The following is a 40,446-nucleotide window of genomic DNA, read 5'->3' as shown; positions in this document are numbered from 1 at the left end:
TCAGCAGCAGTTCCAGGCATCCGGCAAGGCGATCAATGCCAAGGTGCGGCTGTTCGGCCGTATCGGCCAGGCGCTGATCGAGGCCAAGCAAGCCGGCCGCGATCCGTTCGCCGCCATCGAGACCGTCATGTCCTGGGATGCCTTCGCCGAGAGCGTCACCGAGGCGCAGAAACTCGCGCAGCCGGAGGACTTCGATTTCCTGCACCGCATCGGGGAGAGCTACGCCACGCTGCGCCGCTACGCGCCGGAATTCCTCGGCGTGCTCAAGCTGCGGGCCGCGCCCGCTGCCAAGGATGTGCTCGACGCCATCGAGGTGCTGCGCGGCATGAACAGCGACAACGCCCGCAAGGTGCCCGCCGATGCGCCAACCGAGTTCATCAAGCCGCGCTGGCAGAAACTGGTGATTACCGACACCGGCATCGACCGGCGTTACTACGAACTGTGCGCGCTGTCGGAGCTGAAGAACGCGCTGCGCTCCGGCGACATCTGGGTGCAAGGTTCCCGCCAGTTCAAGGATTTCGAGGACTACTTGGTGCCGCCCGCGAAATTCGCCAGCCTCAAGCAGGCCAGCGAATTGCCGCTGGCCGTGGCCACCGATTGCGACCAGTACCTGCATGAACGGCTGACGCTGCTGGAAACGCAGCTCGCCACCGTCAACCGCATGGCGCTGGCCAACGAGCTGCCGGACGCCATCATCACCGAGTCGGGACTGAAAATCACGCCACTCGACGCGGCGGTGCCCGATACCGCGCAGGCCCTGATCGACCAGACGGCGATGATCCTGCCGCACGTCAAGATCACCGAACTGCTGCTGGAGGTGGACGAGTGGACGGGCTTCACCCGTCACTTCGCACACCTGAAATCGGGCGACCTGGCCAAGGACAAAAACCTGTTGCTGACCACAATCCTGGCCGACGCGATCAACTTGGGCCTGACCAAGATGGCGGAGTCCTGCCCCGGCACGACCTACGCCAAGCTGGCCTGGCTGCAAGCCTGGCACATCCGCGACGAAACCTACGGGGCGGCGCTGGCCGAACTGGTCAACGCCCAATTCCGCCACCCGTTCGCCGAGCATTGGGGCGACGGCACCACGTCATCGTCGGACGGCCAAAACTTCCGCACCGGCAGCAAGGCCGAGAGCACCGGCCACATCAATCCGAAATACGGCAGCAGCCCCGGGCGGACGTTCTATACGCATATCTCCGACCAGTACGCGCCGTTCCACACCAAGGTCGTCAACGTCGGCGTGCGCGACTCGACCTACGTGCTCGACGGCCTGCTGTACCACGAATCCGACCTGCGGATCGAGGAGCACTACACCGACACGGCAGGGTTCACGGATCACGTCTTCGCGTTGATGCACCTCCTGGGCTTCCGCTTCGCGCCGCGCATCCGCGACCTGGGCGACACCAAGCTCTACATCCCGAAGGGCGATGCCACCTATGACGGGCTGAAGCCTATGGTCGGCGGCACGCTCAACATCAAGCACGTCCGCGCCCATTGGGATGAAATCCTGCGGCTGGCCACCTCGATCAAGCAGGGCACAGTCACGGCCTCGTTGATGCTCAGGAAGCTCGGCAGCTACCCGCGCCAGAACGGCCTGGCCGTAGCGCTGCGCGAGCTGGGCCGCATCGAGCGCACGCTGTTCATCCTCGACTGGCTGCAAAGCGTCGAGCTGCGCCGCCGCGTGCATGCCGGGCTGAACAAAGGCGAGGCGCGCAACGCGCTGGCCCGCGCCGTGTTCTTCAACCGCCTGGGGGAAATCCGCGACCGCAGCTTCGAGCAGCAGCGCTACCGAGCCAGCGGCCTCAACTTGGTCACGGCTGCCATCGTGCTGTGGAACACGGTCTATCTGGAGCGGGCCGCGAACGCCTTACGTGGCCACGGTCAAGCCGTCGCTGACGGCCTATTGCAGTACCTGTCGCCGCTCGGCTGGGAGCACATCAACCTGACCGGCGATTACCTCTGGCGCAGCAGCGCCAAGATCGGCGCGGGCAGGTTCAGGCCGCTACGGCCACTGCAATCGGCTTAGCGTGCTTTATTTTCCGTTTTCTGAGACGACCCCTATTTCAACAAGGCGCTTGGGGGGCCCGGTGCGCAGGGCTGGATGACGATCAATGAAGTACGCAAGCTGAAGAACCTCCCACCCGTGCCGGATGGCGACATGCTGATGATGGCAGGCGCAGCAGCCAAACCCGCACCAACAGAAGCAACGAAACCAATAAAACAGGACAATAGCTAATGCACCCCTTAATGAAACTGATGGCTAGTAACCGGCAGCGTGGGGAGTTTCAGGCAGTGGCGGGACAGGATGACAGCGATACGCTGTATCTGTACGACATGATTGTTGGTAGTGATGACGAAGCGGCATGGTGGGGTGGTGTTAGCCCACAATCGTTCGTCAAAACCTTGAATGGCATGAAGGCCAGCACGATCCATCTACGGGTCAATTCGCCCGGTGGGTCGGTGTTTGCCGGCAGGGCCATGGAACAGGCGATCCGTGAACACCCTAGCCAGATCATCGTGCATGTGGATGGTCTGGCGGCCAGCGCCGCCTCATTCCTGATTATGGCGGCAGACGAGATACACATGGCTCCAGGGTCATTTGTGATGATTCATAACGCTTGGGTGATGGCGATGGGCAACGCTGGTGAGCTGCGCAGCAGCGCCAACCTGCTCGATCAGATCGACGCCAGCCAGGTCAAGACCTTTGCCAAGCGAACCGGACAACCGGATGCCGAGATTACCGAGTGGCTGAATGCCGAGACTTGGTTCTCCGCAGAAAAAGCGGTGGAATTGGGTTTTGCAGACAAGATTGCTGACGACAAAGCCCCCGAAGCCAAGGCCAGACAATGGGATTTGTCCGCCTTTCGTAATAGCCCGGTCGGCCAGGCACCAACGCCACCGGACAAGCCAGCAGCACCTGAAACACCAGCGACAGCAGAAGCACCAGCAACACCACCACAGCCTGCAAAGTACGACCGGGACGCCTTATACCGTGCCGCACTGAAAGCCATGATTCCCGTTTAACGCGCCCGCGTTAACCCAACCCAAGCCGCCAATTGAGCGGCTTTTTTCTTTTCTGGAGCTACCGATGACCGCCATTACTGAACTGCGGGCGCAACGCGACGCCATTGCCAAAGACATCCATGCCATGTTCGAGGACAAGAACAAGGCATGGAATGATGACGATAATGCCAAGTACCAAAAGGCCATGGCTGAGCTTGGCGGATTGGACGAGAAAATCAAACGATATAACGACGCCATGGCCGCTATCGGGGTGAGCGTCGCGGCACAAGGCCAGATCAGTGACGACCTGCGTAACCAATTCACCCGCACCGAGGGCGCACATCACAACCGCGAAGAGTCGCGGGCATTACGTGCTTTCATGGCGGGGGGCGTGGGCAATATGGTGGCGGAGGATCGGCAGCGTATGTACGCACGCCAATCCGGTGACATTGCCAATGCCATGGCCCTGCCGCAGGCAGCCATGTCGACCACGACACCCAATGAGGGCGGCTATACGGTGGCTACCGAGTACTACCGCGAGTTGACTCAGGCCATGAAACAGTTCGGCGGTATTCGTTCCGTGGCCAGGACCATCCAGACCGGGACCGGGTCGCCGATGATTTTCCCGACTGCCGACGCGACATCGGAAGAGGGCGAGATTGTTGGACAGAATATAGCTGTCAGCGCGGCGGATACGACCTTTGGCAATATGACCCTGGATGTATTCAAGTATTCGTCCAAGAGTATTGCGGTGCCCTTCGAGTTGATCCAGGACTCTATGTTTGACATCGAAGGCTATATCAACGCCTTGTTGGCGTTACGTATCGGCCGGATTACCTCGAAGCACTTCACCAATGGCACCGGGGTGAATCAACCGCGCGGCATTGTGACGGCCGCAGGGCAAGGCAAGATCGGTAAGACCGGGCAGACAATGACGGTGACCTATGAAGACCTGGTGGATCTGGAACACAGTGTTGATCCGGTTTACCGGGCTGGGCCTGGCGTCGGTTTCATGATGCACGACAGTACCCTGAAGGAGCTGCGCAAGCTGAAAGATAACGATGGTCGTCCGATCTTTGTACCGGGTTATGAGCAGGGCAACGCAGGCGGCGCGCCGGACCGGTTATTGAATCGTCCGATCTACCTGTCGCAGGAAATGCCGACCATGGGCGCCAATGCCAAATCGATCCTGTTTGGTGACTTTTCGCGTTATCTGATTCGCGAAGTGATGGACCTGACGTTGTTCCGCATGGCCGATTCCTATTTCCTCAGAAATGGCCAGATCGGCTTTTTGGCGTTCAACCGCCAAGGTGGCAACATGATTGATGTCGGTGGGGCGGTAAAGGTCTACCAGAACAGCGCAACTTAAACGAATTCCCCTTTAATGGGCCGCCTGCGGGCGGCCTTTTGCTTTTGTTGAAAAGGAACCCCCATGGCCAGAAACACCGCAACACCCGATGAATCCATCAGCCAACCTGATGCGGAAGCGCCAGCCGCACCCGGTATCAGCAGCACCGTGCCGGTCCGGCTCTTGGTCGATAGCCCTTATGGCAAGGCCAACACGGTGATTGATCTAGCAGAAAAGGACGTCGCCAGCGCAGTCAAGGCCGGCCTGGCGGACAACGATCCGGAGGCGGTGGCGTATGCCCGCAGCCAGGCAGCGGTTTAACGCCAGCAGGACGCCGCTTAAACAGCCCGCTATCGAACCGATTTCGCTCGACGAAGCCAAGGCATTTTTACGCTTTGACGACGACAGCGAGGACGGTTTAATCCGCATGTTGATTAGCTCGGTGCGAATGACGGCGGAGCACCTGACTGGCCGGCGATTTATTACCCAGGATTGGCGGCTCAGCTTGGGGGATTTTCCGTTTGAAGCCATCGACCTGGGTCTGTCGCCTGTGCAATCGATTGTGCAGGTCCGTTACACCGGCCTGGATGGCGTGGAACGGGTACTGCCGGGTGATTGCTACCGGCTGGTGATCCGGGACGCTGCCCCCATGTTGTACCCGCTCAATGGGGACTGGCCCGACACGGCCAGCCTGCCCGATGCGGTGCAGATCGATATGCGTTGTGGTTACGGCGACATGACGGACGCCGTGCCGATGCCTATCCGGCATTGGATGCTGTTACGCCTGGCGGGCGCGTTTGAGCACCGCAACACGCTATTGACTGGGGCTGCTGCCGAGCTGCCGCGCTCGCACCTGGATGGCTTACTCGATGCTTATTGCATTCATAGGGTGACGTAATGCAAATCGGAAAAATGGATACCCGGGTAACGGTGCGCTCCCCGATCTATTCGCGCGGGGAATTCGGCGATGCCATTACCGACTGGATCAATGGCCCCATAGGATGGGCCAGCGTGCAGGACATACGCGGCAAGGAATATTTCGAGCAGCGCTCAAGCGGCAGCGTCAATATCACCACCCACCGTGTCTTCATGCGTTGGCGCAGTGATGTGACGGTGAAAACCCGTTTGTTGCTGCCCGATGGCCGCGCCCTGAACGTCAAGGAAGTCCTGCAGATTGGCCGCAAGGAAGGGCTGGAACTGATGTGCGAAGCGCTCGACGATGCAGCAGTTTGATCTGGACCTGGCCAGGATCGACGAGGTACTGAAACAACTGCCTGCCCGGGTGGAAGCCAATATCCTGCGCGGCGCATTGCGGGCTGGGGCGGAGGTGATCGCGGAGGACGCCCGTAACCGTGTGGTCCACGTCAGTGGGGATCTGGCGGACTCCGTTCGGGTGTCCGCCCGGGTCTATCGACGGGCCGGCAAGGTGGTCGTCAGTATCAAGGCCGGTAGCCAGGCAGGAAAGGGGCGTAAGAATGTCTATTACGCCAATATGGTCGAATTCGGTACGCGCCGACATGAGATCAAGCCGAAGTACCGACGTAGTCTGTTTGTGGCTGGGGTAATGCGACAGCTTGTCCGCCATCCCGGCGCAAAAGCCAAGCCGTTTATGCGGCCTGCGCTTGATACCAAGGCACAGGCTGCGCTGACGGTTGCTTCAGACTATTTACGCGCCCGCTTGCCGAAAGCGCTCACAAAGGCCGGTTTACCGGCAGATACAGACTTTTAATCCCCATCATGGCCCCTGAAAAAATCCTGCATGCGCTGTTGCGAGACAGCGCAGGCTTAGTCGCGCTGGTGCAAAACCGGATTTACCCGCTGCGCCGCCCGCAAGGTGACCCCTTGCCGGCCGTGGTGTACCGCTTGATCAGCGAGGTGCCGTCGGGCGTGATCGACCAGTCAGCCGGCCCCGCCTTGATGACGGCGCGGGTGCAGATCGACGCCTTGGCCAGCAACTACAGCCTGCTGAAGCAAGTGATCGAGCAGATCAAAAATGCCTGCCATCTCAAAAGCGGCACCGTTGCCGGCTGCCACCTGGTGTCGGCAACGCTGGAACTGGCCGGTCCCGATGATTGGATCGACGACCCTCAATGTTTTGTGCAGCCGGTGGATATCCGGCTGATCTACTACGTATAGGAACCCATCATGCCCATTGCATCCGGTATTGCCAAACAGGTGCGCTACAAGGTCGAAACCGCATTCAATACCCCGCCCGGCACGGCAGGCAGCCAGCTGGTGCGCCGTGTCGAATCGTCCATCGACATCACCAAGGACACCTACCAATCGAACGAGCTGCGCGCTGATTACCAGATTGCGGATTATCGGCACGGCACCCGTAAAAGCGGCGGCACCCTCAAGGGTGAGCTATCGCCCAAGACCTATGCCGACTTTATTGCCGCTGCCCTGCGGCGTGATTTTGCGGTGGTGCCGCCAATGACCGGGGCCGCCATCACCATCGCGGCGGTCGGTTCGGGCTACACGTTGACCCGTGGGGCGGGTTCCTTCCTCGCGGATGGCCTCAAGATCGGCGATGTGGTGCGCCTGACCGAGGGTGGCTTTAAAGCCGCCAATCTGAACAAAAACCTGTTGGTGATCGGCCTGACCCCGCTGGCCGCGACGGTCACCCCGTTGAATGGTGCCGCATTGGTGGCGGAAGGGCCGATTGCGAGCGCCACACTGGTCATTGTCGGTAAGAAGACCTACACCCCCGCCAGTGGCCATACAGATAAGTCGTTTGCCATTGAACACTGGTATGCCGACCTGGGCCAGTCCGAGTTGTATACCGGCCTCAAGGTGTCGAGTCTCGATATCTCGTTGCCGCCGACCGGCATGGCAACGCTGGATATCGGCTTTATGGGGGCGGGCAGTATCAAGAAGGAAACCGCGCCGTATTTTGTGAATCCGGCAGCGGCAACGTCAACCGGCATTGTGGCAGCCGTCAATGGCGTGCTGACGGTGTCAGGCGTGGCGGTGGCCGTGTGTACCGGCTTGAGTATCAAAGTCGATGGCGGTTATTCGGGTGATCCTGTGGTGGGCTCCAATGCCATACCCGGGATTTTTGCGGGCCGCGTCAATGTGTCGGGCCAGCTAACGGCCTACTTTGATTCAACGCTGTTCCGGGACGCCTTTCTGGATGAAACAGATCTGAGTCTGACCATAGTGCTCACGACCGACAACAGCCCCAATGCGGACTTCATCAGCCTGACCCTGCCACGTATCAAGCTCGGTGGCGCTACGCGTTCCGATGGCGAAAAAGGCATTGTCGTGACAGCGCCATTCCAGGCGCTGTTGAATGCGACAGCAAGTACGTATGACCCCACCACGATGGTGGTACAGGACTCGCAGGCATAAGCCCGGTGCATGACCCCATAGGACGCTGAAGCGTCTTTTTTTATTTCTACAGGAGCAAAACCCATGTTTGATATTGACTCGATTCAAGAAGTGCAGGAAGCCAAGTGCGAGCTTGTGGACCCCAAGACCGGCCGCCCGGTTGGCGCATCCATCACCCTGGCCGGACAGGAGCATCCGAAGCGGATGGCCATGGTCAATGCACGACACCGCAAAATGCGTCATGACATTGCCAAGCATGGTCGCGTACAGCCGACCGATCCTGAAGAAGACGTCGAGCGTTTGGTGAACGAACTGGTCACCTGCACGCTGGGCTGGGAAGGCTTTATGCGCGATGGCAAGCCCGTTCCCTGCACGCCGGAGGAAGTGCGCGCCCTCTATGCCAATCCCAAGCGGGGTTGGCTGCGCCTACAGGTGCAAACCTTTCTGAATGAAAACACAAATTTTATTCAACACTCCGGGACGGACTGATCGCGCGGATACGCAAGGAGTTTGCGTTGATCCAGCCTGCGGGCGACGGCGCAACCCTGCGTGACCATCTGCTCGCCGTGGCCCGAGCCACGGGCGAGATGCCCCCGGAGTTGATGCTCCCTGTTGTCCCTGCGTGCGTGCAGTCCCTGTACGACACGTATTTTCAGCTGCGCAATGCAGCCAGTTCGACCGGCTTTGGGCCGCCTGCGATCAGTCTGGCCGATATCGTCGCCTGGCAGCAGCTGTTCGGGGTGCGGTTGAACGGGTGGGAAATCGAAACCTTGTTGGAAATGGACCGCGCCGCCCGTGAGGGCGCGTCGGTAAAGGGTAAGCATGTCTGATATCACCATCGGCACATTGACCATTGACCTGGCCGCCAATGTGGCACGGCTCAGTACGGATATGGACCAGGCCAAGCGGATGGTCGCCAGTACTGGGCGCAGTATCAGCGACAGCCTGGATCGCACCACCAAAGAACTGCAGGGCATGGCGGATATGGTGACCGGGTATTTCGCGGCCCTGGGCGTCAATGCCCTTGCGGGTGTAATCAAGGGCAGCATTGATGCCGCCGACGCGATTGGCGACTTGAGCGAACGTACCGGCGTTGCTGCCAGCACGCTCAGCGCCTGGCAATACGCCGCCCAGCTGTCCGACACCAGCATCGAAGCGCTGGGCACGTCGATGGGCAAGCTGTCCAAGGAAATGGCCAACGGCAACGATGCATTTGCCGCCATGGGCATCAGCATCAAGGGGGCGGGTGGCCACCTCAAGGATACGGATGCGGTCCTGCTCGAAGTTGCCGACAAGTTTGCCGGTTATGAGGATGGCGCTGCCAAGGCCGCTTTGGCCCAGGAGCTGTTTGGCAAGTCGGGTACCGAGATGCTGCCGTTCCTGAACCAGGGCAGCGCCGGTCTGGCCGAACTGCGCGCCGAAGCCGAATCCCTGGGTGCGGTGCTCGACGACAGCACGGTGCAGGCAGCCGGGCAATTCAATGACCAATTGGACAAGCTGCACATGGCAGGCGGCGGCTTTGCGACGCAGATTGCGGCGGAGATGCTGCCGGCTTTGACGGCGGTGACGGGTTCATTCCTAAGTAGCGCAGCCCAGGGCGGCAGCTTACGCATAGCCGTCGACGGGCTGGGCTTTGGCTTGAAGGGACTGATTTCGATTGGCTATGGCGTGGTGTCGGTCTTTGACCAGATCGGTACCTTGTTTGGCGGTCTCGCTGCTGCCGCGGTGGCTGCGGCCAACCGTGATTGGACGCAAGCCAAGTCGATTGCCGTGTCGACCTTTGACGACATGGCCAGAAAGAACGACCAGTATGCCGACCGGATTAGCGCCGTATGGGCTGAGGTGCCGCGCCAGGTAGCCGATGCGGCCGGGGCGGCGTCAGACATCGGCGTCAAGAAAGCGACTGCGCCTATCGTCAAGGGCTTTGGCGAGGCAGGCAAGAAGGCAGCGCAGGAGATGGCCAAGGCAGTGCAGGCTGAATGGCAAGCACTGTCCAAGTGGTTCGATGACGGCATCACAGCGCGGCAAAAGGCCCTGAAGCAACTGGAAGATCAGGTCACCGACCTGGACCGTGAGTACCAGAACTACGGTCGCAGTAAGTCACAGATTGCCGCACAGCAATTACGGCTGATTGACGAAGAGATTGCGGCTGAGCGTGAGTTGGCCGAGGCCATCGGCGTCAAGGGGACGGTCGAACTCGACTACCTGGAACGCAAGCGTACTGCCCAACAGCGCGTCATGGAACTTACCCAGGGTATCGAGAACAAGGACCGCGCTCGCGAAGCGGCGGAAGCCGCCACGAAGGAATGGCAAAAGGCCGCTGACAGCATCGACGGGATATTTAGGGATACCTTCGCCAATCTCTTCAACGGCAATCACGACTGGATGAAGACCTTCGGCAAGGCGTTGCGTACCACCGTTGCTACGGCGCTAGCTGATGCGGTCTACAGCGCCACCGTTAAGGGCGCAGTAAACGACCTCATGGGCATGATGCGTCAAGCCATGCAGGGCGGTAGCCAGGGTGGCGTTAGCGGCGGTGGTGGTTTCAGCCTGGGCAATCTTGGCAACTGGGCCGAGGCCGGCAAGAGCCTATGGCAGAGCTTCTCGTCGAATGGCTTTGGTGCGGTGTCGACGGCCATGGCCAGCGGCGCGATGAGCATGGCCAATTTCTTCAGCAGCCCGATGATGGCGGAGTTTGCCCTGGGCATGAGTGCGCCCGGTGCGGGCACCATGATGGGCGGCGGCGCAGCAACGGGCGCATTCTCAGCGGGGCAGGGTGTTGCTACGGCTGCGCCTTGGCTGGCTGGGGCGGCTGTCGGCCATTACGGCGGGCGGGCGATTTCGGGGGGGTATTCGGTGTTCGGCGGTAGCGGCAATGCGGCCGTCAACGTCGGTACCACGATTGGGGCGATCTGGGGACCGATCGGGATGGCCATTGGTGGTGCCATCGGCGGTGCCGTCAATCGTGCCTTTGGCCGCAAACCGCGAGAAGTCACCGCGTCCGGCATTCAAGGCAGCATCAGTGATCAAGGCTTTGACGGCCATCACTATGAGAGTTGGCAGCGTAAGGGCGGTTTGTTCCGTAGCACCAAGCGCGGTACCGACTACCGGGCGATTGATAGCGAACTGGACCAGATGCTCGATAGCGGCGTCAGCGCCGTTCGGGAATCGGTGCGCGGCTATGCCCAGGCGATTGGGCTGTCAGCGAATGCCGTGGACGGTTACACCAAGGCCATCAACGTGGCCTTGTCCGGCGATGCGGCCAAGGACAAGGAGCTATTCGGCAAGCTGTTTGGTGACATCGGTGACGAGATGGCCCAGCGGGTTGCACCCGGTATCGACGGCCTGATCCGCAAGGGCGAAACCGCCCATAGCACCTTGATGCGTCTGGCTGGCACCTTCACCACAACGAATCAGATCATGGAGGCGATGGGTAAAAACGCCAGCGTCGCGTTTGGCGGCGTAGGCTTGGCCAGCGCGGAAGCACGGCAGCACCTGGTGGACCTGGCGGGCGGGATTCAAGGCTTGTCAGCCAAGTTCACCAGTTACTACAGCCAGTACTACACCGAGGTCGAACAGCAGGCCCGCGCCACTGAGATGCTGCGCAAGCAGTTTGCCGAGCTGGGCTATCACCTGCCGAGTACCCGTGAGGCGTTCCGTAGGTTGGTAGAAGGGCAAGACCTGACTAGCGAAGTCGGGCGCAAGCAATACAACACCTTGCTTGACCTGGCCGGGGCGTTTGCCGCACTGAATAAGGAGACCGTGCCGGCGATAGATCGTGTCAACGACATCAAGGAAGTCTTTGCGACGACCAATCGCATGCTGGACATGATGAGCAAGGACCGTGTCGCGAGCTTTGGCATCAGTGCACGCGCTGATTACGGCGAGAAGTCGCGGCGCGACTTGATTGAACTGGGCGGCGGCATGCAAGCGCTGACGAGCAAATTCGACAGCTATTACAACGCCTTCTACAGCGAAGCAGAAAAGCAGGCCAAGACCACCGAAATGCTGACCTTAGCGTTTCGCGACCTGGGCTACAGCTTACCGACCACCCGCGAGGAATTCGCGATGTTGGTCGAAATGCAGGATTTGTCTACCGCATCCGGGCGGAAGCAATTCCTTTCCCTGCTTGACCTGGCGAGCGGCCTGGCCAGCATTACCGACGATATCGATGCTGCGACCAAGTCAGCCGCCAGGACGGCGGAAGAAGCCGCCAGGGCAGCGGCGCAGACCACGGAAGCGTGGAAGGCAGCAGGCGGCAACCTGCGCAAGTACCTGGACGGGATGGTGACGGGCAACGCCAACCCGCTGGGCGTCGGTGCACGGTATGGCGAGGCCGAGCAGCAGTACAACCGCTATCTGGGCCAGGTGCGAGGCGGCGACGTCGGGATGATGGATGAGTTGCAATCGGCGGCGCAGCAACTACTGGCCTTGGGGCGCGAGCGCGACGCCAGTTCAATGGCCTACGCCAGCCTGTACCAGAAGATTCTGGGCGAGCTGAACGCGGTGGCCGAATCCGCCCAATCGGGCAAAGCCAGCCAGGGCGAAGCCAACAAAGCGGCGGTACAGACCGTCGAGGTGCTGCGCCGTTCGAATGAACTGCTGCAAGAACAGGTGCGCAATTCGAATGCGGTATTGCGCCAACAGGCTGCGATTGCTGAAGACAACGCCCGCTTAATCCAGGCATTGCGCCAGGAAATCGCGAACCTGAGCCGCGAACAGCGCCGGAATTATGAAGAGTGCAGCTTGCCGCAACGTTAATACCAGAAAGCTTTAATCATGATCTTGTTGGAAATGGACGCGCTCAATCTGAGCAGCAATCAAGTCGAAGTACTGCGCTTCGCCGATCAGGGCTGTGCAACGCTACCCGGTGACCAACCGCCGAATGCCTTTTTTGAACCACGGCTGACCGAGGGCCTGCGCGTGTCTCGCCGTATTCCACTGGGGGCACTTGGTGGGCAACCCCAGGCTACCTTTGGGGATATCGTGCTGACCAATATTGACGGCGAACTCGACTATCTACGCGGGTACGCTTTCGATGGTCGGGCCTTCCGGGTCTGGTATCTCGATACCGCGCCGGCGGCGTCGATGACGCTGCCGAGTAGTGAGACCTTTGGCGGCCTTCTGTCACAGCCGGTGATTGGCTATCACCAGGTGCGATTTAAGGTGTTGGATTTAATGCCGGTTTATTTCACCCAGCCCTTGCTAACCAATACCTATGCCGGCACCAGCAGCGCAGCGGCTGGCGTGGAAGGTGAGGCGGACAGCCTTAAGGGCCAGCGCAAGCCCAGACTGTATGGCTCGGTCTTGAATATCCGACCGCGCCTGGTGAACAAGGTATTGCAGATTTATCAGGTATCCGACCAGGAAGCGGTGTTGAGCTTTCATGCGATGGGTTCGCCCTGTGTGTTTGATCGCGGTGTGCAGATCGTCAAGGAAAACGACGATTACGCCAACATCGCGGACATGGAAGCCCGCGCACCGGCTGCGGGTAGGTATCGCCAATACCGGGGCAAAGAAGGTCTGTTTCTGCGCGTGGGTTCGCCACCGGTTGAACTGACAGTCAATGCTTCGTCGATCTACAGTTCGCCGCAATCGATTATTGGCAAGCTGGTTGAGGATATTGGTCTGCCAACGACGCAGTACCTCCCTTTGCCCCTGCCGACAGGCGATACCCCCTCGTGCGGCCTGTATGTCGAGGGCGATGCGACGGCCTTCGACGTGCTACGCCAGGTCTGTCCCGCAGAAAACCTGTGGTGGGGCTTTGACCGGCTTAACCGCTTTATGGTCGGCGAGGCGCGGGTGTTCTTCTGGCGTGGGGAGTCATTGACCGAAGCCGACATTCTGTCGATTGACGTTGTGCGCGACGGTGACGACGGCGGCGCACCGATAGGCAGCGTGCGCGTGCCTTATCAGCGCTTGCACACCGTGCAGAGCCAGGTGGCGGAAGGGGCAACGCCATCGCAGCGCGCCTTGGTGTCGGAGCCGGTTCGCTATGTGACCAAGCGGCATAGCACGGCAGGCCAACGAAAGCTGGCGCGCCAGATCGACATCAATACCAATATGGCCAGCGAACACGGCGCAACGATGCTGGCTTATCGATGCCTGTCTAACTTTGGCAATCCCCGCGACCGACTTGATGTCACCCTGCAATGCACATCAGCACGCCTGCTGATGCTGGAAGTCGGCAAGACCATCAAGGTGCAGCACGACCGCTTTGGCCTGGCTGCCGGCAAGGAATTCTTGATTGTCGGCTTAGAGGTAGAACTAGGGCGCGGCATTGATACCGTGCGCTTGTCGCTGTGGGGGTGAGGCATGAGCAACGTCCTGTTTGGCTACCCCAACCATCTTGATACGGCAAAGCTGACCTATGGCGAGTGGGTATTGAGCTTGCCCTTGAAGCACCTGCAGCACCGTCAATTTAGCCGGGTGGCGCGCAGTATCGGCAGTGCGCCGAGACATAGCCGGTTTGATGCGGACTTGGGCGGCAGCAAGCCGGTGCAGGTCATTGCGCTGGTTGATCATAACCTGACGACCAACGCCAAGTGGCGTATCACGGCCGGCAATGAACCTGCCTTCCTGCAGCCGCAGTATCAGTCTGACTGGCAACCGGTCTGGCCGTACTTCGGGCCTTGGGTGCTGGATTGGGAAAGCAAAGCGTTCTGGTCGGGCAATCTGCCTGCAGAACAGCTGCAGCAGTACCGGCCAATTGCCTTGCAGGTGCTGCCGCAGCGGCTATGGGCGCAATGCTGGCGTATCGAAATCAACGATGTGACCAACCCAGCCGGGTTTGTGCAGATTGGCCGCGCCTATGTGTGTGACGGCTATCAACCGAGCCTCAACCTGAGCCTGGGGCGCAGTCTCGGTTATGAGTCGAACACGGTCACCGCCAAGGGTACGGCGGGTAATGAATTTTTTGCGCGGCGGCTGCCTGTGCGTGTGCTGCAGGCCGAGCTTGATTGGTTGTCAGCGGGGGAAGCCTATGACCGGGTGATGCAGATGCAACGGGCACTCGATATCTGCGACGAGGTGTTTTACGTCGAGGTGCCCGACGATCCGTCGACCTATCAGCAACGCGCCTTTCCGGCGACCTTGCGCAAGTTGTCTGCGGTGACCTGGCCGTATGCCCATCACCACCGGGCGGGGATTGAATTAAAGGAGTGTGTGGGATGAGCAGTGTTTACTTTGATCCGGCGGTAGGTGGTGATGGCTCCACCGTGTCCGATGACGCCCACCCGACAACGGGCCTGGGTAATGGTGGCCACCGTAGCCGCTGGCTGTCGGCGTTGGGCAATCTGGTGCCGATCTGTCGTACCGCCATCAATGCGGCGACGGCGGCGGCCGCCTCGATCAGCAGCGAAACCTATGCGGGAACCAGTACCAGCGCGCTTGCCGTGGGGCTCGGCAACAAGACGGTGTTGGCCCAGGCCGGTAAGGGTTGGTTCATCGGCCAGTGGTTGCAGCTGATTGCCGGCAACAACGCCTGGATGGTCGGGCAGGTGGTCAATTACGGTGGCGCAATACTGATCGTCAATGTGACCGCGTTCGGTGGATCAGGTACGCCAGCGAGCTGGACGATTTTGCCAGGCAGTCCACCCCCGAATGAAGAAATTATCAACGGGGTGCCGGTTACCCGGCAGGGTGGTCTGTATCACTTCAGCCGGATCGCCGTTCTGCCGGCAACGGATTACCCGCGCTGTCTGACCGTACCCAGCCAGCCTATTTATATTCAACTGCTGGAATTCACCATGGGGGCGGCGAATGGCTCGTTCTTTGAGGTGACGGTTTCCAAGGCCCATCGCGGCATGGGCGGGGATCGCAACTACTACGAGTATCTGATGCTGAACGGCATGTATGGGTTTGATAGCGTTGGCGGTATTGCGCGCCGCTATGCCCAGGCGGCAAACCGTATCTGTTTGTTTACTTCCGATGCAACAAACGTCAGCAATGAAATTACCGTGCCCGGTGATGGGCAGGCGGTGCCGTTCGTGGCCAAGCAGATCAATAGCGATAACAACGACAAAAAATACGCCCTGATGCTCAAGGTGTTGCCGAACTGTGGGGCGGATGAGTCGTTGGGTATAACGGCGCGCTATTCAGACCCGCATGCCAGGCCGGCGGTGAATTTCATGTCAGTTGTTAAGCCTGCCTATCCCAATCTCTAACGCCCGCCCGTGGATGAATGAAGGAATGTTTGTATGAGCAGTGTGTATTTTGATCCGGGCTTGGGTGGGGATGGAACGACGGTATCCGATGACGGCCACCCGGTAACGGGTCTGGCCAATGGTGGCCATCGCAGCCGCTTTGTGCCAGCCATGAGCAATGTAATTGCCATCGGCCGGACAGCGGTTAACGCCGCGACGGCGGCGGCTGCCTCAATCAATGCCGCAACCTACGCTGGAACAAGCACCAGTCCTATCGCGGTGGGGCTCGGGAACAAGACCCTGACGACCCAGGCCGGCAAAGGCTGGTTTCCAGGGCAATGGTTGCAATTGATTGCCGGGAATAACGCCTGGATGGTGGGGCAGGTCACCCGCTACAGCGGTACAACGCTGGAACTGGTGGTGAGCTGGTCCGGTGGGACGGGCACGTTGTCGGGTTGGACCATCATGCCCGGTTCACCCTGGAACGTCGACAGCGCCCAGGTTTCCGCCAAGATTGCAGAGCTGACAGCCTGGCAGGCGAAAGCCAGCCTTGACTGGCCGTTTCACCGCGTTACTCGTAATCAGTTTGGCAATGTACTGAACGATAGCCTGGTGGATTGGAGCACCTTTCGAACCAAGGTCAAGGTGACCGTGAAGCGCGACATTCAAAGCGGTGTGGAGTGGGCCGCCAGGGATGAGGAAGCGCAGACAATTATGAACGCCATGGGCCTTAACCTGGCCGTGCACTTCACGCCGAATATCCGCGTATTGCGGATGACCTGGGAAAAGCAACCCGGCACCGATGCGGCCTTGTTGCCGTTTCAAATTCTGCCGGTCCGGCAAGTGATTACGATGGCCAGCTATGCCCGTCTGGTGAGTGGCGCGCTCAATACAGCCGAGAACGGCATGTATCTGTCCGGTATTACCTCTGAGTGGGGTCTGTGTGGCGCACATCGGGAGCCCAGCACATCGGGCGACTATCTGCACATGCACCCGTTCTGCCTATCGGAGACCGGTGAGGTGGAAGTGATTCTGCCGGGGGCAGTGGCGGGACGCTTCCCCTTGGATAGAGCCAAGCCACGGTGGGGGTGGTTCGATCACCGATCAGCGGCAACCAATCTCGATATCGCCTTATAAGGAGCGCAACCCATGCGTGTCACTCGCCGGGCTTGGCGCAAGCAATACAACAATGAAGAGAGAGACAGGGATGGCAGAGTCGCTAGCTGGTGGGGCGGTAGGCAGCAATCTGGCTGCCGTGGGTGGGCTGACCGTGCTGGGGGTATCGACCGGCATCGACCCCTTGGTATTGGTGGCAGCATTGGTCGGTGCGGTCTGGTCGCAAACTGCGGCACCGCCTACGCAGTTTGTAATCCGCCTGGTGGGCATCGTGGGGAGTTCGGTATTGGCGGTGCTGGCCGCGCCGTTGGCGGCTTCGGTGATTACGGGCATGCCAGCGGTACCGGACGGCGTTGCCCATCCAATGCTGGCGCCCACCTTGGCGCTGAGTATTGGCTACCTTGGCCACCGGGTGATCATGCCCAATGTGGAACGCCTGGTCATCGGTTTGTTTGGCAGCATGCCAGGAATGCGGGGTAGGGATGATGAGCGTTGAAGGTGTCTTGTTTCAGGCCATCCCGCTGATCCTGCGTGCGCTAACGCTGGCGGTCGCCCTGCTGCTGTGGTGGCAGGTGGATTGTCTGGTGAATCTCAGCACCGCGCATACCCCGAAAATCTGGCGGCTGGCGATGGTGGCGCAGCATGTGTCGTTAAGCGTCCTGGTCCTGTGGCTGGTGAGTGCCTGAGCCGGCCACTTCCTGTTTTCCCTAAAAAAATGAGGTGGAAATGACCGTAAACCGTGTGTTTGTACTGATAGGCACGCTGAAAGCACGCTCTGCCTGTGCTTTTGCTGATTTATTGGGCAATTAGCAGGTTAGGTAGTAGTGCCTGCTTATATAGAACTTCCTGTTTTCCCTGAAAAAATGAGGGGCAAAAGCGGGACTAGTTACTGGCCGCTGCCTGCTTTCCCCAGCAATCCCTGTATTCATCCAGGATTGAATTCAATCGAAATTGCGCAATTTCGCAAGTTTTCCGTCTTAATCTGAAAGCAAACCATGCAAAGCAACGCCCGTATTTCGCCAGCAGAAGCCGGCGGAAAGAACGTCATCGCCTTTTTAGACATGATCGCATTATCGGAACTCGGCCCCGCCCTGCTGGCCGCGTCCGACAATGGCTACAACGTGATCGTCGGCAGCACACCACGCCAGCCCGTGTTGTTTGTTAGCTATCACGACCACCCGCGCAAGCTGGTGAAGTTTCCCAAGCTCGGTATCAGTTCAACCGCAGCCGGCCGCTATCAGCTACTGGCCCGTTACTACGTTGTTTACCAAAAACAACTAGGGCTAAGCGATTTCAGCCCAATCAATCAGGACCGCATTGCGATTCAGCAGATTCGCGAGCGGGGCGCATTGCACTTGATTCAGTCCGGCCAGATCGAAGCCGCTATCCAGCGTGTGCGGAACATTTGGGCCAGCCTGCCGGGAGCCGGTTATGGGCAGCATGAAAACAGCCTGGACCGCTTGTTGGTGGCGTATACGAAGGCGGGGGGCGGGCTTGCGAGCACTGCCCAGCCAGCATGATTACCCACCTGATTCCCTGGCCGTATCGGCTGGTGGCGCTGGCAGGTTTGGTGTTGGCCCTGGCGGCCTTCGCTTATCTGCGCGGGCGGCTGGATGAACAGGCTAGCCACCTTGCTACCAAATTGGACCAACTGGTGGGCGTGGTGCGCATTGAACGCCAGCAAATCGACATCAGCCAACAGGTTGCAGCGTCCCACGAACAGGGCAGGGCGCAAGACCGCATTCTCTACAAAACCATTGAAAAGGAGGTGATCCGCTATGTGGCGAACCCTGACCATACTGCCTGCCGCCTTGATCGCGGCTGGGTGCAGCAGCACGACGCCGCTGCTTTGTCCGCGCTTCCCGCTGCCACCGGCAGCGCTGATGCGACCGCCAGCGACCTTACAAGCGATGACGCCCTGGTTACCGTCACCGGCAACTACGCCGCCTGCCAGGACAACGCCCGACAACTGACGGATCTGCAGGCGTGGATCAGACAACAAGACGCTACCCCGCGAGGGTAGCAAGCAACTGAAAAGACGGCGACCGGTTTGAGTATGTCGGAGTACCCAAACCGGCCAGCAACACGCAGAGAACGCTGCATGCCACCCAAGGCCGCCTACCCTGTCGACAAGGCGGGCGCAGCCTAACGGAATTTCCGAACGGAAGAAAGGCCCGCAGTACCATGCAGCAAGCAACACCGATTATTCCTTGGCTTGGCGGCAAGCGCCGCCTGGCCGAGCACATCCTCCCGTTATTCCCCGAACACGAATGCTATGTAGAGCCATTTACCGGTGGCGGCGCATTGTTCTTCATGCGGGCTCATCCCGCCAAGTGTGAAGTCTTGAACGACATCAACGGCGAACTGGTCTGTCTCTACCGGGTACTGCAACACCACCCCGAGGAATTCATGCGCCAGTTCAAATACGCGTTAAGTTCGCGCCAGGTGTTTGAATGGCAGAAGCTAACGCAACCCGAAACCTTGACCGACATTCAGCGGGCGGCCCGCTTTTATTACCTGCAGCAGCATGCTTTTGGTGCGCGAGTGGGCAGCCAGTCATTTGGTACCGCGACGACCGGCTCAGTCGTTAACTTGATGCGAATCGAAGAGTCGCTCTCCGCTGCCCATTTTCGTTTAGGTGGCGTCACGATTGAGCACCTGGACTGGCAAGCCATCATTGAGAAATACGACCGGCCGCATACCTTCTTTTACTGCGATCCACCTTACTGGGAAACCGCAGGCTATGGCGTGCCGTTTGCCTTCGATCAATACACCGCAATGGCAGACTGGATGGGCCGTATCAAGGGCAACATAATGGTGAGCATCAATGATCACCCTGCCATTAGAGAAGCGTTTGCCGGCTTCCACTTCTTGGAATTGGACATCAAATATTCGATTGGGAAAGCGGAGGGAGAACGTAAGACAGCAGGGGAGTTGGTGATCACCAACTGGGATGCCAATACGTCAGGGGGATTGTTTTAACGACGATTGCCTGTAGGAGATCATAGTTCCGTATAGAGCGGCAACAGATCTTGATCGACTAGCCGCACCTCGATAGCGTTCGCCACGGCGACATGTTCGGGGTTGGCGGCGTCGAATGCCTCCTCTGTCTGGCTGACGATGATCGTACCGGTTTGTTTCTTACCGTCCATGATGGGCACTAGGGCGCGGGCTTCCGGCACTTGGTCAGCCGTCAGCTTACGTGGCAAATAGAGCATCCAGCCAATGCCGGGGCGATCCTGAAATACTTTTTCGTCGTCATAATCCAAGGGCCCGACAGTAAGCACAGAAGGTTGCCAAAGCCGTATCAGCTCCTTGGATATTGTCTCTGCAAATTCGTATTTCCCTAGAACTTTGGCATCAGTACTGAAGGTAAACATGCTTGGACCGCCAAGCTGCGAGAACAAAACTTGCAATGATGCGTCTTCCTCGCCCTCTATTCCGTTCCACATCCCGAACGCTCGAATCTTGGTGTCTTTTTTCGTTTCATTCACCAACACAGCCGTTGCGGCTGTTGTTGGCCCTGCTTCATCAAAGACCTCATACAAATAAGCTTCATCCTTCGTATCACCCCCTAGAAACCACGTCTTAAATATGGGAGACACGCTTGCAAGGTACTGGCGGATTAAGAACAGATTTTGCAATTCGTCATGAAGAGTCATTGATGCAGCAGGACGATAAGACGCGACGTAATCCATTTTATGGCTCGTAGATATGTTTAATTTTTGGGGCAATCTGCCCTATTCTTTTGGCAAAGAATCTATAGCTTGCGGGCTCCATCCAGTACCAGTTCAATTTTGTTGGCGGGGATGGCGAAGCTGCGGTGTTTTGCCTTGCGGCCTCAACCATCAAAGCCAGCTCCCCCTTTTGCCACCATCTATAGGGCCTGCCAGTTCGATCTTCAAAAAACTGGTCGTATTTCGCCTTAGCCTCTTTCAAGAGGCATTGGGACGAATCGAACCCATCAAAGCTAACGCCGTTAAACTGCCACTCTGCAATAAATCCTGGCACTACAGCCATACCGCCAATGCGTGCTTGGTAGTCAATAGAAGTCTCTGACCAACCTGCCGTGCTTCTGGTAGATATATTCCCGCAATCAGGCGGGCACATTTCGCACTTCTTATTTTTCTTCTTATCTGTGCCAGCTTCTGAACGGGCAATCGGCGTTGACTTTGATTCCTCCGCTGCTTCGGTTCGTTTCTTGGCGATCTCTACGCCCGCCGCTGTACCAACAGCAGCGGCCAACGCTCGCGCCAGAATCAGCGCAGCGCCTTCCAAAACGGGAACAACTATGGCTGCCATGCTTTCATCCCTTTTATCGTGTAATTGACGGCGGCAAGGTAGTCGTCCAGTCGTTGCTCAGGTGGATAGCCGGGTTTGCGTAGCTGCTTATCAATGTTCGGTTCCCGGAAAAACTCCGGCGCATCCGCTGCCAGGTACATCAACTTAGTGACATGAGGCGTTGAGCTATATCCCAGCTCCCAGGCATAGGTGTAAGCAGAGCGCATACGGTTGGAAATCACTTGCCTGCCTGGGACGCTCGCCATTTCTGGTCGGTCAGTGAGTAACTGATTAGTGACGGCGTCACAGAAGTTAGCAGCCTCATGCTTTGCTAGTTCCTGCCATTGAGTTGGGGAGAGCGTCAGCATGTCACGCACCGCCTAATCTGGCTCTACGGCCATCGATGAGAATATGCCATTCTTCGGCGCAGCCAAAAAATTCCTGTCTCTGTTCGTGATCCAATGTGTTTACCAATGCCTGTAATGTGCGCGGATCGTAGAAACGCATTAAGCCGTGACTACCATCCGGCATCGTCACTTCTAAGCGCTTGGTTAGGGCCATACCCAATAACAGCATGGGGGACGATGCGATCAACCAGACCACAGCAGGCTTTGCCGCTTCCAGTTCGTAGATGGTTTCCACTTGTTTGGGGGCGGCCTGTTCCTCATTGAGCAGCCAAGGCCCCGCGTGTGCCAGTGCCGCGTCGGGCGTGCCATCGAATAAGGCTAGGCTGAAGCCGGGCGAGCGATTAAGACGATTACCCGTGTGCTGTTCATATTGGAGACCATCGACGAGGGCATAAAGGTTCAGATTGGGCTGCTTAGTGCGCAACGACTCTAGACGGCTTCTTAGTTCGTGCATACCTAACCCCTTGTGATAGTGGCACTACCCGAGGCAGCCGCCTTAATCAGGCAATCCAGGCAAATACCGCCATCGGAAGGTATTGCTACCGACTTCGAAGCGGCAGCCTCTTCAAGGGCAGCTTGTCCGGCATCGCCATCACCTTCAAAGCCATAGTCGGGAGATTGCCAGTTCAATTGGCTAGCGATCAGCTCAGCACCGCAAGCGGTTTTGTCGCCATGTCTTGCTACTGCGCGTCCCATATTAATTTCGCGATTGTTGCCAGAAATGATTGGGAAGTTGCCTTTGCATTTTGGGCAAAAGGTCATGTCCCCTATACGGGCAATGGGCTTACCGTCCGCAGTGAAAGTCAAATCGCCTTCAATGACAGAGCCCCCATGCGTAGTAGCGTCACCGAGTCGTATGTATGGCTTACTTTTCATGGCGCAGCATCTTGATGGAACCTGCACGAGACATCAAGGTATAGCGATTGGTACTAATGTACTGATGCTTTTTCAGGTAAATCCAGTCCATTTGCACCTTTGGCGCGCGCTCGTATCCCCGCCACGCCCGCGCACTTAATGGAGGGGTTTTCATGCAGGTGCATGATGGGTTGTAATCCGCGTCAGTACTGGGGCGGAAAGGGGTTGGCAGGGTGAAAAAAATCATGCGTTTTCATGCAGTCTAGGCATGCAAAAAGTGTCTTGATCAGATTAAGACGCATCCTTAAGAAATACAGAGCAGTGGATTTAACTGTTTACTTCGCTTTTCCCGTAATTACGTACGTTAAAGAAGTTAAGTGTTAAAGAACGCGCGCGTGTTACGCTTTTTCAACATATTGAATTTAAAGAGTGTTTCTACCCTTTTCATGGGTGATATGACGAAGCGTTTATGGGTGATATGACGAGGCTATTCACAGCCAAACATGGGTGATATGACGATACTTTCGGCATTTCATGGGTGATATGACGAGGCTATCCACAGCCAAACATGGGTGATATGACGATATTGATGCTTACATGTGGGTGATGTGACGATGCATGCTTGCAAACATGGGTGATATGACGATAGCTACACAGTATTATGGGTGATATGACGATACTCTTGCGGTATGCCTCTCATGCCTGGAATGGAGTTCCTTCTCCTACTCCTACTCCTGCTCACTGGCAGGAACAATGCATACCATCGTTAAGCCTGACGATTGGCACAGGGAATTTCATGGGTGATATGACGAAGTTACGAACGCAAAAATTCAGTCAATCCATGTCGGAATCCAGTCTTTTAAACATCCCTATGACTAATTTCTTAGGGTCTTTGGTATAGAACTGTACGAATTCATCATCAATGGTCATTCGGTAGTCTGGCAATGTATCGTTAACCATGATCTCGCGAACCATTCTGCGAAATTCGAACAGCGTTGCGCGGCTTCCCGACTTATCATGAAGTAGCTCAAGACTAATTTTCCAATTTAATTGATGACCACAATGTTTTCTTGCTAACTCGTAGAGTCGTCTTTCAAGCGGTCTGCGCAAACGAAAATAATCACGATTTATTGTTAACACTTCATTTGCTTGAACTGCATTAAATAGCCATTCTGACAAAGTAACTTCAACCGCAATCATGCGTTCATTATCTGGTGATTTTTCAACGATCTTCCAACGCTCAATTAGCCCAAAGCCTTCCTTTACTCGTTGACCGCCTGTTTTAATGTCAGTCTTAATTGATGTACCGCGTAACCGTTCTAGGGCATCCTCCAATCGAAGGTATTGACTTCCCCCAGTCGGCTTATTTGTTGCAACCAGATAGTTGTAGACAGTAAACCTTACTGTCCTGTTTTTCGCGTCTTGCCTGCCACAATTCAATGCTTCAGTCATTTGAGACACGATATAAATAAGTACATCTTTATCGTGCTGTGTGGCTCTACCTTTTACGCTAGGGACAACTGTAATGCTGCGGTTTCCATCCTTACTTTGCCACTGCCATATTGTTGTATCTGGCTTAGTTGCTAGGGTAAAGATAGGAGCTTCCATGCTTGCCCCATCGTCTTTCATCGCATAGTCGAAGATATCGCAAATGAAAAAATCACCTGTTGGATATCGTACCGGGAGCCACTTCGCACTCTTTCCGTTATTTCGCGTACTGCTATGGCTATCTTGTATCCATGGTAAGCAACTTTGCTCTGGCTGATTTAGTGCATTAGTTGCTTCAATCCCCTCTTTCTCTACTTGGCGTAACAGCGCCCGCTCACGTAGCTCAGCCAGCTTTTCATTGAGATCATGTTTTTTGCTCGACATTTTCTCGTCAACTCGCTCCGCAATTGTTAGGTGTGACACCGAAGTAAAAACGCAAAACATCAAATGCACAAAAAAACTATTGTGCATTTGGTAATTTGTGATTTTACGAGTTTCCGTATTTCTGTAACAGAAGTTCGCGGACTTCGTCAGCAATCTTTGATCCACGCAAAGCACATTGCGCTTTGATCTTACGATGCAATTCCTCTGGAATATCTATAGTGAGGCGCTTCATTACTTCAGCCTCCCCAGATGTACGGCTTTCAACCCAGGCATCAGCAGCCGCCGGAACGGGTTTATTGGTTGGCTTTGTTCCGAATGCAACTTTCTTTGTCATTTAGCGTATTCCAGCAATTCGGCCACCATAGCTTCTATCTCGGCTGTGGCTGGTCCTGTTGGTTCTATTTCAAAAACTGCATTGCCTTGCGCAGCGGCTTCAGCGAAAACAACGCGCTGAGTAATAGAGGCTGCTAGTACATGTACAGGATATGCAGATAGTGCTTCGCGGACATCTCGTCCAATTGCAGTATTTGTAATTTTACGATTAACCACAAATGCAGATTTGAGATTTTCCTTATAAATTCGCGCTTCGTCTACAAGCTTTACCACCTCTTCAGCCGCCCAAATGTCATAAGGGCTTGGCTGTACTGGGATAAGGACTACATCAGACGCCATGATGGCTGATCGTGCTAAGTCAGTAACCCGTGGTGGTCCATCAATGACGATATGGTCATACCCTTTTCCAATTTGGCTAATCTCTTTATGAATTGAAGGGCGAGGGAACCCTACAACTGTAAACAGAGGTTCGTCCTGGCGAGCAGCCGCCCAGTCAAGCGCACTACCTTGCGGGTCGGTATCCACAAGTAACACACGTGAACCTGCGTGAGCTAGCGAAGCAGCAAGGCCAACGCTAATCGTAGTTTTCCCCACCCCACCTTTTTGATTAAGAACACTAAAAATCATATTTGTCCTTTTGTACATTTAATGTAATGTAGTTTTACAGAAATACGTATAAACGCCAAATCTTATTTGTGTATGGGCATAACAATCGGTCGTGTCACCAGCCGCCATCTCGATTGTGGCAAGTCTGGCTGAGCATCAGAGTTTGAAAGCCAACGAAACGATGTGTCCGAAACCGGACGATTCTGTACATAGATCTACAACCATGTACGTAATATAGGTTTTAATTAATTCGGACACGTGTTTTAATGTGTACATCTATTTCGTACACTTAAAAAGCTTGAAACCATGTCCCGTACCTTTATTTATGCCCGTGTCAGTACTGCCGACCAGACCACCAATAACCAGCTCCGAGAAATTGAATCCGCTGGTTTCGCCATCAATGAACGGCGCGTAGTGGCTGAATGCATCAGCGGTAGTGTGGCTGCAAGCGAGCGTCCCCAATTTGCTAAGCTACTGGATCGCTTAGAGCCAGGGGATATACTGGTCGTCACCAAGCTGGATCGGCTGGGTCGGAATGCCATGGATGTACGCTCAACCATTGAACGGTTAGCCGCTGATGGTATTCGCGTTCACTGCCTGGCACTCGGTGGAATGGATCTGACTAGTGCTGCAGGGAAGATGACCATGGGGGTATTAATCGTCATGGCCGAGTTTGAACGTGATTTATTGATTGAGCGTACACAGTCGGGGCTGGCCCGTGCTCGGGCGGAAGGAAAGCGTATGGGGCGTCCGCCGTCTCTAAGCAAGGAATATCAAGCAGAGATTAGACAACGACTTTCGGCTGGTGAGTCTGTTTCCCAGTTGGCAAGGGACTATCAGACGACACGTCAATCCATTATGCGGGTCCGAGAAAAAGCAGATGCACCTTAAATCTCGTTGTTTGAACGCAGGTGGCGGATGGTGAAACGTCTGCTTGTTCTACCCCTGCGTTGCGTGGGAGCGCTTTTGGCCCGCTGACAACCCAAAGCGGCCAACTCACACGTTGGCAGCAGACGGCAGCTTTGTAGTAATAAGCTGTCCTTCGCAATTCCATCTGCATGCATAAAATGGCGCTCATACAATGGAATCCTCCGAAGCATTGCTTTTGCGTGTAACGTTCCACCACGTATTGAAGGTGAATCGCAACGTCATCCACCACGCATAAATTGCAAACGTTGATTTGCATCCATCTTCGTCGAGTAATCCATGGGCCAGCTCATTACGCAAATTGGGTCCAAACGCATCGCAAAACAATGACTTGAGTTCAAAAGCGATGTTCCTTCCGAATACCTTCTCGGCTTCCGGTAATCCCATCAGGGTACTCATCCCGTTTTCATTCTCGATGCCATCTCTGTCGAGAGTCGTGGTCTTGGCACCTGCCTGCTTGAGGTATACGCGAACCAAGTGCTCAATCTGGGGAATCAGAAGATGTAGTGCGGTCACGAAGTCGAGCTCGTACCCGGCAAATAGTGCCTTACCGAAAAGACCAGCACGATCCTTCGGAAGGATGGGCGACTGGCGGGCTAGATTAACGAAGTCTGCTTCACATAGCCGGTGCTCAAGAAGAAGCACTTCCAGTGCAGGATAGATTTGACATTGAACCACGATGTTGATCGAGAAGGCGTAGTCATGAACCATCTCGGCGCAAATCGCAATCTCGTCATTTTCTTCAGCTGCACCGTCTAAGCTCATTGCTGGACGCTTAGCAATGACACGACCATCACGGCTCATTTTGGTTGTGGGAAATAGAGTACTCAATGGATGCTGATCCATTCTCATTAACGTGCTCCTGCGCAAATCTTCAGCATTTACCCCAGGATATAGGTTTACAAATGCTAAAAGTGCCTCTTCTACTGATTTGCCAGTGACCAACTTTCTTGCGTTCTCTATTTCCTTCGTTACATCGACACTATCGGTGCGGACGGTTACCATCTCCCCAAGCGATTTCTCCCCAGAATCATTCAAATGACTACGCAGTTCATTTATCCGTTCATTCACTTGGTGCAAAGCACGGTAAGCGTTGGGGATCAAGCGATAAGTCTGGATGGCTTTTTCGTAGAAGGACGCTGCCACGATGTGGCTTGGGCTATCTGACACAGATCGAGCATCTGCTTCTTTTGCCCAGCCTTCGGCGACCGCTACATTCATTTCAACTGCCTTGGTTTCATCTGCGGTGGCTTTATACCAATCGACAGCGGCTGAGAAATATTCTCTGGCCACGCGCAGGTCACCTTCATCGTCAAATTCACGGGCAAAAGCTTCTAACTTCTCTGCCACATTGGTTAGGTGCTTACACCCCAGTTTGTTCGATCTCAAAAGCTTAGCTAAGCAGAGTCCGAGGAAACCGTCGCCTCGTGTCACCGAGCTGAATGCAGCGACGATCAACGCCTCCATTTGCTCCAACCGGTCAGTAGCCTCAGTCCTGAGGTTCTTCGCCAAATTGATAGCTCTCGGCCAGCAATCGCGACCACCATGTCTCCAAGTGTCCTTGTCAAGCGGAAGGCTTTTATAGGCGTCGATGGCTATCAGCGCGAATGTAGTATTACGAGGTTTACCCTTTAACCAAACTAGATCGGCAAGCCGCGCCTTCAGCCAACTGTCATTTACTGCATCGACGATCTCTGAGAAGAACGTGATATCGGTTTGAGATAGGTCGTCCGGGATTGCCGAACGGTGATCTGAGAATACGGCATAGGGTTTGAAAGGCTGGTTTTGACTCGACGGCGAAAGCATCATCGAGCATGCATCAGCGAGCAACCAGAGCACCTTTCCGTGCTCATTACGCCCCTGTTCGATCGCGCTAAGTGCGGCTGCCGAAAAAGCCTGCCACATCGATGGGTAACCTTCGTGAGGCACTTGCTGTAGCGCATGCTCCCACCCGGATTCAAGAAAGTCCTTCCGTGAAACAGCCAAATTCTCTGGGTAGCGTTCTTTACTCATCCCCCCTCCCGAAGAGCAGTTCCTGCACTTAGTGCGTCTTTTTCTTGACGCTTGACCTTGAACCTAGCGACCAGTTTGGCGATCACTGCACTTCAAGTTTCGTCAGTAATTCCGATAAGGTTAGGATAGGTGAATGTCTGCTTAGGTGAAAAAAGCGACAGTTCGTAATTTCTTCTTCCAAGGACCGCTCCTGGCTGTTTGCAGTCATCCGTCTAGGCCGGGGTCAGTTCACGAAACGGAAATAATCGCACGCTAGTACGTCGGGGCTTCTCGAAAACGAAGTTTTTTGAGATTGAGTCGTGAGAAAACAGCCTGTCTAGCCGCGATAAGGGCTGTGTGGTTCTCGAAAGTCGTTATCGAAGCATCTGGACTGAAAGCATGAGTTTTGAGAGCGGCAACAGGGTTACAAGCCTGTGCAACTTCTGGATGCGCAGAACCTTACCGTGCGATTATTTCCGTTTCGTGAGCAGACCCCTTCTTGACCTGAACTGCCTTTGGCATCAAGAAAATCAACCGTTCGCTGTCGGACTGTTAGCGAAAACTCTAGTGGCAGATAGTTTCTCTGCCTGAGAGTTGGTAAAGTGGCGCCTTTACGACTTGTTCCTACGTTGACCAACTGCCTTTCAGGCAATTGGTGCGGAAACCGCCGATGAATGAGTATTGGGTTTCTGTTGGGTTGGGAGCCGAGAAATTCAATGTGCCTAAAGCCCTGATTCAACCAACGGAATCCGAGTTGGCTATGCAGATCGAACTCCGAAGCAGTCGTGCTAATAGTCTTCTTGCAGGTCGCGGTCTCGTTTGTGTTCCGGCTGAATTGGGGGTGGCGTGATGCCACCCGCAGCGATCCCGAATCCGACCGGACTCTATCGCCTAGTGCATGTAGACAACCTGGCCACGTTGCTGACTAGGGGAGTGTTGCACGCTCCGCATTCAACGCCAAACGATGGTCTGACTTACCGCTCAATCCACAACGTAAGTGTGCAAGCTAGTCGTAACGTTAGGCCAATTCCCTGCGGACCGGGCGGGACTATCCATGATTACCTACCGTTTTACTTCGGCCCGTTGTCAGTGATGTTGCTAAATCTCAAGACCGGGCGAGTAGCAGGCTACACAGAAGGCCAGGAGCCGCTGGTCTATTTGCTAACCACAGCTCAGGTTGTCGAGCAGGCGGGATGCCGGTTCGTATTCTCTGACGGGCACGGGTTGGCGGGATTCACCCATTGGTACGACGATCTGGCCCAACTAGATCAAGTGGATTGGAATATCGTTGGGGAGCGTTATTGGTCGGATAAACCGGATGACAACGACCGGCAGCGACGCAAGCAGGCTGAATTCCTTGCCTGGCAGTCGCTGGACTGGTCGCTAATTCGTGGCATTGTGGTATTGAACGCTGCAATGCAGCAACGAGTCGAAAACATACTGAGCCAGTTCCCTCTGCGGACGCGGCCCCAAGTCGCCGTCAAGCCGGGCTGGTATTACTAGAGGAGAGCGTTTGATGATCGAACTCACCCGGGGGAACCTGCTGGAAGCATCAGTCGAAGCGCTCGTGAATACGGTCAACTGTGTCGGCTATATGGGCAAGGGCATCGCACTGCAATTCAAACAAGCCTTCCCAGCCAACTTCAGACATTACGAGGCGGCTTGCCACGCTGGTGACATGGTGCCGGGCAAGATGATGATTCACGATAACGGTGGCTTGGTGAATCCACGCTACATTATCAACTTTCCGACCAAGCGACATTGGAAGGGTAAGTCGCGCATCGAGGATATCGAATCCGGGCTGAATGCATTGGTGGCCGATGTGCAACGGCTGGGTATCCGCTCCATCGCAGTGCCGCCGCTGGGTTGCGGTTTGGGGGGGTTGGAATGGAGAATGGTGCGGCCGATGATTGAGCGGGCATTCGCGAGTCTGCCGGATGTGCAAGTGTTGCTGTACGAGCCTGTGGGGGCACCGGAAGCCAAGGCGATGCCAGTGCGAACGGAGCGCCCGCACATGACACCGGCGCGAGCCTTGTTCATCAAGTTGATGGACGCCTATTCGGCCTTGGACTACAGCCGTACCCTGTTGGAAGTGCAGAAACTCGCCTATTTCCTACAGGAAGCCGGCGAGCCTTTGCGACTGAAATATGAAGCTGGGCATTACGGCCCCTACGCGCCCAACCTCAACAAGGTAATGGAGGTAATGGAAGGACATTTCATTCGCGGCTACGGGGATAGCCAGAAACCTGAGGCAGAGATCGAGCTGTTGCCGGGGGCTGTTGATGAGGCTTCAGAGTTCCTCGCTGATAAGCGGGATTCCTTGGCCCGTCTCGAACATGTTGCCGACCTGATCGAGGGGTTCGAAACTCCCTACGGCATGGAACTGTTGGCCACAGTGCATTGGGTTGCACATTACGGTGGTCGTTGCGGTGAAGCCCCTGCCACCGATGTAGATACAGCCACCAACGTGGTGCACGCTTGGAACCCGCGAAAACAGAATATCTTCAAACTTGATCATATCTGCGCGGCCTGGAATCAGTTGGCGCAGAGGGGCTGGATGCATTGATAGCGCCGCTGACTGCTTAGCCGTAACGCGCCTGGAAGCCAAATGGGAAACTGCGATAGAGCTTGCAAGCTTGCGGGGTTCTACGCCCCGACAAATCGATACTAATTAAGGAAACGCATGAGTATGCCAGTGGCTGGGGGTTACACCGAAATTAAGTTCGCCAATTTTGAGGCGCTTCGTGGCACGGGATCTTTGGTGGGTGCAGCCTATATGCTATTGCTGTCTATGGCCGATAAGGAAACCGGTATTGTAGGCGAAAGTAAGCGTATTACCCGGAAGATGCTGAGCGAGTTGATAGGAAGCGGGGAAAATGAGGACCGGGTCACGGATGGTGAGTTGCGTGTGGCACTGAAAGAATTGGAGCGCCGAAAATTGGTCGAACGTATCGTCAGGCCAGATCGGCTTTGTTTTCGCATGTTGGACGTATGAACCGCCCGTTCGTGGGATTATCACTGGCTTAGATTGGCCGGGCCGTACGATGCATGCCCAAAAAACAAGCAAGTTAGCCGCAGAAAGCCCCGCCTAGGTCGCGGGGCTTTTGTTTGGCAGCTTGTCCACAAATTTTGTGGATTTTTCCTAGGGGGGGTCGTCTCAGAATTCGGAAAATAAAGCACGTTAAGCATGTCGCCGAAAAACCATGTTTGATAGAATGGAATGATGCGCGTCTTCTTGGCCTTGTTTCTTTGCCTCATCGTTGCCTTCCAAGGCAGCGTGAGCGCGCATGCCTTCCAAATGCCTTGCCCCATGGATCACGCTGGTGGCCAAACGGCTTCCGTCGATGAATCTGCTCAGGTTGCCGGGGATTGCTGCAATGATGCCGAGACTGCGGCCAAGACCGGCAAGCTCTGCAAGACGGATATCCCATGCAGCTCAGCAAGCGCATGCGTTCTGCCGTCGTTTCACGTACACACGCCATCTGCACAGGCATCTGCTCCTGAGCCTGCACTGAGCGGATTTATCGCCTCGTTTGATCCCTCCGGCGTCTGGCGACCGCCATCCCTTAGCTAATTCCGTGTAACCGCGATACGGCTGTCGGCCACCCTGTGGCTGACAGTTCCTTGTCCCGTGCTCGATCAATCGCGCGGGTTCATCACGCATGGAGTTAGCCAATGCATTCACTTCCCTCTCAGGGAGGCAGTACGCCTCCCGTTCGTAGCGCTCGCCGGTACTGGCCTCGCAGAATCAGACTTATTGCTGCTGCCGTGCTGTCACTCGGCATCGCCAGCCTAGCGGCGGCACAACCGTCCTCATCCCCCCTGACTTTGGACGCGGCCCTGGATGCTGCGCAGGCACGATCCGCGACACTGCAAGCCCAAGATGCAGCGACCCGCGCGGCACGGGAAATGGCCGTTTCCGCCGGTCGTCTGCCGGACCCTGTGCTGCGCCTGTCGGTGGACAACCTGCCCATCGAGGGGCCGATGCGCTACAGCCTGACCGACGACTTCATGACGATGCGTTCGGTCAGTCTGATGCAGACCTTCACCGGCTCCGAAAAACGCCAGGCACGCGCCGCGCGTTATGAGCGCGAAGCAGAAGCTGCGACCGCCATGCGATCCATGCAGAAGGCCAGGCTGCTCGCTCAAACAGCCGGCGCCTGGTTCGACCGCTACTACCAGGAACAAATGCAGGGTCTGTTGCAGCGCCAACGTGAGGAAGCCGGCCGGGTGAGCGAAGCGGTTGAATCCGCCTACCGTGGCGGGCGCAGCAGCCAGGCGGATGTATTGGCTGCGCATGCTGCCGTGGCCCGAATCGATGACCGATTGCACGAGGTACGTGCGGGGCTCGCCGCTGCCCGGGCGCAGTTGCAACGCTGGATCGGCGATAGCGCCGAACAAGCACTCGGCGTCCCCCCGAGAATCGACCAGACTCGCCTCGCCGAACACCAGTTGGGCCACGAGATCGATCAGCACCCCGACATCGCCGTGATGAATGCGCGCGAGCGGATGGCGCTGGCCGATGCCGAGGTGGCACGACAGGACAAGAGCGCCGACTGGAGCTGGTCGCTGATGTACAGCAAGCGGGGCAGCCGATTCGGCGACATGGTGTCGCTGGGCGTTTCCATTCCTCTGCAATGGGATCAGGCCCGCAAACAGGACCGCGAGCTGTCAGCCAGGTTGCAGAAGGCTGAACAGATCAGGCTGGAGCGCGAAGAGATGCGGCGCGAGCACCTCTTCGAGGTGCAACGCCTGCTCGCCAACTGGCGCAGCAACCTCACGCGCCTCGCAGATTACGACAAGACCCTGATTCCGCTGGCGACGGAGCGAGTCCAGGCCATGGAGGCTGCCTTCCGCGGCGACAAGGCGCCTCTGGCTGCCGTTATCGAAGCCCAGCGCATGGTGACCGACACCCGCCTGGAGCGGCTGCGCATCGAAAAGCAGACGGCCGCCTGGTGGGCCGAACTGGAGTATCTGATCCCTCAAGAACAGGCCGGGCAAGCCCCTTTGCCTGATCCCTGGCCCAAGACCTTGCCCAGTCCGTCGAATCAACCCGCTCAGGAGCAGGAACCATGAACAAGAAAACCATAGTCATCGCCCTGCTGGCGGCCGGCGTGCTCGGCGCGGGCGGCTGGAGCCTCTACCAACTGGGTCTCAGCAACGGGATGGCGCATGCCCCGACGGCAGCGCCCACCGAAGCGACAGGCTCGCCTGCAGCTACCGCAGTAGACCCCTCTGCCTGGGGGATACCGGAGGGCGAAGCGGCCACACGGCGCCATGTCGAGAGCGGCCTCAAGGGCGGCGACGTCGATCCGCTCACCGGTCGAAAAATCCTCTACTACCACGACCCCATGGTGCCGGGCAAAAAATTCGAGTCGCCCGGTAAATCGCCCTTTATGGACATGATGCTGGTTCCCGCCTATGCCGGGGCGCAGGGTGCCGACAGCGGCACGGTTTCCGTCAGCTCGCGCATTCAGCAGAACCTCGGGGTGCGCACGGGTGAAGTCGTCTCTGGTCAACTGGCACCCGAGGTTGCAGCGGTGGGCACCGTAGCCTGGAATGAACGCGGTCAATACCTGGTGCAAGCGCGAGCCACAGGCTTTATTGAAAAACTGCACGTGCGTGCGGCGCTGGATCACGTCGGCAAAGGGCAGCCGCTGCTGGAACTCTATGTGCCAGATTGGGTGGCGGTGCAGGAAGACTATTTGACCGCCAGGCGCTTGCAGGGGCGTGGGTTGGAGACACTCGCTGAAGGAGCTCGCCAGCGCATGCGTCAGGCTGGCATGAGCGAGGCGCAGATTGCCTTGGTCGAACGCACAGGCCAGATACAGGCCCGCATGACTCTGGTCGCGCCGGCCAGCGGCGCAGTCACCGAACTGATGGCACGTGAAGGTGGCACGGCGATGATGGGCATGCCGCTTATGCGCATCAACGACCTGTCTACTGTGTGGGTGCAGGCTGAAGTGCCGGAGAGCCAGGCGTCGCAGCTGGCGGTGGGCGCGCAGGTGACAGCGCTTACCCCGGCTTTGCCGGGAGAGGTGTTCCGTGGCCAAGTGCAAGCCTTGTTGCCCGAGGTCAATCCGACGACACGCACGCGCAAAGCGCGCATGGCCTTGGTCAACCCCAAGGGCAAGCTGGTGCCCGGAATGTTCGTGCAAATGCAACTCAAGCCATCGGCGCAAGGCCAAGCGCGCGCCACGCTGTTGGTGCCATCCGAGGCATTGGTGCGCACCGGCAAGCGCACACTGGTGATGGTCGTCGAAGAAGGGGCGTTCCGTCCGGTCGAGGTGCAAGTGGGCCGCGAACAGAATGGCCAGGCCGAAATCCTGTCCGGCCTCAGCCAGGGCCAGAGGATCGTGTTGTCCGGACAGTTCCTGATCGACTCCGAAGCCAGCCTGAAAGGCGTGGAGGCGCGTTTGTCTTCGCCAAACGGTACGAATTCCGAGGCTGGGCCGATGGGCGCCAACGCCACGCCGCAGACCTACCGCACGACCGCCCGCGTGGAAGCCGTGACCGGTGACACGGTGACGCTGACGCATCCTGAAATCCCCGCCCTGAAGTGGCCGGGAATGACCATGGATTTCAAGCTGGCGCCGGAAGTCTCGAAGAAGCTTGCCGCGGGCAGCGAGATCGACATCGAATTCCACATGCGCGAGGGCGACGCGCCGCAGATCGTCCAGTGGCAAGCGCAGGACGGTAAGCAGACAGGAGGCAAGCAATGATCGCCCGCCTGATCCATTGGTCGATCAGCAACCGTTTTTCGGTGCTAATCGCCACCGTACTGCTGGCGGCCTGGGGCGTGGTTTCTCTCGTTAGTACGCCGCTGGACGCCTTGCCCGACCTGTCGGATACCCAGGTCATCATCCGTACCACCTGGCCGGGGCAGGCGCCGCAACTGGTCGAAAATCAGGTCACCTATCCGCTGACCACCACCATGCTGTCGGTGCCGGGGGCGCGGGTCGTGCGCGGCTACTCGTTCTTTGGAGACAGCTACGTCTATGTGTTGTTCAAGGATGGGACTGACCTCTACTGGGCGCGTTCGCGGGTGCTGGAATACCTCAACCAGGTGCAGTCGCGCCTACCCCCCGGCGCCACTTCGGCGCTGGGGCCGGACGCGACCGGCGTTGGCTGGATTTACCAGTACGCGCTGATCGACAAGTCAGGCAAGCAGGACCTGGCCCAGTTGCGCAGCCTGCAGGACTGGTTCCTGAAGTTCGAACTGAAGACCGTGCCCGGCGTCGCCGAGGTGGCCACCATCGGCGGCATGGTGCGCCAATACCAGGTGCAGCTCGACCCGGACAAACTGGCCGCCTATCGCATTCCCCATGGCAAGGTGATCGAGGCGATTCGCCGCGCCAACCAGGAAGCAGGCGGCTCGGTGCTGGAGATGGGTGAAGCCGAGTTCATGGTGCGCGCGTCCGGTTATCTGAAAACCCTGGATGACTTCCGTGCCATCCCGCTGATGACCACCGATGCGGGTGTCTCCGTGCTGTTGGGCGACGTGGCCCAAGTGCAGATCGGCCCGGAAATGCGGCGCGGCATCGGCGAGCTGGACGGCGAAGGTGAAGCGGTCGGCGGCGTGATCGTCATGCGCTCGGGCGAGAACGCGCTCTCCACCATCGAGGCTGTCAAGGAAAAACTGGCTGTTCTGAAGCGGAGCTTGCCGCAAGGCGTCGAGATCGTGCCGACCTACGACCGCTCAAGCCTCATCGGGCGGGCCATCGAGAACCTCAGCCACAAGCTGATCGAGGAGTTCATCGTGGTGGCCGTGGTGTGCGCGCTGTTCCTGTTTCACCTGCGCTCTGCCTTGGTCGCCATCGTCTCCCTGCCACTTGGCATTCTGGCAGCCTTCATTGTCATGCACTGGCAGGGTGTCAACGCCAACATCATGTCCCTGGGCGGCATCGCCATTGCTATCGGCGCCATGGTGGACGCTGCGGTGGTGATGATCGAGAACGCGCACAAACACCTGGAGGAATGGAACCACGAACATCCCGGGCAACGCCTGCACGGCGACGCCCGCTGGCGGGTGATCGGCGATGCCGCCGCCGAGGTCGGTCCGGCGCTGTTCTTCTCGCTGCTCATCATCACCCTGTCCTTCGTGCCAGTGTTCACGCTGGAAGCGCAGGAAGGGCGGCTGTTCTCGCCGCTGGCCTTCACCAAGACCTATGCCATGGCGGCCAGCGCCGGTCTGGCAGTGACGCTGATCCCGGTGCTGATGGGCTATCTCATCCGAGGGCGCATTCCGGACGAGCAGAAGAACCCCCTCAACCGCTGGCTGATCGCCCTCTACCGGCCCATGCTCGACATCGTGCTGCGTTTTCCGAAAGCCACCATCGCGGGCGCCGCGCTGTTTTTTGTGGTCAGCTTGTGGCCCCTGCAGCATCTGGGCAGCGAGTTCATGCCGCCGCTCGACGAAGGCGATCTGCTCTACATGCCGACCGCGTTTCCGGGCCTGTCGGCGGGCAAAGCCGCCGAATTGCTGCAACAGACCGACCGGCTGATCAAGGCCGTACCCGAGGTGGCCAGCGTGTACGGCAAGGCAGGCCGAGCCGTGACCGCGACCGATCCCGCGCCGCTGGTCATGTTTGAGACCACCATCCAGTTCAAGCCCAAGAGCGAATGGCGACCGGGCATGACCCCCGAAAGAATAGTCGAGGAACTGGACAAGACCGTGCGCGTGCCGGGCCTGACCAACATCTGGATTCCGCCCATCCGCAACCGCCTGGACATGCTGGCCACCGGCATCAAGAGCCCGGTCGGGGTCAAGGTGCTGGGCAGCGACCTGGCCGTCATCAACCGGCTCACGGGTGAGATCGAGCAAGCCGTCAAGCAAGTGCCCGGTGTGACCAGTGCGTTTGCCGAGCGCCTGACGGGCGGGCGCTATGTCAACGTTGACATCCAGCGGGAGCGGGCGGCCCGCTACGGCCTGAACATCGCCGACGTGCAGTCGGTGGTGTCCGGTGCCGTGGGCGGGATGAACATCGGCGAGACCATCGAGGGCTTGCAGCGCTACCCGATCAACGTGCGCTATCCGCGCGAGGTGCGGGATTCGCTGGACCGGCTGCGTGCCTTGCCCATCGTCACGCCGCGCGGGCAGCAGCTTGTCCTCTCCGACGTGGCCGACATTCGCATCGACGACGGCCCGCCGATGCTGCGCAGCGAGAACGCCCGCCTGGCGGGCTTCGTTTACGTCGATCTGCGCGGTCGCGACCTGGGCACGGCGGTTCGCGAGATGCAGCAAGCGGTGACTGAGCAGGTGAAATTGCCGCCTGGCTATTCGGTGTCGTGGTCCGGGCAGTTCGAGTTTCTCGAACGCGCCGCTGCCAAGCTCAAGCTGGTTGTGCCGTTCACGCTGCTCATCATCTTTGTGCTGCTCTATCTGACCTTCAAGCACTTCGGTGAAGCCCTGTTGTTGATGGCGACGCTGCCGTTTGCCCTGGTCGGCGGCATCTGGTTGTTGTATGGACTGGGCTACAACCTGTCGGTGGCGGGCGTCGTGGGCTTCATCGCGCTTGCCGGGGTGGCGGCCGAGTTCGGCGTGATCATGCTGCTGTACCTCAAGCAGGCGTGGATGGCACGCGTTGACCAGAACCAGACCAGCGAAGCCGATCTGCTGGACGCGATCCGCGAAGGGGCTGTGCTGCGCGTGCGACCCAAGGCGATGACCGTCGCGGTGATTCTGGCCGGCCTGCTGCCCATCATGTGGGGCGGGGGCACCGGCAGCGAGGTGATGCAACGTATCGCGGCACCCATGGTGGGCGGCATGATCACCGCGCCGCTGCTGTCGATGTTCGTGATTCCGGCAGCCTATTACCTGATGCGGCGGCCTCGTCGACAACCACACGCGCAAGCGCGCCCTATTCATTCAAACGGCGACCGCCCTTGATGAAACCCCCCGGTCTCTGGATTTGCCAGAGACCGGTTTCCCACCCTCTCAATTACTGGAGAAATCTGAATATGAAGAAATCACTGATCAACTCAATCGCGGCCATTCTTGTGCTTTCGGCGACTGCGGCGCTGGCGCAGCAAAAGATGATGGACGGAATGAAGGACGTGCCGATGGGCAAGCCAGCGGCAGGACAAACCGTACATATGGCCAAGGGCAAGGTCACCAAGGTCGATGCTGCTGCCAGCGTTGTCACACTGGCCCACGAACCAGTCAAGAGCCTGAACTGGCCCGCCATGACCATGGGTTTTAAGGTCAAAGACAAAATGATGCTGGACAAACTCACTGTCGGTAAGACCGTCGATTTCGAGTTTGCCCAGGCCGACAAGGGCTATGTCATCTCCAACGTGAAGTAGGCATCCTTCGATGAGCGAAGCAGACGGGCTGTTTGCTCGGCTGCTTGTTTGCCTCACTGATAGCACTCGCGCTACCGTTGGATCGGTGGGCACGGCATGACACCGAGCCGAACGAACAGATTACGTGATCATCCATGTGCGTGCTGGGGAATGAGTGTCAGCTTGAGCTATACCCTATCCTGGCGTCAGATCATCCGGCGCGGAAACGTCAGAATAGAGCTACCTCGCGAATTGTTTGACACATACCTTCAAAGGTCATAGATTTCTTCCTGACACATTTCCCTCAGGAGGATGCCTTGCACGGTCAGCGCATTGGTTACGTCCGCGTCAGCAGCTTCGACCAGAACCCAGAACGGCAGCTCGAACAGGTCCAGGTGGATAAAGTGTTCACCGACAAGGCGTCGGGCAAGGACACACGGCGGCCCGAACTGGAACGGCTGCTCGCCTTCGTGCGCGAAGGCGACACGGTCGTGGTGCACAGCATGGATCGTCTGGCGCGCAACCTCGACGACCTGCGCCGCCTGGTGCAGGGCCTCACCCAGCGCGGCGTGCGCATCGAGTTCCTGAAGGAGCATTTGACCTTCACCGGCGAGGACTCGCCGATGGCAAACCTGATGCTGTCGGTAATGGGCGCGTTCGCCGAGTTCGAACGCGCCTTGATCCGCGAGCGGCAGCGCGAGGGCATCGCGCTCGCCAAGCAGCGCGGGGCCTACCGTGGCAGGAAGAAATCCCTGTCGTCTGAGCGTATTGCCGAACTGCGCCAACGTGTCGAGGCTGGCGAGCAAAAGACCAAGCTGGCTCGTGAATTCGGAATCAGTCGCGAAACCCTGTATCAATACTTGAAAACGGATCAGTAAATATGCCGCGTCGTTCAATCCTGTCCGCCGCCGAGCGGGATAGCCTGCTGGCATTGCCGGACTCCAAGGACGACCTGATCCGACATTACACATTCAGCGATACCGACCTCTCTATCATCCGACAGCGGCGCGGGCCAGCCAATCGGCTGGGCTTTGCCGTGCAGCTTTGCTACCTACGCTTTCCGGGCGTCATCCTTGGCGTCGATGAACCGCCGTTCCCGCCCTTGCTGAAACTGGTCGCCGACCAGCTCAAGGTCAGCATCGAAAGCTGGGGCGAGTACGGACAGCGGGAGCAGACCCGGCGTGAGCACCTGGTCGAACTGCAAACGGTGTTCGGCTTCCAGCCGTTCACCATGAGCCATTACCGACAGGTAGTCCACACGCTGACCGAGCTGGCCATGCAAACCGACAAGGGCGTTGTGTTGGCCAACGCTTTGATTGAGCATCTGCGGCGGCAGTCGGTCATTCTGCCCGCCCTCAACGCCGTCGAGCGGGCGAGCGCCGAAGCGATCACTCGCGCCAACCGGCGCATCTACGACGCCTTGGCCAAACCGCTATCGGACGCGCATCGCCGCCGCCTCGACGATCTGCTCAAGCGCCGGGACAACGGCAAGACGACCTGGCTGGCCTGGCTGCGCCAGTCGCCGGTCAAGCCGAACTCGCGGCATATGCTGGAACACATCGAACGCCTCAAGGCGTGGCAGGCGCTCGATCTGCCTTCCGGCGTCGAGCGGTCGGTGCACCAGAACCGCTTGCTCAAGATCGCCCGCGAGGGCGGCCAGATGACGCCAGCCGACCTGGCCAAGTTCGAGCCGCAGCGGCGCTATGCCACCCTGGTGGCGCTCGCCATCGAAGGCATGGCTACCGTCACCGACGAAATCATCGACCTGCACGACCGCATCCTGGGCAAGCTGTTCAACGCCGCCAAGAACAAACATCAGCAGCAGTTCCAGGCATCCGGCAAGGCGATCAATGCCAAGGTGCGGCTGTTCGGCCGTATCGGCCAGGCGCTGATCGAGGCCAAGCAAGCCGGCCGCGATCCGTTCGCCGCCATCGAGACCGTC

Annotated in this window: 43 protein-coding genes; 33 read left to right on the top strand and 10 right to left on the bottom strand. The window is 57.6% G+C overall.

The window, feature by feature from the left end:
• The 22 genes from ACUHMQ_RS13530 to ACUHMQ_RS13425 form a co-directional block, all read left to right on the top strand.
• The coding region (locus ACUHMQ_RS13530) for a Tn3 family transposase (RefSeq protein ID WP_445295988.1) at nucleotides 1-2,032 on the top strand (2,032 nt) is incomplete at its 5' end.
• A 75-nt stretch (nucleotides 2,033-2,107) separates the two neighbouring features.
• On the top strand, nucleotides 2,108-2,242 hold the full coding sequence (locus ACUHMQ_RS13525; RefSeq protein WP_445295987.1) for a hypothetical protein: 135 nt from the start codon (nucleotides 2,108-2,110) through the stop codon (nucleotides 2,240-2,242).
• On the top strand, nucleotides 2,242-3,030 hold the full coding sequence (locus ACUHMQ_RS13520) for a head maturation protease, ClpP-related (protein ID WP_445295986.1): 789 nt from the start codon (nucleotides 2,242-2,244) through the stop codon (nucleotides 3,028-3,030). The genes ACUHMQ_RS13525 and ACUHMQ_RS13520 overlap by 1 nt, the downstream gene beginning before the upstream one ends.
• Before the next feature lie 64 nt (nucleotides 3,031-3,094).
• Nucleotides 3,095-4,378, top strand: a complete 1,284-nt coding sequence (locus ACUHMQ_RS13515; protein ID WP_445295985.1) for a phage major capsid protein — start codon at nucleotides 3,095-3,097, stop codon at nucleotides 4,376-4,378.
• Between the two features lie 63 nt (nucleotides 4,379-4,441).
• A complete protein-coding gene (locus ACUHMQ_RS13510; RefSeq protein WP_445295984.1) occupies nucleotides 4,442-4,678 on the top strand; it encodes a hypothetical protein in 237 nt (78 codons plus the stop codon).
• Nucleotides 4,653-5,255 (top strand): head-tail connector protein, encoded by a 603-nt coding sequence (locus ACUHMQ_RS13505; RefSeq protein WP_445295983.1) that lies wholly within the window; start codon nucleotides 4,653-4,655, stop codon nucleotides 5,253-5,255. The genes ACUHMQ_RS13510 and ACUHMQ_RS13505 overlap by 26 nt, the downstream gene beginning before the upstream one ends.
• Nucleotides 5,255-5,590: a phage head closure protein gene (locus ACUHMQ_RS13500; RefSeq protein WP_445295982.1), complete on the top strand. Its 336-nt coding sequence runs from the start codon at nucleotides 5,255-5,257 to the stop codon at nucleotides 5,588-5,590. The genes ACUHMQ_RS13505 and ACUHMQ_RS13500 overlap by 1 nt, the downstream gene beginning before the upstream one ends.
• Nucleotides 5,577-6,086 (top strand): HK97-gp10 family putative phage morphogenesis protein, encoded by a 510-nt coding sequence (locus tag ACUHMQ_RS13495; RefSeq protein ID WP_445295981.1) that lies wholly within the window; start codon nucleotides 5,577-5,579, stop codon nucleotides 6,084-6,086. The genes ACUHMQ_RS13500 and ACUHMQ_RS13495 overlap by 14 nt, the downstream gene beginning before the upstream one ends.
• A gap of 8 nt (nucleotides 6,087-6,094) precedes the next feature.
• The gene (locus ACUHMQ_RS13490; protein ID WP_445295980.1) at nucleotides 6,095-6,493 is read left to right on the top strand and encodes a DUF3168 domain-containing protein; all 399 of its coding nucleotides are present in this window, start codon (nucleotides 6,095-6,097) and stop codon (nucleotides 6,491-6,493) included.
• Nucleotides 6,494-6,502: 9 nt separating this feature from the next.
• Nucleotides 6,503-7,708, top strand: a complete 1,206-nt coding sequence (locus ACUHMQ_RS13485) for a phage tail tube protein (protein WP_445295979.1) — start codon at nucleotides 6,503-6,505, stop codon at nucleotides 7,706-7,708.
• A gap of 63 nt (nucleotides 7,709-7,771) precedes the next feature.
• Nucleotides 7,772-8,176: a hypothetical protein gene (locus ACUHMQ_RS13480; RefSeq protein ID WP_445295978.1), complete on the top strand. Its 405-nt coding sequence runs from the start codon at nucleotides 7,772-7,774 to the stop codon at nucleotides 8,174-8,176.
• A 77-nt stretch (nucleotides 8,177-8,253) separates the two neighbouring features.
• Nucleotides 8,254-8,517 (top strand): phage tail assembly chaperone, encoded by a 264-nt coding sequence (locus ACUHMQ_RS13475; protein ID WP_445295989.1) that lies wholly within the window; start codon nucleotides 8,254-8,256, stop codon nucleotides 8,515-8,517.
• A complete protein-coding gene (locus tag ACUHMQ_RS13470) occupies nucleotides 8,510-12,448 on the top strand; it encodes a hypothetical protein (protein WP_445295990.1) in 3,939 nt (1,312 codons plus the stop codon). The genes ACUHMQ_RS13475 and ACUHMQ_RS13470 overlap by 8 nt, the downstream gene beginning before the upstream one ends.
• Before the next feature lie 18 nt (nucleotides 12,449-12,466).
• Nucleotides 12,467-13,999, top strand: a complete 1,533-nt coding sequence (locus ACUHMQ_RS13465) for a hypothetical protein (RefSeq protein ID WP_445295977.1) — start codon at nucleotides 12,467-12,469, stop codon at nucleotides 13,997-13,999.
• Nucleotides 14,000-14,002: 3 nt separating this feature from the next.
• The gene (locus ACUHMQ_RS13460) at nucleotides 14,003-14,860 is read left to right on the top strand and encodes a hypothetical protein (protein WP_445295976.1); all 858 of its coding nucleotides are present in this window, start codon (nucleotides 14,003-14,005) and stop codon (nucleotides 14,858-14,860) included.
• Nucleotides 14,857-15,852, top strand: a complete 996-nt coding sequence (locus ACUHMQ_RS13455; protein WP_445295975.1) for a hypothetical protein — start codon at nucleotides 14,857-14,859, stop codon at nucleotides 15,850-15,852. The genes ACUHMQ_RS13460 and ACUHMQ_RS13455 overlap by 4 nt, the downstream gene beginning before the upstream one ends.
• A 33-nt stretch (nucleotides 15,853-15,885) precedes the next feature.
• Nucleotides 15,886-16,968 (top strand): hypothetical protein, encoded by a 1,083-nt coding sequence (locus ACUHMQ_RS13450; RefSeq protein WP_445295974.1) that lies wholly within the window; start codon nucleotides 15,886-15,888, stop codon nucleotides 16,966-16,968.
• 52 nt (nucleotides 16,969-17,020) lie between these two features.
• Nucleotides 17,021-17,443: a hypothetical protein gene (locus ACUHMQ_RS13445; RefSeq protein WP_445295973.1), complete on the top strand. Its 423-nt coding sequence runs from the start codon at nucleotides 17,021-17,023 to the stop codon at nucleotides 17,441-17,443.
• On the top strand, nucleotides 17,430-17,633 hold the full coding sequence (locus ACUHMQ_RS13440; protein ID WP_445295972.1) for a hypothetical protein: 204 nt from the start codon (nucleotides 17,430-17,432) through the stop codon (nucleotides 17,631-17,633). The genes ACUHMQ_RS13445 and ACUHMQ_RS13440 overlap by 14 nt, the downstream gene beginning before the upstream one ends.
• Nucleotides 17,634-17,942: 309 nt before the next feature.
• A complete protein-coding gene (locus tag ACUHMQ_RS13435) occupies nucleotides 17,943-18,467 on the top strand; it encodes a glycoside hydrolase family 24 protein (RefSeq protein ID WP_445295971.1) in 525 nt (174 codons plus the stop codon).
• Entirely contained in the window at nucleotides 18,464-18,970 is a 507-nt protein-coding gene (locus tag ACUHMQ_RS13430; RefSeq protein WP_445295970.1) for a hypothetical protein, read from the top strand. The genes ACUHMQ_RS13435 and ACUHMQ_RS13430 overlap by 4 nt, the downstream gene beginning before the upstream one ends.
• Nucleotides 18,971-19,131: 161 nt before the next feature.
• On the top strand, nucleotides 19,132-19,929 hold the full coding sequence (locus ACUHMQ_RS13425) for a DNA adenine methylase (protein ID WP_445295969.1): 798 nt from the start codon (nucleotides 19,132-19,134) through the stop codon (nucleotides 19,927-19,929).
• A gap of 20 nt (nucleotides 19,930-19,949) precedes the next feature.
• Here ACUHMQ_RS13425 and ACUHMQ_RS13420 read toward each other — a convergent pair whose 3' ends face one another.
• From ACUHMQ_RS13420 to parA, 9 genes are all read right to left on the bottom strand, one after another.
• Nucleotides 19,950-20,645, bottom strand: a complete 696-nt coding sequence (locus ACUHMQ_RS13420) for an immunity 52 family protein (protein WP_445295968.1) — start codon at nucleotides 20,643-20,645, stop codon at nucleotides 19,950-19,952.
• 1 nt (nucleotide 20,646) lies between these two features.
• The gene (locus tag ACUHMQ_RS13415) at nucleotides 20,647-21,249 is read right to left on the bottom strand and encodes a restriction endonuclease fold toxin 5 domain-containing protein (RefSeq protein ID WP_445295967.1); all 603 of its coding nucleotides are present in this window, start codon (nucleotides 21,247-21,249) and stop codon (nucleotides 20,647-20,649) included.
• Nucleotides 21,237-21,596: a hypothetical protein gene (locus ACUHMQ_RS13410; protein WP_445295966.1), complete on the bottom strand. Its 360-nt coding sequence runs from the start codon at nucleotides 21,594-21,596 to the stop codon at nucleotides 21,237-21,239. Before ACUHMQ_RS13410 ends, ACUHMQ_RS13415 begins: the two co-directional genes overlap by 13 nt.
• A 1-nt stretch (nucleotide 21,597) precedes the next feature.
• Entirely contained in the window at nucleotides 21,598-22,089 is a 492-nt protein-coding gene (locus ACUHMQ_RS13405) for a DUF4123 domain-containing protein (protein ID WP_445295965.1), read from the bottom strand.
• 2 nt (nucleotides 22,090-22,091) lie between these two features.
• The gene (locus tag ACUHMQ_RS13400) at nucleotides 22,092-22,511 is read right to left on the bottom strand and encodes a PAAR domain-containing protein (RefSeq protein WP_445295964.1); all 420 of its coding nucleotides are present in this window, start codon (nucleotides 22,509-22,511) and stop codon (nucleotides 22,092-22,094) included.
• Nucleotides 22,501-22,737, bottom strand: a complete 237-nt coding sequence (locus ACUHMQ_RS13395; protein WP_445295963.1) for a hypothetical protein — start codon at nucleotides 22,735-22,737, stop codon at nucleotides 22,501-22,503. Before ACUHMQ_RS13395 ends, ACUHMQ_RS13400 begins: the two co-directional genes overlap by 11 nt.
• Before the next feature lie 587 nt (nucleotides 22,738-23,324).
• Entirely contained in the window at nucleotides 23,325-24,362 is a 1,038-nt protein-coding gene (locus tag ACUHMQ_RS13390; RefSeq protein WP_445295962.1) for a replication initiator protein A, read from the bottom strand.
• 103 nt (nucleotides 24,363-24,465) lie between these two features.
• Nucleotides 24,466-24,696 (bottom strand): type II TA system antitoxin, ParD family, encoded by a 231-nt coding sequence (locus tag ACUHMQ_RS13385; RefSeq protein WP_445295961.1) that lies wholly within the window; start codon nucleotides 24,694-24,696, stop codon nucleotides 24,466-24,468.
• Nucleotides 24,693-25,322: a ParA family partition ATPase gene (gene parA / locus ACUHMQ_RS13380; protein WP_445295960.1), complete on the bottom strand. Its 630-nt coding sequence runs from the start codon at nucleotides 25,320-25,322 to the stop codon at nucleotides 24,693-24,695. Before parA ends, ACUHMQ_RS13385 begins: the two co-directional genes overlap by 4 nt.
• Before the next feature lie 285 nt (nucleotides 25,323-25,607).
• Here parA and ACUHMQ_RS13375 point away from each other — a divergent pair, with 285 nt between their 5' ends.
• Complete coding sequence (locus tag ACUHMQ_RS13375) at nucleotides 25,608-26,192, top strand: recombinase family protein (protein ID WP_445295959.1); 585 nt, start codon at nucleotides 25,608-25,610, stop codon at nucleotides 26,190-26,192.
• A 183-nt stretch (nucleotides 26,193-26,375) separates the two neighbouring features.
• Here ACUHMQ_RS13375 and ACUHMQ_RS13370 read toward each other — a convergent pair whose 3' ends face one another.
• Nucleotides 26,376-28,241, bottom strand: a complete 1,866-nt coding sequence (locus ACUHMQ_RS13370; RefSeq protein ID WP_445295958.1) for a DUF4209 domain-containing protein — start codon at nucleotides 28,239-28,241, stop codon at nucleotides 26,376-26,378.
• An 828-nt stretch (nucleotides 28,242-29,069) separates the two neighbouring features.
• Between ACUHMQ_RS13370 and darT the strand changes: the two genes are divergently transcribed.
• The 10 genes from darT to ACUHMQ_RS13320 all read left to right on the top strand — a co-directional run.
• Complete coding sequence (gene darT / locus ACUHMQ_RS13365) at nucleotides 29,070-29,723, top strand: type II toxin-antitoxin system toxin DNA ADP-ribosyl transferase DarT (RefSeq protein ID WP_445295957.1); 654 nt, start codon at nucleotides 29,070-29,072, stop codon at nucleotides 29,721-29,723.
• 13 nt (nucleotides 29,724-29,736) lie between these two features.
• Nucleotides 29,737-30,786: a type II toxin-antitoxin system antitoxin DNA ADP-ribosyl glycohydrolase DarG gene (gene darG / locus ACUHMQ_RS13360; RefSeq protein ID WP_445295956.1), complete on the top strand. Its 1,050-nt coding sequence runs from the start codon at nucleotides 29,737-29,739 to the stop codon at nucleotides 30,784-30,786.
• 117 nt (nucleotides 30,787-30,903) lie between these two features.
• Nucleotides 30,904-31,215: a hypothetical protein gene (locus ACUHMQ_RS13355; protein ID WP_445295955.1), complete on the top strand. Its 312-nt coding sequence runs from the start codon at nucleotides 30,904-30,906 to the stop codon at nucleotides 31,213-31,215.
• A 225-nt stretch (nucleotides 31,216-31,440) separates the two neighbouring features.
• On the top strand, nucleotides 31,441-31,794 hold the full coding sequence (locus ACUHMQ_RS13350) for a hypothetical protein (protein WP_445295954.1): 354 nt from the start codon (nucleotides 31,441-31,443) through the stop codon (nucleotides 31,792-31,794).
• A 335-nt stretch (nucleotides 31,795-32,129) separates the two neighbouring features.
• The gene (locus ACUHMQ_RS13345; RefSeq protein WP_510182277.1) at nucleotides 32,130-33,296 is read left to right on the top strand and encodes a TolC family protein; all 1,167 of its coding nucleotides are present in this window, start codon (nucleotides 32,130-32,132) and stop codon (nucleotides 33,294-33,296) included.
• Nucleotides 33,293-34,942 (top strand): efflux RND transporter periplasmic adaptor subunit, encoded by a 1,650-nt coding sequence (locus ACUHMQ_RS13340; RefSeq protein WP_445295952.1) that lies wholly within the window; start codon nucleotides 33,293-33,295, stop codon nucleotides 34,940-34,942. The genes ACUHMQ_RS13345 and ACUHMQ_RS13340 overlap by 4 nt, the downstream gene beginning before the upstream one ends.
• On the top strand, nucleotides 34,939-38,109 hold the full coding sequence (locus ACUHMQ_RS13335) for an efflux RND transporter permease subunit (protein WP_445295951.1): 3,171 nt from the start codon (nucleotides 34,939-34,941) through the stop codon (nucleotides 38,107-38,109). The genes ACUHMQ_RS13340 and ACUHMQ_RS13335 overlap by 4 nt, the downstream gene beginning before the upstream one ends.
• Before the next feature lie 71 nt (nucleotides 38,110-38,180).
• On the top strand, nucleotides 38,181-38,525 hold the full coding sequence (locus ACUHMQ_RS13330) for a copper-binding protein (protein WP_421562478.1): 345 nt from the start codon (nucleotides 38,181-38,183) through the stop codon (nucleotides 38,523-38,525).
• A gap of 296 nt (nucleotides 38,526-38,821) precedes the next feature.
• Nucleotides 38,822-39,382 carry a recombinase family protein gene (locus ACUHMQ_RS13325; protein ID WP_445295950.1) on the top strand — a complete coding sequence of 187 codons (561 nt, stop codon included), beginning with the start codon at nucleotides 38,822-38,824 and terminating at the stop codon, nucleotides 39,380-39,382.
• Nucleotides 39,383-39,384: 2 nt separating this feature from the next.
• Nucleotides 39,385-40,446, top strand: a 1,062-nt coding sequence (locus ACUHMQ_RS13320; protein ID WP_445295949.1) for a DUF4158 domain-containing protein, incomplete at its 3' end; no start/stop codon positions are given.

It is taken from the genome of Chitinimonas violaceus (genome assembly GCF_052601015.1).
Note: the sequence above shows the minus strand (reverse complement) of the source record. Positions and strands in the feature narration are given on the sequence as shown.

Excerpts from the sequence above, each read along its gene's own strand:
- ACUHMQ_RS13390 (WP_445295962.1), bottom strand. The coding sequence starts at position 24,362 with ATGTCGAGCAAAAAACATGATCTCAATGAAAAGCTGGCTGAGCTACGT.
- ACUHMQ_RS13410 (WP_445295966.1), bottom strand. The coding sequence starts at position 21,596 with ATGCTGACGCTCTCCCCAACTCAATGGCAGGAACTAGCAAAGCATGAG.
- ACUHMQ_RS13450 (WP_445295974.1), top strand. The coding sequence starts at position 15,886 with ATGAGCAGTGTGTATTTTGATCCGGGCTTGGGTGGGGATGGAACGACG.
- ACUHMQ_RS13440 (WP_445295972.1), top strand. The coding sequence starts at position 17,430 with ATGATGAGCGTTGAAGGTGTCTTGTTTCAGGCCATCCCGCTGATCCTG.
- ACUHMQ_RS13355 (WP_445295955.1), top strand. The coding sequence starts at position 30,904 with ATGAGTATGCCAGTGGCTGGGGGTTACACCGAAATTAAGTTCGCCAAT.
- ACUHMQ_RS13500 (WP_445295982.1), top strand. The coding sequence starts at position 5,255 with ATGCAAATCGGAAAAATGGATACCCGGGTAACGGTGCGCTCCCCGATC.
- ACUHMQ_RS13480 (WP_445295978.1), top strand. The coding sequence starts at position 7,772 with ATGTTTGATATTGACTCGATTCAAGAAGTGCAGGAAGCCAAGTGCGAG.
- ACUHMQ_RS13490 (WP_445295980.1), top strand. The coding sequence starts at position 6,095 with ATGGCCCCTGAAAAAATCCTGCATGCGCTGTTGCGAGACAGCGCAGGC.
- ACUHMQ_RS13485 (WP_445295979.1), top strand. The coding sequence starts at position 6,503 with ATGCCCATTGCATCCGGTATTGCCAAACAGGTGCGCTACAAGGTCGAA.
- ACUHMQ_RS13470 (WP_445295990.1), top strand. The coding sequence starts at position 8,510 with ATGTCTGATATCACCATCGGCACATTGACCATTGACCTGGCCGCCAAT.
- darG (WP_445295956.1), top strand. The coding sequence starts at position 29,737 with ATGATCGAACTCACCCGGGGGAACCTGCTGGAAGCATCAGTCGAAGCG.
- ACUHMQ_RS13395 (WP_445295963.1), bottom strand. The coding sequence starts at position 22,737 with ATGATTTTTTTCACCCTGCCAACCCCTTTCCGCCCCAGTACTGACGCG.
- darT (WP_445295957.1), top strand. The coding sequence starts at position 29,070 with ATGCCACCCGCAGCGATCCCGAATCCGACCGGACTCTATCGCCTAGTG.
- ACUHMQ_RS13510 (WP_445295984.1), top strand. The coding sequence starts at position 4,442 with ATGGCCAGAAACACCGCAACACCCGATGAATCCATCAGCCAACCTGAT.
- ACUHMQ_RS13455 (WP_445295975.1), top strand. The coding sequence starts at position 14,857 with ATGAGCAGTGTTTACTTTGATCCGGCGGTAGGTGGTGATGGCTCCACC.
- ACUHMQ_RS13415 (WP_445295967.1), bottom strand. The coding sequence starts at position 21,249 with ATGGCAGCCATAGTTGTTCCCGTTTTGGAAGGCGCTGCGCTGATTCTG.
- ACUHMQ_RS13465 (WP_445295977.1), top strand. The coding sequence starts at position 12,467 with ATGATCTTGTTGGAAATGGACGCGCTCAATCTGAGCAGCAATCAAGTC.
- ACUHMQ_RS13505 (WP_445295983.1), top strand. The coding sequence starts at position 4,653 with ATGCCCGCAGCCAGGCAGCGGTTTAACGCCAGCAGGACGCCGCTTAAA.
- ACUHMQ_RS13525 (WP_445295987.1), top strand. The coding sequence starts at position 2,108 with ATGACGATCAATGAAGTACGCAAGCTGAAGAACCTCCCACCCGTGCCG.
- ACUHMQ_RS13340 (WP_445295952.1), top strand. The coding sequence starts at position 33,293 with ATGAACAAGAAAACCATAGTCATCGCCCTGCTGGCGGCCGGCGTGCTC.
- ACUHMQ_RS13515 (WP_445295985.1), top strand. The coding sequence starts at position 3,095 with ATGACCGCCATTACTGAACTGCGGGCGCAACGCGACGCCATTGCCAAA.
- ACUHMQ_RS13435 (WP_445295971.1), top strand. The coding sequence starts at position 17,943 with ATGCAAAGCAACGCCCGTATTTCGCCAGCAGAAGCCGGCGGAAAGAAC.
- ACUHMQ_RS13375 (WP_445295959.1), top strand. The coding sequence starts at position 25,608 with ATGTCCCGTACCTTTATTTATGCCCGTGTCAGTACTGCCGACCAGACC.
- parA (WP_445295960.1), bottom strand. The coding sequence starts at position 25,322 with ATGATTTTTAGTGTTCTTAATCAAAAAGGTGGGGTGGGGAAAACTACG.
- ACUHMQ_RS13405 (WP_445295965.1), bottom strand. The coding sequence starts at position 22,089 with ATGCACGAACTAAGAAGCCGTCTAGAGTCGTTGCGCACTAAGCAGCCC.
- ACUHMQ_RS13350 (WP_445295954.1), top strand. The coding sequence starts at position 31,441 with ATGATGCGCGTCTTCTTGGCCTTGTTTCTTTGCCTCATCGTTGCCTTC.
- ACUHMQ_RS13345 (WP_510182277.1), top strand. The coding sequence starts at position 32,130 with ATGGCCGTTTCCGCCGGTCGTCTGCCGGACCCTGTGCTGCGCCTGTCG.
- ACUHMQ_RS13495 (WP_445295981.1), top strand. The coding sequence starts at position 5,577 with ATGCAGCAGTTTGATCTGGACCTGGCCAGGATCGACGAGGTACTGAAA.
- ACUHMQ_RS13400 (WP_445295964.1), bottom strand. The coding sequence starts at position 22,511 with ATGAAAAGTAAGCCATACATACGACTCGGTGACGCTACTACGCATGGG.
- ACUHMQ_RS13425 (WP_445295969.1), top strand. The coding sequence starts at position 19,132 with ATGCAGCAAGCAACACCGATTATTCCTTGGCTTGGCGGCAAGCGCCGC.
- ACUHMQ_RS13330 (WP_421562478.1), top strand. The coding sequence starts at position 38,181 with ATGAAGAAATCACTGATCAACTCAATCGCGGCCATTCTTGTGCTTTCG.
- ACUHMQ_RS13420 (WP_445295968.1), bottom strand. The coding sequence starts at position 20,645 with ATGGATTACGTCGCGTCTTATCGTCCTGCTGCATCAATGACTCTTCAT.
- ACUHMQ_RS13335 (WP_445295951.1), top strand. The coding sequence starts at position 34,939 with ATGATCGCCCGCCTGATCCATTGGTCGATCAGCAACCGTTTTTCGGTG.
- ACUHMQ_RS13520 (WP_445295986.1), top strand. The coding sequence starts at position 2,242 with ATGCACCCCTTAATGAAACTGATGGCTAGTAACCGGCAGCGTGGGGAG.
- ACUHMQ_RS13445 (WP_445295973.1), top strand. The coding sequence starts at position 17,021 with ATGAAGAGAGAGACAGGGATGGCAGAGTCGCTAGCTGGTGGGGCGGTA.
- ACUHMQ_RS13460 (WP_445295976.1), top strand. The coding sequence starts at position 14,003 with ATGAGCAACGTCCTGTTTGGCTACCCCAACCATCTTGATACGGCAAAG.
- ACUHMQ_RS13385 (WP_445295961.1), bottom strand. The coding sequence starts at position 24,696 with ATGACAAAGAAAGTTGCATTCGGAACAAAGCCAACCAATAAACCCGTT.
- ACUHMQ_RS13430 (WP_445295970.1), top strand. The coding sequence starts at position 18,464 with ATGATTACCCACCTGATTCCCTGGCCGTATCGGCTGGTGGCGCTGGCA.
- ACUHMQ_RS13370 (WP_445295958.1), bottom strand. The coding sequence starts at position 28,241 with ATGAGTAAAGAACGCTACCCAGAGAATTTGGCTGTTTCACGGAAGGAC.